This window comes from Kandleria sp., from assembly GCF_017934775.1.
GTDB lineage: Bacteria > Bacillota_I > Bacilli_A > Erysipelotrichales > Coprobacillaceae > Kandleria > Kandleria vitulina.
The window spans coordinates 1-43,706 of the sequence record NZ_JAGBIX010000094.1; the positions used below are offsets into that span (position 1 = coordinate 1).

The following is a 43,706-nucleotide window of genomic DNA, read 5'->3' on the forward strand; positions in this document are numbered from 1 at the left end:
CTTTAAACCTATCCTCAACACCTTGAATGTTAAATATTTTTCTGCGGTATCGAGGACAAAACACAAAATGGTAGTTGATCAATGATACGGTCGTCTTTGTATGTTTGTATTCATTCTTCATGAATATATAGTAGCATGTTTATAGATGTTAGTCGATGAAATATCTACAAAAGTAAAAAGATGGTCTATCATCCCCACGGTTGAAACCGTGGGTTTTCTCGCCCACATGGGTTATAAAGAGTTCTTTTAGATCCGGTGTCGGAACAACCCAGAATTTATTTAATCCAAGCATTAAACCAACTTTATTACAAAAGTCAGGATGAAGGATGGCCCCGATACATGTCTCATCAGAGCTTTTACTCTTTATTAGCGAGATGCGATTCTTCATCACTTCTGGGATATTGTATTGCGTTAAAGAGTATTTAGCACTAGAGACAATATCATCAATTTCCTGTTTGGCAACATCCTTGAATAAATCTTCTTCAGATAAATCCCACATTTCAAGTGCGGGATAGGAAATAGCCGAAACAGAATTCGAAATTTGACCACTGTTTAGCTCTACTGCCACCAAGAATGTCAAATTGCCAAAGCGAATGTGAGGACAGTTCTTGAGAACACTTGTTTCTGCCTTAGCACTCTCACTGTCCATGCCAATAATCTTCAAACGTTTTTTTACGTTTTCGTAGTTATCAAACTCATGACTTTTATTAGCTGAATGATACACAACTTCTTCTAGAAACTGAAATGTCTTATCACAGCCCATTTCTGCCATCTCGATTTCGTCATGAAATGGCAATGCCTTGCATATAAGTTCATCGATTGACCATTTTCCAATAAGTGTCTTGCTTTTTCTGTCTCTAAGCTCCAGTACGGTTCCATATTCATCATACCCACACATAAGATCAGAATGTTCCTTCTCAAATTTCATAAGTGTTTGTTCAAGCATCAAAACAAAGAGTGTTCGTGTTTTAAGAATGCTTACCACATCGCTGTTTTCAATTGATTTGTTAATGTTTTTCATTTTTCAATCCTCCTCGCTTTCTTATTCTACCACTCTACTTTTTTAGAACGTTTTCGCACGGTGGGTCAAAAAAGAAAAAATGCACTCTTTTAAAAGAGTACATTTTTACATCATCTGTTTGATATCTTCATCTACATTGCTGATGGATTGAATATTGAATGAGTTGACCAGTACATCAAGAACATTTGGTGAAATAAAAGCTGGCAATGTTGGTCCTAGATGAATATTCTTTACGCCAAGTGATAAAAGTGCCAATAAAACAATGACAGCCTTTTGTTCATACCAGGCGATATTATAGACGATTGGGAGATCATTGATATCTTTAAGATTAAAGATTTCCTTAAGTTTTAAGGCGATAAGTACCAACGAGTAAGAATCATTGCACTGTCCTGCATCCAAGACGCGAGGAATACCGTTGATATCTCCTAATGGAAGCTTATTGTATTTATATTTTGCACATCCTGCAGTAAGTATCACGCAATCATGAGGCAAGGCTTTCGCAAATTCAGTATAGTATGATCGACTGGCATGACGTCCATCGCATCCAGCCATGACGACAAATTTTCTGATGGCACCTGACTTGATAGCTTCAACGACTTGATCCGCAAGCTTGAAGACCTGTTCATGCGCAAAACCACCTACGATGCTGCCACTTTCTAATGGTGTAGGTGCAGGACATGATTTTGCCTGATTGATGATTTCACTGAAATCTTTCTTTTCATCAATATGACGACATCCAGGATAGCCTGCTGCTCCCGTTGTCCATAATCTATTCTTATAGCTATCTTTAGGTGGAACAATACAGTTTGTGGTCATAAGAATAGGACCATTGAATGCTTCAAACTCTTCCTTCTGCTTCCACCATGCATTGCCGTAATTGCCAATGAAATGAGGATACTTCTTGAAGAATGGGTAATAGTGACCTGCCAGCATTTCTGAATGCGTATAGACATCCACCCCACTATCTTTGCTTTGTTCTAACAATAATTCAAGATCCTTTAGATCATGTCCAGAAATAAGAATTCCTGGTCTTGTTCCTGCCTCTATGGAAACATTGCTTACCTGAGGATGACCATAGGCCTCAGTATTAGCTCTATCAAGCATCGCCATTCCCTTGATGCCATATTCACCAGTCTTTAATGTAAGTGCAATAAGATCATCAACATTTAACTGATCATCCAAGGTTGCTGCCAATCCTTCCTGAATAAATGCATCAATACTTTCATCTTCTTTTAAAAGTACATTCGCATGTTTTGTATAGGCAGAAAGTCCTTTTAAACCATAGGTAATAAGTTCACGTAAAGAACGGATATCTTCATCTTCACATGAAAGCACCCCTACCTGTAATGCATATGAGATAAAGTCTTTTCTTTCACCATCCCATAAAGCTGCTTGAACAACGTCCCCTTTCACTTTCTTTAAAAGAAGCTTCTTTACTTCAAGGGTCTTCTCTATTCTTTCAATAATGGCTTCTTCATTAAAATTCGCATTAGTAATTGTTGTAAAAAGATTCGTAGTAACAAGATGATTGATTTCCTGATCAATAGCTGTTCCTTCTTTTCTAAGCTGCATACAGACAGCTGACAAAGCTTTTGTGACATAAATCAAAAGATCCTGCATTGCTGATAATGAAGGTGACTTGCCGCACACTCCAAATTGTGTACATCCTTTACAATTCAATGTTTCCTGACATTGGAAACAAAACATTTTATTTTCCATACTTTTCCTCCTTCATGATTATTATGAAGGAAGTAACACATAAAATAAGTTGTCTCAAGAACAAAAAAGCGCTTGTGCAATGCACAGGCGTTATTTTGTCTTTTCATCAATTAAATTTAATAAATCTTTAACTGTCTTGATGCTTAATAATTCTTCATCTTTAAATTCAGTACCGATTTCTTCTTCTAATGCGAATACTAAATCTACTAAGTCTAAAGAATCGATTCCTAAGTCTCTAAAAGAAGAATCTAATGTCAATTCTTTCCCATTAAGTTTATCACTTAAGGCTTCTTTGATTTTATCAAAATAATCCATTATTATTTCACCTCACAAAATAATTATACAAGAAAAAAATGAAAACTCAATCATAATACCTTTTCATGTAATTTAAAAAATGATCTTCTGCCAATCTTCTCTTTCGATAATAGGTACTTTGCGAGGTATAATAATGAACACGATGATAATAATCATCTTCAAGAATACGATAATCTTCCTGATACTCAGATTTAAAAGAATCAATATAGGAAACATATTTCTTTAAATACGCTTCCTTATCCATAAGTCTATTCAAGTAATAGCTTCCTGGACTAACTTCACTGTGCTTCTGTGAAGGATAATAGTTACGTCCATATATTTCTTCAAGACACCTCTTTGATTGAAGATAGCGATCAAAGTAAAGCATTGTTTCTACTTGCATAAAAAGAACCTCCTATCCTTGTATTCACAAATAGGAGGTTCTTTTCTTAAATAATAAAGCTATCTTTAATATCATTGATTTCATCTTCAGTAAGACCAATATCCAATAAGTAGCTATAGGCACTGCCATAATGTTCACGAAGGAAATCCATCATGATCATCATGTAACGTGGAGATGAATTTAAATAGGCTCTTGTCGCTTCATCCATGTTTTCTTCAAGCTGTTCAATAATTTCCATATTGTTGGAATAAGACTCACTGTAATCTTTGACGATATCGTAGTCATGACATCCTGCTAAATCCAACAATAAGGCAGAGATGATACCTGTTCTATCTTTTCCTGCTGAGCAGTGGAATAGAACACAATCATAAAGATGATTAAGGAAGACATCAAATACCTCTTTGATCTGTTGCTTATGTGCTTCTAATGCATAAATATAGACACCGCCAAGATCTTTGTATTCCTTGACTTCTTCTGGTACTACTTTGACGACTTCAGTATCTAGAAGATTGATTTCAATGTTTTCAAAGCGGTCATCTTCACTAAAGCGAGAAGCCATTGCTTTTTTCTCAAAATCACTTCGTAAGTCGATGGTTACACGTACTCCATAATCATAGAGTTTATCTAAATCATGATCACTACATTCATAAGGACCTGATGCACGAACAAAGTGATGAGCCTTTGTATAATGACCATCCTGTGTTTCATAGCCACCTAAATCTCTTGTGTTGGGCATATGATCTAATGAAATATAACGTTCTTCTCTTGTCATGTATAACATACTTTTACCTCTTTCTATGAAATTGTAACACATTCTTTTAAAAAATGTAGAAAAAAGAACTTAGAATAATCTAAGTTCTAATAAGCTCTTGCATAGTAGATGATATGTTTAGCTTTCTTGCCACAGCAAGGACAAACAGCATCTTCTTTAGCTTCATCAGGACGGTAGCATCTGCTTGTTGCCTGATATTCATCTTTCACTTTCATTTCACAATCTAGATCGCCACACCAGTATGTTTCAATATAGCCACCTTTATTGTCAAGAATATCCCCAAATTCATTGAAGTCTTCTGAATGTGTGATATGTGCTTGAAGATGTTCTTCTGCTTTCTTATACATTTCATCATGAATTGTATTCATCAGATTGATAACATAATCACCTAAGTGTTCATCAAGTGCCACTGTTTCTTTCTTGCCATCATTACGTTTAGCAACAATGCACTGACCGTTTTCGATATCTCTTGGACCCACTTCAATACGTACTGGAATACCACGCATTTCAGCTTCAGAGAATTTCCATCCTGGTGATTTATCAGAATCATCAACTTTAACTCTGATTCCCTGTTTCTTAAGCTGTTCAGCCATTTCATAAGCCTTATCCAATACGCCTTCTTTTTTCTGCATGATTGGTACAATAACAACCTGAGTAGGTGCTACTCTTGGAGGTAACACTAAACCATTGTCATCACCATGTACCATGATGATTGCACCTAATAGACGTGTAGATACACCCCATGAAGTCTGATGAACAAATTTCTGTTTATTATCCTTATCTAAGAACTGAATACCGAATGCTTCCGCAAATCCCTGTCCAAAATAGTGAGAAGTACCTGACTGAAGAACTTTTCCATCATGCATCAATGCTTCAATTGTATAAGTTTCTTCAGCACCTGCAAATTTTTCTTTGTCTGTCTTTCTCCCTGTCAACATTGGAATCGCAAGAACATCCTTAGCCGTTTCAAGATAGATATCTCTCATCTGTAAAGTTTCTTTTCTTGCTTCTTCTTCAGTGGCATGAACTGTATGACCTTCCTGCCATAAGAATTCAGATCCTCTTAAGAATGGTCTTGTGGTTTTTTCCCAACGTACAACAGAACACCACTGATTATATTTCTTTGGAAGATCACGATATGATTTTACGATTTTAGCATAATGTTCACTAAATAATGTTTCAGAAGTTGGTCTAATAATAAGATTTTCTTCTAATTCATTCACACCACCTCTAGTGACAACAGCACATTCAGGTGCGAACCCTTCTACGTGATCCTTTTCTTTCTGTAATAATGATTCAGGGATGACTAAAGGCATATAGACATTCTCATGTCCTGTCTCCTTAAATCTTTTGTCCATATAATTCTGAATCTGTTCCCACATCGCATAACCATATGGTCTATAGATGATAAAGCCCTTTACACTTGAATAATCCATTAGCTCAGCTTTACGACATACATCTGTATACCACTGGGCGAAGTTTTCATCTCTTGATGTAATGGCATCGTTTTTAATATTTTTTGCCATGTTTATTCCCCTTTCGTATTCTTTGATATTATATAAGAAAAATATTGAAAGGAAAAGAGTAAAATCAAGAATACATAAGGTTTTTCTTTAATAATGGACATAAAGCGAACTTCCATGTTTACCTCTTTTTACTTCAATGCCTGCTTCAATACGTTCTTTAAGATCACTAACATGAGAAATGATTCCTATCACTTTATCATTCTTCATATCCATAAGAACATTGATTGCCTGATCCAATGATTCATCATCTAAGGTACCAAATCCTTCATCGATGAAAAGAGCATTCAATTCAATTCCACCAGCATATTCCTGTATCATCGTAGAAAGCCCTAAAGCTAATGCCAATGAAGCCTTAAAGGATTCTCCACCAGATAATGATTTGACATCACGAATAGATCCTGATTCATAATCAATGATGTTAAGATCCAATCCTTGACCTGCGTTTCCTTTTGTTTCCTTTCTTCTCAAGAAAGAAAAACGATCACAGGTCAATCTTGATAATTCCCTATTGGCATACTCTAATACATGTTCAAAATAACTTGCTAAAACAAAACGTTCAAATGAGATCTTTTCACTGTTTTTACCAGACGTAATGCTATTGAGGTGTGCATAACGACGATAGTCATCAAATAATTTCTCATTTTCACTTGCTGCCTTCTTGATTTTTACGTACTGTTTCTTCAAGTTCTCATAAGCATTGATACATGCAAAAGCCTTCTCATCTTTTTCTTTTTTCTCATAAGAAAAAGTCTTCAGCTGTTCATCAAGTAAAGAAAGATCGACTTTTTCTTTCCCCTTGACTCTATCCTCTAATTCAGCTAATGAACTCTTAACAAGTTCAAGACGATGCATATAGCGATTATAATCTTCACTCATTACCGCAAGATCCTTGATCTTCTTTTTAAGTAAATCATACTCACTTCTTTCAAAATGATCATTAAGCATCTGTTCAAATGCATTCTTTTGTTTTACTAGATCACTTTTCTTGATTTCAAGCTGTGAAGACAATGTTTCTTTTAATGTATGAATACGTGCTTTATCCTTAAGACGCTGATCACGTTTCTCTTGAATCAGTACAACTCTTTGACTTAAAAGACGTCGTTCTTCTTCTTTCTCTTTCATACTCTCTTCACTAAAGCTTAACAAATTAGGATAATGAGAAAGTGATGTATGACAGGCACTCTCTTCTTCTTTTATATGAATAGATAAATGTTCTAGATCACTTTTTGCCTGTACAATAGCTTTCTCTTTTTCTTCTAGTAATACCTTATCTTTCTCAATCGTCTTCTTTAGATTCTCACGATAGGAGATTTCTTCTTGAAGATCCTTGTACTCTTTCTTTAACTGTATATCCTTCTTTGTCATTTGATCAAGAAGTCTAATAAATGTCTCTTTTGAAAGTTCTTCTTCAATATGCAACTGCTTCTTTAATGTTTCTACATCATGAAAAGCAACACGCTTTTTTTCCTTTTGATCACTCATGTTAGAAAAAGCCTGTTCTTTTTCTATTCTTAACTGTTCAGCTTTTTCTTCTAGACTTTCTATTTCCTGAATGCTTAACACACGTGATTCCATAATAGCTTTTTGTGGATGATGAATACTTCCACATACCGGACAAGGCTCACCTTCTTTTAAGTCTCTTGCCAGTATGCCTGCCTGGTTATCACGGAACCGCTGTGATTCTTCAAGGTATTTCTGATAAGCTTCATCGTAGTCCTTTAAGCTCTTGCCATACACCTGACTAAGTTCATAGTAGGCTTCTTCTTCATTGTTATAGCGATTATAGTCATCAGAAAGCTGATGCATCATATTGCGTCGGTTCTGATATTCACTGACAAGCTGGTCCTTGTCTTTTAACAATAGACGATAATCACCAAGCTGTTCTACATATTTTCGATTGTCTTCTAGCTGCTTCTCTTTGATAGATAAATCTTTTTCATGTTCATGAAGCTGTTCAAGATTATGCAGTTCATCTCTTCTTAACTGAGACAGTCTCTTCTGGCTTCTTTCATAAGCTTTCTTTACCTTAAGTTCATCTTTCCCTTTGGATATTTCTAAATCCAATTGAGAAATACGCTTTTCTCCTTGAGAAAGTTCTTCTAGTTCCTTATTAAAGTCTTCTTCTTGTAAAGCCAATGCTTCATTTTGTTTCTTAGCTTCTTCTAATTGATCACATAATAAATCATAGTCATTCTTTAAGCGAATCACTTCATTTTCTTTAAGACTCACCTGATTAGCTAAGCGAAGCTGTTCTAGCTCTTTGCCTAAGTTATCATAATCTTTCTTTTTTAAAAGCAAGCCTTCTTCTTCCTGCTTCTTTTTATCATAAAGGTCAATATCTCTGTTTAACCCTTCACTATAGGCAAACTCTTTTGTAAGTTCCTGTTTTTTTGTTTCTCGCTCTTTTAATCCTTCTTGTTCACTTGTCGCTTCTTTTCTATAGACTTCAAGCTGTTCTTCAATAAAGGATAATGTTTCAGGCGTAAACTGTTCTATTTCAAAAGGCAGTCCAGCAAGCATTGTACGAAGTGCTACGCTTTTTTCTTCATATCGTTTCTTATACTCATCAGCATGGCTTTTTAAGATATCTTCAAATTGTTTTAAGCCATCTGTATGAAACAGATTTCTGAAGATTTTCTCTTTTTCTTTGGAATCTGCTAAAAGCAATTTCGTAAACTCACCTTGAGCTATCATTACAATCTGCTTGAATTGTCTTGCATCAACCCCCAATAGAGTCTTTACACGCTTATCTACTGGTGTCTTCCCTGTTTCTAGGAGCTGATCTCCTTCATATAATTCCGCAATATCAGGACGCTTGTTTCCTGATTTGGTATAGCTTAATTCTCTTTTAATATGATAGACTTTTCCTTGTAATTCAAAATCAAACGCTATGCGTGTGGGCTGATCATAGTTCGCATAAGAAGAACGAAAGACATCATTGCTGCGATCTGACCCTGATGTTTCACCATACAGCGCATAGCTGATTGCATCAAATATTGTTGTCTTGCCTGCTCCTGTATCACCTGATATAAGATAGAGCCCCTTCTCATTGAGTCCTTTAAAATCAATGATTGTCTCATTTAAATAAGTAGAAAAAGCCTGCATCTTTAATACTAACGGTCTCACTTTGTACCTTCTTCCCAGATTGTCTCAATAATCTTCTGATCTTTTTCATCTAGCTGCTGATTGCACATAGCCTGATAGAATGTCTTATAGAGATCCATCATATTCATTTTCTCTATCGCATGTACTTTTCCCATTGATGTAGATGCATCACCAATAAGCTTGACATAGCTAAGCTTTAAGACATGAGGATAGACTTCTCTTAATAGATCCATCGCATGAGGTATCATATGATCATCTTCTAGTTCAATAGATAAAAGGTCATCTTTATTAGATGTATGACTTCTTAGTTCATCAAACATCCCTCTTATTATTCTTACCTTCTGCCTGCTTTGAAGTTCTACTTCCTCAATATGCATATCATCAATGTCCACTACGACAAAAGATTTCTTCCCCTTTGCTTCATCAAAAGAGTAAGTGCCAAGACTTCCTGAATAACGAACTGTTTCTCTTTTTACATATTGAGGAGCATGCAGATGCCCTAATGCTACATAGTCAAAGGCATCAAAAATATCAGGATCAATGATTTCTGTTCCCCCTATTGAAAGTGTCAGTTCACTTTCACTTGTCTGTGATTTATGGCCAACAAACTGATGGGTAATCAGAATATTCTTGTAGCTAGGATCAATCTCCTGTTTTGAAAGATAGTAAGCTAAAGCATTATGATAATTATCAGTTGGTGCATCTTCAAAGACCTGCTTTATATGAACCGGCTTTACAAATGGCAGCATATAAAATCTGATGTTGCCTTCCTGATGAAAAGCTATCTTCTCTTTTAAATATGTTTCAATATACAGCCCCTGCTCTTCAAGTATCGCACTTGCAAAATTGAGACGGTCCGCTGAATCATGATTTCCTGAAATCATGAATACTTTCTTATGCAGACGAGTAATCAACTCTGATAAAAAATGATTAAGCAGATTTACTGCCTCTTGTGAAGGGACACTGCGGTCATAGACATCACCCGCTATAATGACAGCATCTATTTCATGATGAGACACATAATCAATAATATTCTCTAACAGCTCCCTTTGGATATCTATTAGATTATACTGGTGCAGCATCTTTCCTAAATGAAGATCTGCAATATGTACTATTTTCATGATTTCATCTCCCATCTATAAATGTTTTTTACACGCTCATCTTTAGAAAACATCTTTCTTAATGTACGAGGAATCTCCTTTCTTTCAATAAAGATGGCACCTAGCTTTTCTATCGTTTTTCTAGAAGCGATATTATCTGGATCACATGTCAATAGAACATGATCATAGCCATCTTTGATAATCTGATCCTTCAATAAAAGACAAGCCTGATAGGCATAGTGATGTCCACGATATTCTTCTTCAATATGATAACCAATATGCCCATCATAGTAATGTTCTTCATCATTGCCAAGACGCCATACAATACGTCCTACTTCCTGATTATTCACTTCAATAATATAAATTGAATAAGGTGTAAACCCCGGCAATGAAGGGGCTTCAATATATTCATCTAATATTAATTTCATACATCTATTATAAAAGACTTTCTTATAAAGAAAAAGGTTCATTCACCACATTGATTGGATGGTCAGCATCAAATGCATCAATATCATCCTTCACAATCGACAGCAACCTTTTTCTTGTCTCCAATCCTTTCCATCCCATATGTGGAGTGATAATCACATTTTCTAGTTCATAAAGTGGACTTCCCTCTTCAGGAGGTTCAACTTCAGTAACATCCAAGAAAGCTCCACCAATCTCCTTCGCTTTTAAGCTTGATATAAGGGCTTCTTCATCAACTAAAGCACCTCTGCTTGTATTAATTAAAAAGGCATTATTTTTCATTAAAGATAATGTATCCTTATTGATCATATGATAAGTCCATTCATTCAATAGAACATGTAAAGAGACATAGTCGCTTCTTTTTAACAGTTCATTTAATGAAACATACTCTTCTCCATCATCTTTTGTAGTACGCGTATTATAAATAACCTGCATCCCCATCGCATGTGCTACCTTGCCTACTTCTCTACCAATATGACCAGCACCCACAATACCTAATGTCTTATCATTAAGTTCCTCATGACGCATCAATAATCCATTAATAAAATGTGAATGATCACCTCTTTCTAAGTGACGAAGCTGCATCTGCATTGAAGAAGATAACATCAGCATTCCCATAATGGCAGTATGTGCAACACGTTTAGAAGAATAAGAAGGCACGTTGCATACCGTAATATGTTTCTTGTTGGCAGCAGCTAAATCAATATTATTATATCCCGTACCTGCTTCTACAATTAGCTTAACATTCTTTAATCCTGCAATCATTTCACTAGTGACAGACATTTCCTTTGTCACAATGATTTCCGCTTGACTGGCATGTTCTAAAAAGTTCTTTTCATCAGTGTCATCATACACTATCACATGATCACCAAGCAGCTGATAATCCAAGGCACCATCATAATTCATCTTTTTTCCATTCATTACTACTACATGTCTTTTCATATTTTCCTCCTTAAGTATAAAAAAGCATGCCCGTAGACATGCTTCTCTACAACTTTATAAATAGCTCTAAGTAAAGGGAATTTAAAGGAGCGTATTTATAATGATTGTGCTGCAGTTGAAAGATACAACTACTCTATTATTGTATCATACATCTACATATTAATAAATAGTATTATACAAATTTATCGATTACATCTTCCAATGCCTGCCAATGCGTTTTTGCATTCTTATTTTTTAAGGCAGTCTTCACATCATCATAGACACCCGCATCTTCAAGCTGGCCTTTTACTTTATTGATATCCTTAAAAATATCATCCACAAGATCTTCTACACTATCAAAATTACTTTTGAATGTTTCCTTATTGCTTTTACTTAAAGTCGCATACCACTCTTTAAAGGCAGTCTGAAGTTCACTCTTATTGGTGCTTGCTTCACATTTATTGGCATACTTAAGTAGAGTAGCACCCGCAATGGCACGTTTCAATGAAGAACCAGAATCTCCTTCTTCATAATCAAGAACATCGTTAAGAGCTGTAGATAGGGCCTTCTTATCAAACTCGTAGCTAACTGTCTTCTTCTCTTTAATAATTTCAAAAGTCTTTGTAATTGTCCCTTTGTAATTACCTTTTCCTGTTACAATGACCTGTGCTTCTCCGACCTTTACATTATTTTTATAGCTTACTGAATAATGAGATGGATCAAGCAGTGATCCATTCTGATCTTCTACAGTGACGTCTGGCTTTTTTTCTTTGCCATCGTAATTAAAACTATCTTTAACTAAAGACACCTTGCATGAAGTAAAATCTACAACATTGTCTGCAGTTGTGCCTTTCTCCTTACTGCCACATCCTACTACAGTAAAGAGCATTCCTAAAACAATAATCATACTAAATAGTTTTTTCATATGCTCACCCTCCTATCTCTATTCTAATGCTTTTCTTTTTGATAATAAAGAAAAACTCTAAAGTCAGATGACTTTAGAGTTTAATAATTCCCATAATATCCAATAATGAACTTACTAAGATAATTAATAAGAACAAGATAGCAACATATTTAATAAAGAATAAGTAAATCTTCTTTCTTTTAAATTGACCAGAAGATTCCACTTCCTTAACAATTGTTTCTGGCTTAACCTTTAATAAAATAAGCAGTACTGTCGTAATAGCAGCAATTGGCATCATGACTGAATTTGTAATAAAATCAAAGAAATCAAGAATGCCCATTCCAAGAATAGAAACAAAGCTTAAATAATTGAATCCCAATGATGATAATGTTCCAAGAAGAAGCATTAAAATTGAAGTAAAGATTGTAGCGTTCTTTCTGTTCCAATGGAATTCATCTTCAAATGTAGAAACAGCTGATTCTAATAATGAGATAGAACTTGTCAATGCAGCCAATAAAACCAATGCAAAAAACATGATTCCACCAAATAGTCCAAAATCCATAGAAGCAAAAACCTTAGGAATTGTAATAAACATAAGTGATGGACCTTTTCCTAAATCTGCAGCACTTCCTCCTGAGAAAGCGAAAACTGCAGGAATAATCATCAATCCTGCTAAAATAGCAATAGCAGTATCAAAAATTTCAAGCTGAGTTGTAGATGTTTCAAGATCCATATCCTTTTTCGCATAAGAACCAAAAGTATAAAGAATCCCCATAGCTACTGATAATGAGTAGAACATCTGTCCCATAGCAGCAACAACAGTCATGATTGAAAAATGCTTAAAATTAGGAACAAGTAAATATTTTACACCTTCCATAGCACCAGGTCTTGTAATTGAGTAAATAGCAACAATAACAGCTAATGCGACAAGAATTGGCATCATGATTGTAGATACTTTTTCAATACCATTCTTGACTCCTGCCAATACGATAAAGATAGTCATCAATGAGAAAATAATAAAGAATCCTTCTACTTGAATACCATTTGTTAAAAAGCCTTCAAAATAATGAGAGCCAGCCAAAGGCTGTACATTCCCTCGTAGATATTCAACAAGATATTTAAGTACCCATCCACCAATAACTGAATAATAAGGTACAATAAGCACTGGGATGATCGCATTGATCCATCCTCCAAAACGATAACGAAGTCCTTTTCCAAAATGAGCAAAAGCACCTACTGGACTCTTTCTTGTCATTCGGCCTAATGTCGTTTCACTCATGATCATGACATAGCCGAAAGTTAATACAAGTAGAATGTAAACTAACAAGAACATTCCACCACCATATTTTGCAGCTAAATAAGGAAAGCGCCAAATATTTCCTAGTCCAACAGCCGATCCTGCCGCAGCAAGGACAAAACCAATTTTACCAGAGAAATGACCTCTCTCCTGCGTGTCAACTTTCTTTTCCATACAAACTCCCCTTTAAAAAACACTATCCATGATTATATCTATTTTTTGTCTTATTTCAACAAAAAAATGACTTAAAAATTACCGATAGACAAAATAAATGATAATTTTTTTGATTATTAAAGGAAATAAACATAAAAAAGAAGACCAATCGGTCTTCTTATCTTTCAATTTCATGAATAAACAATCCACTTCTAAGCTTTGGTTCGAACCAAGTAGACTTAGGTGGCATAAGCATCTTAGCATCCGCAACAGCCAATAATTCATCAATAGAAGTTGGATACATCGCAAAAGCCACTGATCCTTCTTTTTCATCAACTAATCTTTCAAGTTCCTTTAATCCTCTGATTCCACCAATAAAAGAAATACGCTTATCGACACGTGGATCTTCAATGCCAAGAATTGGTGTCAATACTAAATCTTGAAGATAAGCAACATCAAGAGAAGTAACAGGATCATTACGATCTTCTAGACATTCTTCCTTCATTGTTAAAGTGTACCACTGATGAGCATAATACATCTTAACAATTCCTTTTCTTTCAGGTGCACCAAATTCTGATGAAGAAACATTAAACACATTAAGCAATTCACCAAAGAATTCTTTTTCACTTAATCCATTTAAATCTTTCACGAAACGGTTATAATCCATAATATATAATTCATTATCAGGGAAAAGAACTGATAAGAAATAATTGAATTCCTCTTCTCCCGTATAATCAGGATGTTCTTCTCTTCTCTTTAATCCCACTTTAACCGCAGAAGCAGTACGATGATGTCCATCAGCAATATAAGTAGCTTCTACATTCTCAAAAGCCTTGATTAATGTTTCATTATAACAATCATCAACGATCCAGACAGTATGCTTAACATCATCTTCAGCCACAAAATCATAAAGAGGTGCTTCCTTCTTTACTTTTTCAACAAGATCACTGATCTCCTGCTTTTGACGATAAGCAAGGAAAATAGGTCCTGTCTGCGCAGATGTCACATCAACATGATTAATACGATCCACTTCCTTTTCAGCGACAGTATTTTCATGTTTCTTACATACTCCATTAATATAATCATCAATAGAAGAAAGTGCCACAATTCCGTTTTGAGCACGTCCATTCATTGTCAGCTCATAAATATAATAATGTTTCTGTTCATCCTTAATAAAGATTCCTTTTTCTTTAAAAGACTGAATCATTTCATCAGCTTTCTTATAGACATCATCCCCATACATGTCATGTCCATCTTCAAACTGTGTCTCAGGTCTATCAATATTCAAGAAAGACAGCGGTTTACCTTTAACCGCCTCTTTCGCTTCTTCTCTAGAATAAACATCATAAGGCAACGCCGCAACATCTTTTGCATAATCTGCAGCTGGTCTTAATGCCTGAAATGGTAATACTTTTGCCATAATTCTCCCCCTATTACTTCACAATCTTATGAAGAATCGTCAATTGACTTGCATCAATCTGACGTCCTTCCGTGTTGAGTCGTCCTAATTCAACACTTTTATTAATGCCATGATAATCACTGCCGCCACTTATTGTTAACTGAAAGCGACTGGCCAATGAGCAAAGATAATCCTCTTCTTCTTGATTATAACGAGAATAGAAACATTCCAGACCATCAATTCCTGCATCTAAAAGCAAGCAAAGCTGTCTTTCACATTCCCAAGGTGCTAAATGACGCTTGTGTTCCCCACCCAGTGGATGAGCCCATACTGCCCACCCATTAGCGTCATGAATAGCTTTAATAACTTCATGATAATCTAAGCGATCATCGTCATCATGACATCCTGCAACAATCTTAATTCCTTCTTCCATGCTTGATACATACTCATATTGCATGAGCATACGTGCTAGATGTGGCTTAGCACAGGCATTTAATTGACGTAGTTTTTCTTTATCTTCCTGGCTAAACTCATACCCAAGATGACTAAGATAAACGAGCCTATTCTCAAGTTTTCTTTTTCTTTTAAGACGACCTTTATCAATCACCTTCTTCATCACTGGATGCGTTGCATCAAAGCCATATCCTAAAATATGTGCTTCACGATACTTGGTAATTGTAGAAAACTCAATCCCCGCAATAAGCGTCACTCCTGAAGGTATCTCATTTACAGCATGTACACCTGCTAATGTATCATGGTCAGTAATGGCACAATATGTGATGCCTTTTTCTTTCACTTTCCTTAAAAGACTATCACTTGAATCACTGCCATCACTTGCAGTTGTATGAAGATGTAAATCAGCTTTCCATTTCTCCACTTAAATACTCATCTCCATCATCGAAATCAGGATATAGATAACTTGATAACATATCAGCAAGAAATACTCTGATAGCCTGTTCATCAAGGACTGCACGTGCAAAAACCACTGCGGAAACCAATAGTTCCTGAGGACTGATTTCACTTGCAAATTCAATGCCCACTTCATCCTCTTCATCATAAATATAAGCCTCAAAAGAATCAGGATAAAAATTAAGCTTATGTAATTCCTCAGCAAAAACTCTTGGATTAAGATCAATTACATCATAAAGACGCTCAAAATCAAAAAGAATAGTTGGAATAATAAACCTTATCATCTCAGGATCATCTACATCTCTGATCATTTCTTCTATGAAATCTGTCAACATGTTATGAATAAGATCATAAAGCGTTTCAATTTGTTCATCACTCATTGCATCAAATAAACCATAGTCTTTAATACCAACAGGTCCATCTGAAACAAATAAAATCTGTAGCAGTTTATTTTTCATATAGATTCCTCATCTTTCTACGATATCTTCTATCATTCTACTATACCATTATTAAAAAAGCTATTTATTTTGTTTATATCCATTTTATGGTATAATCCATTTAGGATTATACCTAATAGCAAGGAGAGAATTATGACCTATAAACAACTTATCATCACTGTGCTTGTCGCTATATATGCCTTATTGGCAACCTATGTATTTCCCAAAAATACCACAACATACATTATGACATGCATCATTTTTATACTCTGGATCTTCTTCCAGATAAAAGTCTATAAAGACAGAAAAGAACGCTACAAAAAGAAATGAGGTCAATTATGAATATTTATATCTGTGCAGAAATCGATGATCATCATGTCAAAGAAATCATGGATTCACACAAAGAATTCAAGATGATCTATAAAGAAAAGCTTACCCAAGAAGATGTCAACAATGCCAATCTCATCATTGGCAATCCCAATATGAATCTTGATTTACACAGTGATTCATTAAAAGCCATCTTCTTAAATTCAGCTGGCAACAATCAATTTTTAAACGGTGACTATATCAATAAGAACACCCGCTTAACAAACGCAAGCGGAAGTTATGGACCAGTCATCAGTGAACATGTATTGGGCATGATCATTGCCATGAACAAAAATTTTAAGTATTATATCAATAATCATTGGCATCAGCTTTATACTGGCAAAGAGCTTTATAAAAGTACAATCCTTATTGTAGGACTAGGCGATATCGGTTTATCATTTGCAAAACGTGTCAAAGCGTTTGATACACATGTTATCGGATTAAGAAAACACCCTTCTAAAAGTCCCTATGTGGATATTGAAGACACCATTGATCACCTTGATCAATATCTTCCCCTCGCTGACTTTGTATTATTAGCATTACCTGAAACCAAAGAAACTATTCATTTATTCAATGAAGAGCGTTTCTCATTAATGAAACAAGACAGCGTCATAGCCAATGTGGGAAGAGGAAGTGCCATTGATGAAAAAGCACTCATCAAACATATTAAGTCCCATCACCTCTTTGGCGCATGCCTAGATGTCTGTGATAGTGAACCACTTCCTGATACAAGTCCCCTTTGGGATATGGAACAGGTACTTATCACGCCGCATGTTTCAGGAGGATATCATTGGGAAAGCGTGCAATCATACTATACAGCTCTTGTCATAAGAAATATTGATCATCTATTAAAAGATGAACCACTAGAAAATGAAGTCGATCTCAATCTAGGATATCGCACACATGTCATAAGGAGAGAAGAATAATGAAAACAGGTCTAGTACTAGAAGGCGGCGCCATGCGAGGACTCTTTACCGCAGGCGTGCTGGATGTTCTTATGGAAAATAACATCGATTTTGATGGTGCGGTAGGCGTATCCGCAGGCGCCTGCTTTGGCATCAACTACAAATCCCATCAGATTGGACGTACCATTCGCTACAACATGCGCTATTGTCAGGACAAGCGCTACGGCTCATGGTCTTCTTATTTAAAAAGTGGGAATGTTTTTGATGCAGAATTTTGTTATCATGAGCTGCCGCTTAAAAAGGATCCATTTGATATCAACGCCAGCAAAAAAAACAAGATGCCCTTCTATGTTGTTGCAAGCAACATTGAAACAGGACAGGCCGCCTATCGGCGCATCGATGATGTAACACACACCGAGCTGGAATGGATACGCGCGTCCGCGGCCATTCCGCTTGTTTCTGATATTGTAAACATTGAAGGACTCAAACTTCTAGACGGCGGCGTAGCCGACAGCATTCCTCTACATTTCATGGAAACAAAGGGTTATGAAAAAAATGTTGTCATATTGACTCAGCCAAGAGACTATCGTAAAGAGAAGAACCGCTTTATGCCTCTTTTAAAACGAAAGTATCATGATTATCCGCTTTATTTAAAAGCGTTAGAAAACAGACATATCCATTACAATAAGACCTTGGATGATATCAAAGAGAAAGAAAAAACAGGTGAGCTATTTGTCATAGCACCACCTCATTCTCTTCATATTTCCGCAATGCAAAATAAGCCACGTGAACTTGTCCGTGTCTATGAAGAAGGACGCATTGCCGCTAATAATGCTTTGAAGTCATTAAAAACATTTATGGGATCGCATTAACGATCCCTATTTGTATATAAATGATTTAAAATAATGAATCATCTCATCCATCACTTTATGTGATTCTTCCATTTTTACATTTAAATGGAAACAATGGAAAAGTGGTGTAGTGGTTCCTACATAATACTTGTAAGTAAATGGAATATCATTATTGATTAATGCCTCATGAAGTGCGAGGGTCTGACTTTTAAGAAAATCCTTATGTGAAGTCATCATGAAGACTGGTGGGAATGATGATGTCATATGCGTTAATACATTATACTTGCTGATATCATCATCTTTCTTAAACAATCCTTCCAATAGCTCCGGTGATGTATCGATCGTAGGATCTTCTATATTATAACATCCACACATAAGCGCAATCGCACGTGGCTTAAATCGTTCTTCTACTTTTACACCAACATCTTCCTGAGCCCTTTTATTATTTAATAGATTCATATAATTGCCCAGAATATGTGCTCCTGCAGAATCTCCAACCATAAAGATTGATTTCATATCCAGATTAAAGAAAGAAGAATTCTGATACATCCATGAAACAACAAGACTTAAATCTTCTAGTGGTGCAGGAAAATGAAATTCAGGAGCTAGACGATATGAGAAGTTGATAACCGCAAAGCCACGCTTGCACATCTCATAACAATAAAACTGATAACGTTCTTTATCGCCATAATACCATCCTCCACCATGCACATTAATAATTAAAGGAAATGGTCCCTTCTGTGTCTTTGGCGTATACAGATCCAATACTTGCCACTTCTTAATCCCATAAGAAAAATCCCTATACGTATTGATACTTGTAGGAATAGTTAATCCCTCATCTCTTTTCGTATCAATCTTTCCAAACTGTGTTCTAATCATTTTTGCGTATTTATTCATATATGTTCCACCTCCCTTATATTTTATCATTTTAAAATATTATATACAAACAAAAGGACTATGCTTAACATAGTCCTTTCTTGCTTATCGAACTTTTTTAGGATGAATCAATACATATGGAGATTTTTCATTTTCCCAACGTTCAAATACTGATCCTTTTACAGAGTTATTAATCTTAACTTTCTTTCCATCAGTCTTTTTGACTTCATCATTCTTTTTGATCTTCTTGTTCATACTTGTTCCTCCTTACCATATATTTCCTATGTTCTATTAATAAAATAAAGTGTAAATCCCCCGACTTACATCAACAATCATTTTGCTCCACGGACGAGTATCATATTATTATAAAAAGGGGTTCCTCGTATATATCACACATGACGTTCGACAAGCGAATCATTTTTGGAGCAAAACTTCTTATTTAGCTTTCAACTCATGTGACACAATAATATACAGAAGAACACCCTTTAATAAAATGATCTTTTTCTATTATCTCGTCCTCCTTTATCTTTGTAACTTTATTATACACAAGTTTGGAAGCGTTTTCAAGTAAATGGAATAAAAAAGTAGTCGTAAGACTACTTTGATTTCATAAGATTCATAAAAGCACATCCTGACCATAAGGCGTATATTGCAAAGTTATCTTTAATAAATAACAGATATTTATCCCCCAATAACTTAAAGCCAGAGTATGTCAATAGAATATAAATAAACAATGCCACATAGATGATGGTCACAAGCTTATAGATAAGCTTATAGCCATTGATCTTTATTGTTGAACAATAATAATAGATTATGCCAATCAAGAAATAAAACAGTGATGTCAATATATCTCCAATGCCATCAATATTAAATAATGATGCAATCTGATTAATGTTCTTAAAGAATAATCCATATAAATACACAATAAGGACTGGCATAACGATATAAAAAGCTAATTTGCCTTTTTCTGCTTTCATGTTTTCCTCCTATCTGAAGTGCATGTCTTTGTGTAATTCATTATTGATTGCACAAGAAGAAACAAGCTGTTCCACAGCTTCCTTGTAGTCCTTGCACGTCTTTGCTTTTCTGACAGCCTTCAATGATTTTTTATCTACATAAAAGAGTGTCTCAAAATAATACCAGAGTTCTTTCATCTTAAAAAGAACATTCTTATCTCCACCAATACGCTCCTGATAGCCTGAAAGGAGATCATGATGGAATGAAAGAAACTCTTCTTTTGTCAATGATTCATGAGTAAGCAATTCTCTTGCAAAAGCGGGATTAGCAATCATTCCTCTTCCAAGCATGATGCGTTCTACTTCTGGGAATCTTTCAATAAACTGATGATAATCTTCTTCATCTAGAATATTGCCATTATATGTCACTGGATGTTTTGATTTTTTTAACATCTTTTCAAAGGTATCTAGATGTACTGGCTTCTTATAGAAATCTTTCTGAACACGAGGATGAATAATCAGTTCGGAAATAGGATATTTATTAAAGATGCTGATAAGTCTTTCTGCCTGTGAATCATCTTCTACTCCTATTCTTGTCTTAATGGATACTTTTATATCAAGATGAAGAAGTGTAAACAATTCATCTAAGAACATATCCAATTGATCAAGATCCTTAAGCATCCCTGCTCCCTTCCCTTTAGTAACTACAGTTGGGGATGGACAGCCAAGATTGATATTCACTTCATCATAGCCAAGCTGATGACATTCCTTGATAGCCCATAGACATTCTCCCGCCTTATTAGAAAGAATCTGAGGAATGATATGAATATCCTGATTATGCATTGGTGCAATATCATTGCGTTCCTTGTTCTTCAATTTGAGATTCTGATTAGCTGTCAGAAATGGTGTATAGTAACGATCTATTCCTATAAAATGCGACTTATGTGCATTTCTGTAGGTATAACCTGTAATGCCCTCCATGGGCGCAAAATCAAACTTCATAGACTTCTCCTTTAGATAGGTATTCTATCATAAAGTGATAGAAAAGGAAAAGGAGAGATTATTTTTTTGATAATCTCTCCTTATATTTTATAAGCTGATAACCTTCAAGCATCATGCGGATAATTTCTAGTTCTTTTTCATCCGCATCGCTTAACATCTTTTTCAAAAGTTTACTTACTATTTCTTCTTCCATAATAAACCTTATGAGTTACTTGCGACAATCTTTACTCTAGACCACAATGTCGCAATTGTTTTTCTTGTTCGATCATTGTAATTAAAGACTTCATCTTTACTGTAAGATGAACGTGGTGTATAGGCTTCATTGCCTTTAAATGTAGAAGTGGATAATTCTTCTTCAACATCCTTACGTGGAGATGTATAGCCGACATACTTAGAGTTTTCAGTAGCGGCTTCTTTTGAATTGATGTAGTTCATCCATTCATGTGCCAATTTTGGATTCTTGGCATTCTTTGGAATACACATCGCATCTGTCCAGATGTTTGTACCTTCTTTTGGCATATAGAATCCGACATTTTTATTATCGCTAATTATTGAAGCAGCATCACCAGAATAAACCAGTCCTAGCGCTTTTCTTGTCTGTCTCATATTATCGATAATTTCATCCGTAACAATTTCTGGCTTCATTGTCTTAACTGCTTTTTCTAGCCATTTATAAGCTTTCTGAAGTTCATCATTGTTTGATGTATTCATCGAATATCCTAATGCCTTAAGAGCCATCATGAAAGAATCACGTTCTGAATCATAGAGATAGATATCTCCCTTGAATTTGGTATTAAGGAAAATATTGAATCCATCATGTTCAAGTTCTTGAATAGAAACTTTTCTTTTATCGTAGGCAATACCTACACTTCCCCAGAAATAAGGCATTGAATAGTCATTATTCTTATCGAAAGAAAGATTCAAGATATCCTTGTTAATTGCATTGAAGGTATCTTTTAAAGCAGGTTTATCAATCTTCTGTAAAAGATTTTCATTCTTTAATCTTTCAATCATATAATCACTTGGTACAAGAATATCAAAACGTTCTCCGTTTGCGACTTTAATGTACATCTGTTCATTGGAATCAAAGTTATCTACGACAACCTTGGCACCTGTTTCATTTTCGAAGTCAGAGACAACATCTTCTGAGAGGTATTCACCTGGCAGATAGATATGAAGCTCCTGTCCTGCATAAGGACGATTGCTTGTCTGACGTAATGCGAAAACTGAACCGATCACCACACATGCAACTGCAACAACAGCGACAACCTTTGGCCAAGTCTTGCGCTGTGCCAATTCGTTATGTGTCGATTGTTCACGTCTTCTTTTTGCAAGAACAGGTAGAATATTCACAATAGCAAGAACAATTGTCACTAAGATAACAACAACTGTACTAATGGCATTGACACTCGGATTGACACGCTTGCTCATTGTATAAACCATAATACTTAAGTTCTTGATACCCCCACCAGTTACAAAGTAAGAGATGATGAAATCATCAAATGACATTGTAAATGCGATCAAGGCACCAGAAATAATACCTGGGGTAATCTGTGGGACGATAACCTGCCACATGGCACGTGTTGGGGTTGCCCCTAGATCCATTGCTGCTTCTGCAATATTAGGATCAAGTGCACGTACTCGTGGTGAAACGCTTAAGATGACATAAGGTATACAGAAGGCAATATGTGCCAACAGCAATGTCATAAAGCCTTTAGGAATATTCAATGTGATAAACAATAGCATCATGCCGATGGCAGTGACAATATCAGGGTTCATTAATGGGAAATCATTCATCACATTAACAAATCGTCTAAGTCGTTTTCCTGATTGTGACAAGCCGATGGCTGTTACTGTACCTATGATTGTAGAAATGAGTGTTGCAAGTACCGCAACGATAATAGTGATATACAAGGATTCCATCATTGAATGATTCTTTAACATTGTCTTATACCAGTACAATGAGAATCCTGTGAAGTGTGTTAATGATTTAGAACTATTGAATGAGAAGATCATCATGAAGATGATGGGCATATAGAAGAACACTATGACCAGTGTCATCAATATGCTGCCGAAATATCTTTTTTCTTCTTTCATTATGATGACACCTCCTCACCTGAACGACGTTCAGCACGTCTTACAGCCATCATTGAAAGCATCATGATGATAGCCATGATCATTGAAATAGCAGAACCAAAGTTCCATTCACCAACAGTGATGAACTGGTTTTCAATGACATTACCGATTAGGAAGTATTGTCCTCCACCCAATAATTTAGGGATAAAGAATGAGCTTACTGCTGGAAGGAATACTAATGTAATACCTGATACAACCCCAGAGATTGATAACGGGAAGATGACACGTCTAAATGTCTGTACCTTATTGGCTCCAAGATCGTTGGCCGCTTCAAGCAATGACTTATCCATTTTTGTTAATGCGGTATTGATCTGTAAGATCATAAATGGAAGGAAGTTGTAGACCATCCCAATAAGTACCGCTGTTTCAGTATAAAGAAGGTTTACATGTTTAAAACCTAAAAATTTCAACAGTGCTGCAAAGATGCCATCGTTAGATAAAAGTCCAATCCAGGCATATGTACGTACGAGCATATTGATCCACATTGGTAAAGTAATAAGAAGTACCAATGTTTTTTGCATCTTTTCTGATGAACGTGAAATAAAGAATGCGATTGGATAACCAATAAGAAGACAAATGATCGTTGTCTTAATAGCTATCAATAAAGAACGACCTAATATCAATAAGAAATCAGGATCAGTAAAGAACTTAATATAATGTGCGAAAGTCAATCTGAATGGCAGCACGCTGTTGCCTGCTTTCATGACAGAATAGAATGCAATCAGCAGCATCGGTAATAGCAGCATGAGCATTGCCCAGATGACATAAGGAATCGCTAACGCTCTAAATCTTTTCATTAGAATCCCATCTTCTCCATGACATGAATATTTTCAGCTTGGAAAGATAAACCGACTTCCTTTCCTTCTTCACAATATTTTGTCGTATGAATCTTGAACATACGTCCTGTTGTAGAGAATGTGACTGGATAGATTCCTTCATGAATGGAGTCTGCATCAAAGTCGTAATCTACATTAAGTTCAATATCTTCATCTTCATCAGTCAACTTCCATGCCTGAGCATTAGCCCATACACGCAAGTCTGTGTCCAAGGCCATTGATTCCTGAATTTCATCGATTGTCTTAAAGAAATTGAAAGCAGAAATAGCTTCATTGGCTTTCTTGTTTTCAATGACTCTTTGATCAATGACACGAATTTTTCTAGTAATAGATGTTCCATTAGAAGTAGAGAATGTAACTTCATATTCCCCTACTTCCTGTTTTAAATCCGTGGAAATATTGGCAATTGAAATGTTTTCATCGGTTTCAGGAATCCATGCTTGGGCATCTGCACGGGCAATGATTTCTTTTTCATCGATGCCTTCCATATCTTCTAAGTCAAGATAGAAATCATTGGCACTAATGGATTCTTCTCCTTCACTTACCACATTGGCACTATTTTTTTGTACATGCATATTAACAGTAACAGTTGTACCAGGAACAGTTTCTACCATGATTTCATAATGTACTCCCTTAAAGAGTACTGAAGAGACAATACCTGTCATTTTTCCTTTTTCTTTATCGACAATGTCGATATCTTCTGGTCGAATGACAACATCTACTTTTTCCATTGGCTTGAATCCTTTGTCGACACATTCGAAGTCAATATCATCAAAACGTACGACTTCATCTTTAACCATGCGTCCATCTACGATATTGGATTCACCAATAAATGAAGCAACATAACGGTTCACTGGTTCATTGTAGATATCCTGAGGTGTTCCTACCTGCTGGATTTCTCCTTCTTTCATGATGACAATTTTATCAGACATTGTTAAGGCTTCTTCTTGATCATGTGTTACAAAGATGAATGTAATTCCTACTTCCTGCTGGATACGTTTAAGTTCATACTGCATTTCTTTTCTTAAACGAGCATCCAAGGCACTTAATGGTTCATCTAGCAGCAATACTGCTGGTTCATTGACAAGCGCTCTTGCAATAGCGACACGCTGCTGCTGACCACCTGACATTAAAGTGACATCTTTTTTCTCATAGCCTTCTAGACCAATAAGCTTAAGCATCTTCATGACTTTCTGATCAATGACATCTTTTGCTTCTTTTTTGATCTTTAATCCAAAGGCAATATTGTCATAGACATTCATATGAGGGAAAAGTGCATATTTCTGGAAGACTGTATTAAGTTCTCTTTTATAAGGAGGTAAATCTTTGATATCTTCTCCATTTAAAAGAACCTGTCCTTCCGTTGCTTCAATGAATCCCCCAAGTATTCGTAGTAATGTTGTCTTACCACATCCCGAAGGTCCTAGCAATGTAACAAATTCATTTTCATATATATCTAAATCGATACCTTTTAGTACCTGCATATCGTCAAAGTTTTTTACGATATGCTTAAATTCAATGATTTTTCTTTTTTCATCCATAATTGTATCCCCTTAAAATTGTGGTGGTGTAGAAATCCATAGGACATCGGTATCATCTTTTGATGGATTAAAGAGATAATGACTGTTTACACCACTTATATAGAATGTTTCTCCCTGCTTGACTGCATGTTTTTTATCATCCATAAAGAGTTCAAGTTCACCTTTTAAGACATAGCCAAACTCTTCGCCATCATGGCTGGTAATAACTCTTGTCTTCTTTTTTGGATGAAGATGCAAAAGAACAGGCTCCATCGCATTTTTTTGTGCATTGGGCACAATCCATTCAATGCATTCGTTTTCTCTTTCATCTACGAAGTAATCTTCCTTCGTAAAAACATAACGCTTATCTTCCTCCTCTTTAAAGAACTCACCAAGCGTTGTTCCAAGCGCTTCTAGAATATTTTCTAAAGCAGCTATATTGGGGCTGGTCAGGTCTCTTTCTAATTGAGAGAGGAAGCCTTTGGTGACTTCACTACGTGATGCGAGCTCTTCTAGTGTCAATTCATTTTTTAATCGCAGTTCTTTTAACTTATGTCCAATTTCCACCTGTGATACCTCTGTTTAATTTAGTAAACTTTTTGTTTATTTAATTAAATCCTATCACATTATACCGTGAAATAAATAATTTACAATAAGTTAGATGAAAATAATAAAAGACCCACATAAAAGTGAGTCTTTATTCCTTCATCTTATAACAGTCTGGTACCTTGTAGACTGGCTTTTCAATAAGCAAAGTACGCAGTTCTTCCTGTTTTTCTTCCATTTCTTTATCTAGTGCTAACACTTCTGGAGATTCTTCTAATGAATGATCATCTGAAGGTGGTGTACGCATGGCACGTCTTAATCCTCCGGTTACATTATAACATTCATTAGAATAAGAACTATATTCAGGTGATTTCATAGCAAGAGAATGATCCAATAAAACAATGTGATGTGTCTTATTGTTTGTCTCAACAACAATTTCCATATGATCACACATCTTAACTGGTATACGTGTCAGATCAGCACCGTGCTTATAGCTATAGGCAAGCTGTTCATCTCCCTGCATGACAATTTCATCATCATAGACGTTATTGACCATGTTGACTTTCTTGATATCCTTAGATTTCATGCGTTCATCACCGATACGCACTTCTCCATTATGGAAGTTGATTCTGACATCATGTCCATAATCCTTAAAATGTTTTTCTTCTAGTTCTTCAAGAAGATCAAAACGCTTATAATACAAAGAATTCAATTCATTCTTCTTATCCTGAATAAGAATCTTATAAGCCATATCTGTTTCTTTTCTTACCTTTGTCATAATCTGATCTGAAAAGATTGGATCAGTCATAAAACGATAAGGCAAGCCTTTTCGTTTTAATCTTAAAAGATAGAAAAAGAACTTCCTCTTGATATAAAAAGAAGAAACATCAGTCTTTGAAGGATGAGATTTCAGATACTGATCTTTGATCATTTCTTTTTGAAATTCATCATTCATACGATCAATGATGTAGTCATCCTGTTCCTCTTTTGTAGCTGAAAGCAATCTTTTCATGGAGAGGAAATCTCTTGCCATAAAGATAGCAATGATAACAAGAAGAGAAACTGAAATAACAGCAAACAGAAATGAATCGATAAATAATGATATGATTGTAAGCAACAGCAAAATAGCTTCTATCACACTTAGCACACGCATGCGCGGTGACATTTGTAGCATATATTCTCTTCTCTTGCGTGGAGGAAGATCATCTAATGGAGTCTTATAGATATATTCTCTTTCATTCTCCTTGATGAGTTTACCTAGTTCATCTTCCTTGTACTCACATTCTTCATTCACACAAGTATAAAATGGACCATGGTCACAGTATTCTTTTTTTAATTCTCCACCACAGAGAGGACATACTTTTTCCATATTGACTCCCCTTTTCTTCTTCAAATTTTATCATAAATCATTCCTCAAAAAAAGATGAGAAACAAAGGATGATCTTCCAAACTGCGGGAAATCATCTTTCTGTTACTTTCAGCGGGTTTCTGGAAATATTTTCCAGTACCCGCTCTTTTTTGATCTGCGGGAAAGGCATGGGGTACAATAGTATCATACAAATCCTTCAGAAAGAAAAAGAGTGATGAATCTCCCTGACCAAAGTTTGATTCATCACCCATCATACGACAATATGATAATACGACAATATTCAAAAAAAATCAATACATGCGACAAATTCAGATTTATTGAGGATTTCAGAAAAGAATACAGACCCGCTGAAATCATTGAGCATCTCCGCAGGAAGATGAGCGGTTTCAGATGGCATATCCATTCTTACGTGGAGAGAAGCTACTCCTATGGCGAAGAGCGAATCACCCTGATGCTGGTCAGAGTCAAGCAGATCTATGATGACGGAACCTTCACAACATATACTGTTCTTCCATCTTTCCTTCTTCCATACCATGTGATCGGAGCACATGAAATACTGGCGATCATCAATGAAGATGCTTCATCTTCATGCAATGAAAAATCAGAAGCTCCTGAAACCGATGAGGCACCTGCGTCTGTCTCATCCTCTTTTGCGTATCACATCAGAAAAACCATGGGCAGACTGGCCATGAAGGCATACCCTGCCGTATGCCAGGCTCTGAGCAGAGGCAGAAAAATTTTTATGGTGACCACCTGACTCTTGATTATTTGATTTCTTTCATGAACTAACATGTAGACATACTCAGAAAGAAGGTGCAATTTTTCATGAAAGACAATCACATCAGCCCAATTGAGGCAGTAGAATCGATAAGCAGGATCAGCGATGAGCCTCCATCAGGAGAAAACATCTCCTTCGATACCGCCACTACGCCCTTTTCGGTGGACAGCTTTGTGCTGAAGCTCTTCAACCTGCATGATGACCAGGCAGAAAGAATCAACGTATACAGCGGCACGGACGGTCTCCACGTCTACATCAGGCTGAAGCCTGTCCCATGCAGATGCAGTGCATGTGGAAACATGACCGACAAGGTCAAGGGATACAAGACAAGGAAGATCACCCATTCGGTCATCACCACCACCCCCTGCTTCATAGACTATGACCAGAGACGAATGCGCTGCACCGAGTGCGGCAGGACATTCGTTGAGCCCAATCCGTTTGCGTTCCCGGGAGAAAAGGTATCTGCAGTTACCGTATATAATGTGCTGCAGGACTGTTCCCGTCCGCACGAGACCTTCAAGGCGATAGCCGAAAGATATCACATCTCTCCCTCGACGGTACTGAGAATATTCGACAGCCACGTGAACATTCCAAGAAGAAGGCTTCCACGCTATCTGGTGGTGGATGAGACCTACGCCTTCCATACCGCGGTAAGCGACTACGTCTTTGTGATGATGGACTATGAAACCATGGACATCATCGATGTCCTGCCTTCAAGAAAGAAGGCGGATCTCGACGCCTACTTCCAGAAGATTCCGCTCAGGGAACGCGAGGAAGTTCAGATCGTCAGCAGTGATATGTGGAATACATACCGCGACATGACTCACAGATGGTTTCCGAAGGCCGTCCATTCATGCGATTCGTTCCATCTCAAGATGGAACTGTCGAGATGCGTCCAGAAGGTAAGAATACGAATAATGAATCATCACAGGATCCAGAAGAAAGAGGCGAAGCCGGTACGTGAAATGAAGCCGGATGAACTGCTGGAATTCAGCAGTCACGTAAAAAGCTATTACCTTCTCAAGAAGTTCGCCCCATGGATGCTCTACAAGCGTCCTTCAGATGGCCTCTTCGATCCCAACAGGAAAAAGAAATACAATCGGGTATTCAGGGAATATCTCAACTATCATGACATATACTGCAAAATACTCGAAACTGACAATGAACTTTCAGAGGCAGTCGCTCTTCAGGAACAGCTTTACCTATTCTTCCGCAAGAGTACGATGAAGACTGCTCCAAAGGCTCTCAAGGAGCTTATATACAATTTCAGCACTTCCACGGTAAAGGAAATGTGCAGTTTCTCTGCCACACTTCGCCAATGGAGAACGAGCATCATCAATTCATTCATCCCTATCGAAGGAGACAATGAAGAATATGAGATTGACGACAGTCTTCCAAACGCAAAGAGAGAAATAATCACTGAATATCTTGAAGATCACAAGGCAAGGAAAAGAAGACGAATAAATTCCAGCGTCATCGAAAACAGGAACAAGCTCATAAAGGACATCAAGCACTGCAGCAGCGGCTACTCCAACTAGCATCGCTTCAGAAACAGGGTACTGCTCTGCCTCAACTCAGAGACAACATTCTTCCTGGAACCCCAGCCAACAAGCAGGGAATGGATAAACGAAAAGAAAAAGCGCACAAAAAAGGACTGATATCTGTACTGATATCAGTCCAAACCGATAATTTCGATTTTATCTTTCCACTTTCGTGGGAAAGGCATTTTCCCTCAATTAGTGACACCCCATCAATCAGGATAGCCCGCTACTTGGAAAAGTGCCAAACAAAGTTCTCATCTTTTAATAAATTGTCTCGTATTCTGCTTCACCATTGAAGCTGCCATCATACTTGATCAATTCCTTTACTTCTCCACTTGAAGAGACATTACCGCCTTCCTGTGTCAAAGAGGCAATCAATCCCTTATTGATAAGATCTCCACCACTTATACGTAAATCAGAGATATCCTTATTATTTACAAGATGTCCCTTTTCCTGCATATAAGAATGAATCACGCCATCATTTGTACATGTACCATCATTCATTAGGGCATCCAATTCTCCTTTATGAGTCAGTACGCCCTCATTGACTAACGTACCAAATATGTTGGCATTTGTATAAAGTGTTGCCTTATTGACAATATCAACATTAATATCGCCAATACCTTCACTTTTATCAGATAAGATCACATCAGATAATAATTCAAGATGTTTCCCTGATAATGACCAGCCATCTATTTCAACAGTGATCGTAGATGATGGATTATTGATAACCAATTCATCAAAATGAGCATCTACATGAAGAAGAACAGTTACATTTTCTTCAGCTTTATTGGCATCATTGATAGCTTCAATAAATGAACCATAATGTCTTGTACCAATAGAAGCTGCCGCATCAATATCTGAAGAATCACCTTCGAATACCCCTTTCATAAGGTAGACATTGGAGATATCTCCTTCATTGATTACTTCTCCATTATTTTGAGATAGACCATTAATAAATCCTGAGTTTTCTACATGTCCTTTATTAATTGTCAGATCAACAATGGTACCAAGATTCTGTAAAGCTCCACTATCCTGCTTGAAGATATCAATAACCCCTTGTGAGTGAACACTCATCTTGCCTTTATTGATCACATAGCTTGTCACACCATCATTGGTCATTTCTTTCTCATTAATAACCTCATTGATCTGTCCAGTATTAGCCATGACCCCTTTATTGATGACACAATCTGAAATTGTACCATCATTGACAAAGAAATCATTGTTTTCAACTGATCCTTTGATTCTGACTTCATTTTGAAGATGATTATTATTGACAATATGACTCTCAATAACACTCTGTTTATTAAGAGCTTCTTTTAAGACAACATGTCCATTGATGATGATTTCTTCACCGCTCAGCTTAATACCATTCATATTAATAGTAATATCAGTCTTATCATTTTCAATAGTTAAAGGATGATCAAGAATGACATCACGATGAAGTGTCACAAGACACTTCTCTTCTTGTGCTTTAACATTTTCAATTAAATCTTCAAATGTAGCATAGTATGTATCATTGATAGCACCTGCACCATCTGTTTCTTCAACTTGTCCAATAAAGTGACCGCCTTTTAATCTTAACATATGCACTTTTCCGCTGTTGGAAGCTGAACCATTGTGCAATGTAAGGTCTTCAATATAACCAGAAGTATCCAATGTTCCTTCACTCATATGAAGAGTAGCGATTGTTTTCTTATTGTTGACTTTTCCTGTTTCAGAAACAGCATCATCGATTGTTCCTTCATTAGTTAATGACTGATAGTTAATCAATTCATGAATACGACCCTTATTAGTCAATGTACCCTTATTGATAACCGTCTTCATTTCACCATCATTGATGCATGTCACTTCATTTTCTACACGACCAGTCATTTCACCATGATTGATAAGTTCTGTCTTACTGAAGATTTCACCAGAAAGCTTAGCATCATTTTCTAGACGACTTTCATTTTCAATGACATTAGCAACTTCTCCTTCTTTAGTGGCATCCACGAAAGAAAGTGGAGTCTTCACAATAATCTTTTCACCAGTGATAACATGTCCATTGACATCAATACGTAGATCATATGGACAATCAACAGTAAATGGTTCTTTAAGTTCAAGATCACCAATCAATACCAATGACTGATTATCACAAGCATCAATCGCATCTTCTAGTAAAGCAAAATACTGTTCACCAACACGTAATGATGTATTGGTTTCTTCTACTTTACCAACAAAACGTCCACCACTTATTGTTAAGTCATAAAGTGAACCAGTAGAAAGTGCTTCTCCTGATCTTAAAACAAGTGTTTCCATTGTGCCATTGTTTTTAAGCTGTCCTGCACTCATGACCATATTATGAAGTTCACCTTCATTGTAGGCTTCTCCTTCATCATGAGTAAGATGTTCCATGACTCCATGATTTGTGATCATGGCATCATTGATGACATCCTGCATTTTTTCTTTGTTAATCAATTGATTATGGTTAACAAATGGTTCAGTGATTTCACCTTCATTATCAAAGATTGCATTGTTTACAATCTTTCCTTCTAGATAAGTCTTATTAATACAGTGTGCTTCATTGATAATATCATTATGAATACGTCCTGTTCCTTCAATTGTGACAGGTAAGCTGAAATGAAGTGTTTCCCCTTCTATTTCATAACCGTTTGTATCAATAGTAAGCGCAATATCATTAGATGATGCAAATGTCATTTCTTCTAATTGAAGATCATCTTCAATAGTAATCACCAGATTTTCTGATGCATCTTTCATATAATCAAGAGCATCCTGAAGTGTACCAAAATGATAATTACCAATAGAAGCATGACAGAAGCATTCTTCAGCATTTCCAATGAAAAGACCACTTGCGATATCAGCTTTTTCAATTTCACCTTCGTTGACACTCTTTCCATTGCTCATTAACGAAGCGACATGTCCTGTGACTTCATTAATCAATTCACTATTGTTTACTAATTCATTGATAAGTCCTTCATTATTTAATGTACCTTGCTTGATTGTCATCTGATCAATTGTCGCATGTTCATTATTGATGACTTCACCAACACTGTTTAATGAAACAATATGTCCCCTGTTTTCTAATGTACCATTGTTTGTGACTTCACCTTCTAAATGAATATGGTTTTCAAGATGACCATTATTCATGATGACATTTTTAATGATTCCATCTCCCATCAGCAACATATTAGCCGCTAGGATAATTGAACCACCACTTAATGTATGTTTATTGCATTCTAAGCTTAAGACTCTTCCCTGCGTTGTAAAGAGGAGATCTTCTTTTGCTTCGACATCATTGTTAAGAATAATGCGTAGTGAATCACTTGAATCTTTAACATAATCTAATGCTTGAGATAATGTCATATAGTACTTAGAAAGAATACGACACTGTGAATTGGTCATGGCTGGTGCTGTTCCATTGAAGATTCCTTTTTCTTTTAACAATTCAAGGTTTTCTACTTTACCGAAGTTATGAACTTCTCCTTGATCCAATCTTAGATGATAGATCTGTCCGCCTTCATCGTTCAATAGTTCACCCTTAATAGCAGTCGCTTCTCCAAAGACACCTTTATTGACACTCTTTCCATTATTGATAAGGAGCTTATCAATATGACCTGTTTCTTCATTTTCTAATGATTTTTCATTCTGAAGAGTTTTCACGATACCATAATTGACTAATGTCCCATTATTCAATAATGTATCACTCATTACACCCTGGTTATTGAATGTTCCTTTATTTTCCATTGGACCATGGATTTCACATTGACTAATGAATTCTCCTTCATTGATGATCGTGTTTTCAACTTGACCATTCATAATAAGAATATGTCCATTTAATGTTAATGTACCACCATCAATCTTATGCTGATGGAGATCAATAGTTAATGAACCCTTTTCTTTTTCAATTGCTAATTCATTAATAACAATATCATCATTGCATGTGATTGTAACATCATCATCTTCTATTGATGCCAACGCATCTTCAAAGTATGGGAAGTAATGATTGCCAATACGCGCATAACTATTTGTGCTTTCTACTTCACCGATGAAATCACCTTTTGTTAAATCTAAGGTATGAACTGTCGCCTCATTTTCAAGCGTACCGCCCTTCTGTGAGACTCTTGTCAATGTACCGCTGTTCTTTATTGAACCGGCATTCATGATCACATCACTGATAAGACCACTGTTGTCAGTCTGCCCTTCATTTTGTGTATAGGCACCAAGAGTTCCTTCATTATAGAAATGATCATGGTTTAAGAGTGTGTTCATTGCTGATTTATTTGTCAAGGTTCCTCTATTGACAACATGTTCCTTGATGGTCGCATAGTTAGTCAATGTACCACTGTTCATGATTTCTCCAGCATAATTGATTGAACACTCGAATGTTCCCTTATTGATAAATGGATTGCCACATAATGCATATCCTTTCATAATAAGCGTTCCTTCATTGGTAATCGTATTACCATTGATGCTCTTTGTTCCACAATCAATAGTTAATGGGTAACCATTATTCTTGATGCATAATTCTTCTTCAATATAAGCATTATCATGAAGCATGATCGTCATAGCACCCTTTTGATTATTGAAGATTTCAATCGCATCTTCCAATAATGGATAGTAGATATTTTCAATGCGTGCAACCGCATTGCTTTGATCAGCTTCACCTACATATTCTCCACCATGCATTGAAAGATTAGCGACATGTTTCTTGTTTTGAACTTGTCCACCTAACTGTTCAAGATGCTGAAGTTCCCCTTCATTGATAAGCGTACCATCCTTTAAGACTCCATGATCTAGTGTTCCATTGTTGAAGAACTGTCCTTTTTCCTGGATTGCTTCTTTAAGATGAGCATCATTGACACATTCACCTTCATTATTGATCTTAACAATCTCTTTCTTATTAATCATTTCTCCCTTATTAGAAAGAGTAGAGATTGTACCTAAGTTAGTCGCCTTAGCCTCATTGATAAGCTCTGCAATCGACAACAGATTCATAAGTGTGCCCTTATTGGTTACACTTGTAAAAAGCTGTGTTTCTAAAGTCAGATTACCTTCATTTTCAATCTTGTTCTTGATACCTGTTTCATGACCTTTAATACGTAAAGTTCCTTTAGTGATAATAGGCGTACCAGAGATGGTCTTTTTACCAAGATCTAAGATCAAAGAGTGTCCTTCTTGTCCAACTTCACACTCTCTTGTCAAGATGACATTATCAATAAGATGCATTGTCGTATTATCTTTAGATTGATTGAAAACCTGTAAAGCTTCATCAAAGGTTGCATAATAGACATCATCGATATATGCAGGTGCATTAGTAGAATGAAGAGGTCCTTTAAATGTCCCTTTTAACATATTTAATGTATCAACTGTTCCCGTATTGACAATTGATCCATCATTTTGAGAAATAAAGTGGATATCCCCATTAGATTCTACTTTACCCTCACTCTTTAATGAACGAATTAACCCTTCATTTTTCACTTCATTTGTAGAAATGACACTATCCGCAATCGCATCAGCCGTATTGATGAAAGTTCCACTGTTTTCTACACTCTTGACAGAAGAATGGTTAGTGAAAGTTCCCGTATTTTCAACCGCATTCACAACAGCGTAGTTTGTCATATGACCACTGTTGGATACAAATCCACCAACGGTATCCTTGATTGTCAATTCATTTTCACTTGTAATTAATCCTTGAGTAGGCAAATCAAGAATAAGACGTCCACTGCTTAATAGATCCAATGAAAGAATAGATTTTTCTTCATTATGATCAGTTAAAATAACACGTGATTTTACCTGTAAAGGTGCACCGTTAACTTGATGCTTATTAAAATCTAAAGTAACAGTACTATCAGGATTATCAATGATTACTGTCTCATCCAATGTTAAATCCTTATTGAATACCACTGTACAGTTTTCTTTCGTATTCGCTACTGAAATAGCTTCATCTAAAGTTGGATAGTACGTATCTTCAATATAGACTGGCGCATTTGTTTCTTTTAAATGACCTTTAAATAATCCCGCATAGATTTCTAGATGTTCCACTTCTCCATCTGAGATGATTTCTCCACCCTTTTGAGAAATGACTTCCATCTTTCCATGAGAAATCAGCTGATCTTTTAAGAATGCAGTATTCTTTAATGTACCTTCATTTAAAATCGTACCGCTCTTTCCCACCAATGTATCAACAGTTCCTGTATTATGGAACTTGCTTTTATTATTGACACGCTGAATGGTTCCATTATTGACAAGTGAATCAAAGTTCTTAACTTGATTCTTGATAATCGCATTGTTTTCTAATTCACTTTCATTCTGTATTTCATTTTCAATACTACCATGATCAAGAGAAACAGGAGATTTGAAAATCAGTTTTTCACCTTGAAGAACATGATCACCTAAATGAATATGAGTCTTCCCTTTTAAATCAATAGTTAATTCTTTATCTACTAAGACATTATTTAATAATGAAATATCTACATCATCTTCAATCTGCTTTAATGCTTCTAAGCATAAATCAAGTGATGTGTAGTAATCATCATTGATGGCGATAATAGCATCAGAATGTTCAGGTGTTTCTCCTTCAAGATGCGCATGATTTCCTTTAATGACAAACTGAGAGATATCTCCATTATTGATAGTATCACCATCATAAAGTGCCACTTCAGTAAGCTTGCCTTTATTATGTAATTCTCCTTCTCTCATTTCTACATCTACGATGTTATTGAAGTTATGAAGAAGATGATGGTTTTCTACCCTATTGATATGACCATTGTTTTCAATTGTGCCATAGTTCTTTACTCCTGTCAGCAACATGGCATTATTGACAAGTGTGCCTTTATTCAATAGATCCGTATTGAATGTTCCTTCTTCACCACTGTTTTCTAAGATCACATGATGAAGTGTTGTTAATGATGCACCTGATAAAGAATGTCCATTCAAGTCAATATGCATAATACAGCCTTCTTGCCCAATCGCAAGAGGTTCTTCTAAGACATAGTCCTTAATTAAACGTAATGTATGTTCTTTACCTGTAGAATATGCATAAGACATAGCACTATCCAATGATAGGAAATGAATTTCATCAATCATCACTTCACTGTTGATTGTATTCGCATGCCCTTTGAAGATAGCTCCTTCACTCATGAGTGTCTTATTGATCTGACCCTCGTTGTAGCATTCTCCTTTTTCAAGCTTCAAGTAAGGCATCTGTCCTTTATTGGATAATTGTCCTTTATTGATAACTGTTTTTCTGATTTCTGTTTCATTTGTTAAATGTCCGTCTTCTTCAATTATGACATTATTGAAGAGTGAGCCATTCTGGCGCTTTGTGGAATCCACAAGACGGACATTGCTTTTAACAATGACATCTTCTCCAGATAACTCATAGCCATTCATATCAACTGTGATATTGGCTTCTTTATTATCAAATGTTAACGGGCTTAACAGCTTAAGATCTTTGTAGAACTTTAATGCGATATCCTTCTTGCTGGCATTGACAATAGCAATAGCCTCATAAGGATCTCCATAATAAGTGTGTCCAATGGCCGCCTTACATTCAATGGCTGTCACTTCCCCACTGTAATGTCCACCTAAAACAGTGACATTTCTAATAAGTTTTGTAGAAGAAGCTTCACCACCACGAACATAAAGATAATCCATTGTTCCTTCATTGATGATAGTCCCTTCTGATATCAATGTATCCGTTACTTCCCCATCTTCCTTATTGATCAATGTACCAAAGTTACTGTTGGTACCAGAGATACGGTCTTCATTGATGACTTCTCCTTCAATGCTCATATTACCAGAGACATCTGCTTTTATTGTAAGTACCCCGCTCTTTGTCACTGTAACATTACAAATAAAAGAGCCCGAATGTCTTTTGCTTGTATCGATAAAGCAAGCTTCTGTTTCTACTTGAAGGTTTCCCTGTAAGAAGGTATTTCCATTTAAATCAATGGTAATAGTTGCTTTTTCATTATGGAGATTGACAGTTCCACTTAACTGATGACGATCAAGTAACGTAATGGTCTTATCTTCATCAGCATTATTGGCAACCTCAAGGGCCGACTTCAATGAGCCATAATAAAGATCATCCATGACAATTACACTATGAATATCATCTTTATTGCCTGTTAATACTCCACCCTTCAATGTTCCTGTAATAATTTTTCCCTGATTATCACATGAACCATCTTCCTGAATAAAAGAAACAATTTCACCTTTGTTAATAAGAGTCCCATTATTGGTAAGTGTCCCTTTGATGTCAGCATCAATTTCTAATGTTCCATCATTGTTAAGAGAAGACTGCACTGATCCCTTATGTGAAGAATCTATAATCATGCAGTGTGCTGTATTGTTTATTGTATGTTCAAAAATAGAATGTCCATTAAGATCTATTGTTAAGTCCTTATCAATAGTCTCAATAGATTGAATATGAATATCTCTTAAAAGTATTAATGTTGCATTTACTTTTGCGTACTGCAATGCTTCCTGTAAAGTAAGGTACAGTTTTTCTCCTACTCTAACTTCCGCATTGTTTTCATCTACAACAGGTGGTAATTCATTTATTTGTGTCTGTGTTTCATTCATTAGCTATCACTCTCTTTTATCAAATTACTTATATTATATAAGATTTTGCCTATTATTGAAATGTCTCTAACTTAAAAATTAAATCATTTCGATTGAATTTTCTATTTAGATTGTATAAAATATAATTGTATCAAATTTAAAGGAGGACATTTCTATGTCATTTTATGATTATTCTATCCCTACCCCTAAGGGAGAAGATTTCCCGTTATCATCTTATGAAAATAAAGTTGTACTTGTAGTCAACACTGCTACTGGCTGTGGTTTTACTCCACAGTATAAGGATCTAGAAGAACTTTATGAAGCTTATCATGATCAAGGTCTAGAGATTTTAGATATCCCTTGTAACCAGTTTGCGAATCAGACTCCTGAAGATGATGAAGCTATCCATGAATTCTGTACACTCCACTACAATACGCAGTTCCCTCAGATGAAGAAATCAGATGTAAATGGTGAAAACCAGTTACCACTTTACCGTTTCTTAAAAGAAAAACAGCCATTTACTGGCTTTGGTAAATCACCAAAAGCTTTAGCAATGGCTGCCATGTTAAAGAAGATTGATAAGGATTATAAATCTAATCCTGAAATCAAGTGGAACTTTACAAAGTTCCTTGTCAATCGTCAGGGAGAAGTTGTAGCTCGTTTTGAACCAACTGAATCTATGAAAAAAGTAAAAGAAGCTGTCGCTTCACTTATCTAAAAAGATCTGGCTAGCCAGATCTTTTATTATGCTTATATCTTAATAAGGCGTTGATGATCATTTCAACACCAAGAACACGTACGTGGAAAATAAAATGATGATATGGTTCCCATAGCAACATCAAGGCAAGAACGGTAGAAATAATAATTTCAACACATTCAATAAAGCTGAAATCATGGGGATACATATCATTGAAGTCTTCAGCAATATTGTTCAAAGAAATAAGTGCCCAGATTGTCCCCATGACACCTAAAGCATTGTTTCCCTGAAACAGGATCATGCCTCCAAGAATCATGAAAAGAAGACATCTTCCCATATCATAGTGAACACGTTCAATACGTCCAATAACAATATGGAATGGACCATATAGAAACATGGCAGAGCCGATAATATATGGCAGAGCATTCGTTAATGCATGTGTAAAGAATAGACAAAGTAAACCAATAAAGACAAAGATTACAAGATAGATATTATAATCAATGCTTCTCATGTATTTTTTTAGATGAAAATCATGAAACATGACATATCACTCCTTTGTCCTTATTGTACACTTTTTTACAATGCCCGTCTAATCACCCGTGGAGGAAGAATCATATCACGATTACCAATATGAATGGTGATCTCATCTAATCCTTCGTTAAGAAGAAACAGCGGACCAAATCTTGATGTAGTAGAAATAAAAGAGATACGTTCTTCTTCTATCTTATATGCAAAATCCTGATAGGATGTTGGCCCGATAATTACACAATCATCAAACATGCCCATTTTGATCGTACAGTTTTCACTGTAGATTGGATTCGTCTTTCTAATAATAGAAAGACTTTCAAATACATGATCTTTTTGATCATTAAAGGTAATCAGGACAGCTTTCTTCTCTTTCAGCAGCGCTTTCTTATCATTTGCCTTTTCTTCATAGACATGTACTTGTGAAGCATGAATTCTTTCTCTTAATACAGTTATCTCATCTTCTGATAAAAGATCGCCTCTGACAAGCAGATCAAGATCTGGATTGTGAGAACCATTCTCCAATCTTTTATGAGAATAATAATAGCATTGATATAAAGAACCAGAGACTGTTTCAAAACACACATGATCTACTCTAAGCACCACTTCCTTTATTTTGCTTGTCGCAATAAAAGAATGATCTCGATAGCGATCATGATTAATGACCTCCCCTTCAAGATGATGTCCTACAAAATGCCAATTTTCTAATAAAAACATAAATCAAACCCCTTAATAAACATGAAAAAAAGGAGAGTGCAGCCTCTCCCTTTTTCAACGAGACAGAAGGAAACCAGAAACATAAGATCAAATACAACTTTATTACTTTGAGCGTCTATAAGTTAGGAGTACATTTTAAGACTACGAGGTTTCCTCCCACTAATCACAATTTATCAAAAGCAATGTTCAAAGTAAACAAAATATGAAAGTTTTTAAAAAATATTCTGGCTTCTTGCTTCATTTTAACAAAATTTGACTTTTTTTAATTTTCCTATTGCATTTTATTTCATTCAATGTTATATTAAGTGTCCCTTGTGGCATATCAACCTTACCATAATATATTCTTTCCTATGTATCAATGATATGCAACAAGATATCCCCCCCGACGTGCAGTCATAATAACTGTACGTTTTTTCTTTATCTATGACACATGATGCTTAATAAAATGCATGATGTGTTTTTTTATTTGTGAATATATAAATGTAGCCAAAACGGCAACTCCAATATGTATTAACATAAGCACCTCTCCTTTGGTTAGTTTTACCTAACTAAAATATATCATACTTCATATTTTTGCACAAGCAATATAAAAAAAGGAGTTTTCACTCCTTAATGTCTATTGCCAAATTTAGCGGCTAATGAGGCAAGCTGATCTTTTGAGATATTAAAACGATCACATAAGTCATCTAGCATACCGTTTAATTCTTCTGGTGATTTATTTTGCAGATCGTCTACATCAATGCCAGTCATTGACTTGATTGTATCTTTATTGTTGGCATACATATCTTTCAATTGATCGAACATCTGATTTTCTTGTTCATGCATCTTCTTTGATGCGTCTTCTAATTGATCAATTTCTTCACTATCTAATTCTAGTTCTTCTACAAGCTGCATCACGCGATCTACAAGCAGTTCCATTTCTAGACGATAGTTTGTTTCATCCAATGTTTTTGCATTGTCAATGATATCTAGATATTCTTTTAATTGTTTATTTTGAGTATCATTTAAAACTGTATCTTCATAAAGATCATCTCTGATATCTTCAAGGATTGTCTTGGCATTAAAGTAGATGGTATCAAATAGATTACGATCATATTCTACTTCTTTATCTGTTAACGTTGTTAATGTATCAATTAATTCAGGGATATCTTCATTGAATAAATGATGTATACCTTCAGAGATAATAATCAGCTGATCATCTTTTCCTCTTTCTTGTTTTAATTTAATATGTTCAATCTGAGATAATGTGATCTGTACAGCTCTTAGCATATTGCAATACATTGTATCTTTAGTAATGATGATGCCATGTTCTCCATCTTTTTCTAAGTAGAGCACAATATCTCTGATATTGGCGTCCCCGTAAGTATAGATAGCCTGTCCAATTGTAGCTGGAAAATCTTTTGTATATTTTTTCATATCTTCACCTTCCGCTTCTTATCATACAAAGAAAAAAAACCGACTGCAAGTCGGTTTATGATTCATAGGCATATTCTTTAACTTCTTTAGCAAAGAAGGCTTTTGTTTCTTTGACCACAATGCCGTTCAAGGCAAAGATTGCGATCATATTAGGGAAAGCCATCAAGCCATTAAAGATATCAGCAATTGTCCAAACAGCGCTGACACTCATATATGGTCCAATAAAGACAGCAAGAATATAAGCCCATCTAAAGATAATTAATGCTTTCTGATTTCCACCAGTCAAATATTCAAGACAGCGTTCAGAGTAGTAGTTCCATCCTAAGATTGTCGTAAAGGCAAAGAATACCAGACAGATCATTAATAGGAAGCTCGCAAACTGTGCTGAGAATGGCAATCCCTTCTGGAATGCATAAGTTGTAACCTGAACACCCTGAAGATTTTTAACCTGCCATGCTCCTGTAAGTACAATGGATAATCCTGTCATCGTACAGATAACGATAGTATCAATAAATGTACCTGTCATAGAAACAAGCCCCTGTCTTACTGGTTCTTTCGTCTGAGCTGCAGCTGCCGCAATCGGTGCACTTCCTAGACCGGCTTCATTTGAGAAGATTCCTCTCGCAATTCCTCTTTGCATAACAATCAGCATGCTGCCGATAGCACCACCAGTAATAGCACGTGGATTAAAGGCACCTTCAACGATGATCTTAATCGCAAATGGAATTCTTGTGATATTAGTAAGAATCAAGACAAATACGCTTACACCATAGATGACTGCCATAAATGGCACAACTACCTGTGAGACATTAGCGATACGCTTGATGCCTCCAATAAGCACCAATGCGACACATACTGTCAGTATAATCGATGAAATAATGACCGTATAAGTATATGTTCCTAAATATGGAATTGTAAGTGTATGAGCAGAATTTGGATCAAAGAAATTCGTTAACGCACTTGAGATTCCATTGACCTGAGTAAATGTCCCATTACCAAATAGACCAACGCATACACCAAAGAAGGCAAAGATCTTTGCTAAAAAGATCCACTTCTTACCAAGACCTTTTTCTATATAGTAGAAAGGACCACCTAATGCATGTCCATTTTCATCTACTGTTCTAAATTTGATAGCCAAGAATCCTTCAGCATACTTTGTTGCCATACCAAACAAGGCCGCTAAATTAATCCAGAAGATAGCTCCCGGTCCTCCTGTTGTCACTGCTGTCGCAACACCAACAATATTACCAGTACCAATTGTAGCTGAAAGAGCCGTACACAATGCCGCAAAGCTTGATACTTCTCCTTCTCCATCTTCTTCATTGCTAAACATCCACTTTAATGCCAGCGGAAGTCTTCTGATCTGTAGAAATCCTGTACGAACACTAAGCAGAATACCACCTACAAGAATAAGTGCCATTAGCGGAATGCCCCAGACAAGATTGTCTATCGAGACCAATAAATCATTTATTGTTTTCCAAACCATAAGCTGTTCCTTTCAAAATACAATAAAACCATTTTAATAACTTCCTTTTTATCCGTCAACAAAAAGCATGATTATTAAGGGAATTACTAAAATACGAAAGAAAAAAAGCAGTAAATCAAAAGATTTACTACTTGATCACATAATTTCTCTTCTTTCTAGGAGCAGCTTTAACTTCCTGATCAGGATATCC

Annotated in this window: 37 protein-coding genes; 6 read left to right on the forward strand and 31 right to left on the reverse strand. The window is 35.9% G+C overall.

Going from position 1 to position 43,706, the window contains the following annotated elements; translation table 11 throughout:
* The 16 genes from J6L95_RS09855 to J6L95_RS09930 form a co-directional block, all read right to left on the reverse strand.
* A partial coding sequence (locus tag J6L95_RS09855) for a transposase (protein ID WP_287458459.1) occupies window positions 1-121 on the reverse strand: 121 nt, incomplete at its 3' end.
* 27 nt (window positions 122-148) lie between these two features.
* Entirely contained in the window at window positions 149-1,021 is an 873-nt protein-coding gene (locus J6L95_RS09860; RefSeq protein ID WP_287459003.1) for a hypothetical protein, read from the reverse strand.
* Between the two features lie 105 nt (window positions 1,022-1,126).
* Entirely contained in the window at window positions 1,127-2,740 is a 1,614-nt protein-coding gene (gene hcp, locus J6L95_RS09865) for a hydroxylamine reductase (protein ID WP_287459004.1), read from the reverse strand.
* 90 nt (window positions 2,741-2,830) lie between these two features.
* Complete coding sequence (locus J6L95_RS09870) at window positions 2,831-3,055, reverse strand: acyl carrier protein (protein ID WP_074687187.1); 225 nt, start codon at window positions 3,053-3,055, stop codon at window positions 2,831-2,833.
* Between the two features lie 46 nt (window positions 3,056-3,101).
* Window positions 3,102-3,437, reverse strand: coding sequence for a hypothetical protein (locus J6L95_RS09875; protein WP_029070530.1), 336 nt, complete (start codon window positions 3,435-3,437; stop codon window positions 3,102-3,104).
* Between the two features lie 46 nt (window positions 3,438-3,483).
* Window positions 3,484-4,218: a tyrosine-protein phosphatase gene (locus J6L95_RS09880; RefSeq protein ID WP_074687189.1), complete on the reverse strand. Its 735-nt coding sequence runs from the start codon at window positions 4,216-4,218 to the stop codon at window positions 3,484-3,486.
* 77 nt (window positions 4,219-4,295) lie between these two features.
* Entirely contained in the window at window positions 4,296-5,735 is a 1,440-nt protein-coding gene (gene proS, locus J6L95_RS09885; protein WP_029070528.1) for a proline--tRNA ligase, read from the reverse strand.
* A gap of 87 nt (window positions 5,736-5,822) precedes the next feature.
* Window positions 5,823-8,861, reverse strand: coding sequence for an SbcC/MukB-like Walker B domain-containing protein (locus J6L95_RS09890; RefSeq protein ID WP_287459006.1), 3,039 nt, complete (start codon window positions 8,859-8,861; stop codon window positions 5,823-5,825).
* The gene (locus J6L95_RS09895; RefSeq protein ID WP_287459007.1) at window positions 8,858-9,961 is read right to left on the reverse strand and encodes an exonuclease SbcCD subunit D; all 1,104 of its coding nucleotides are present in this window, start codon (window positions 9,959-9,961) and stop codon (window positions 8,858-8,860) included. The genes J6L95_RS09890 and J6L95_RS09895 overlap by 4 nt, the downstream gene beginning before the upstream one ends.
* On the reverse strand, window positions 9,958-10,368 hold the full coding sequence (locus J6L95_RS09900; RefSeq protein ID WP_287459008.1) for a GNAT family N-acetyltransferase: 411 nt from the start codon (window positions 10,366-10,368) through the stop codon (window positions 9,958-9,960). Before J6L95_RS09900 ends, J6L95_RS09895 begins: the two co-directional genes overlap by 4 nt.
* Window positions 10,369-10,390: 22 nt before the next feature.
* Window positions 10,391-11,347, reverse strand: coding sequence for a 2-hydroxyacid dehydrogenase (locus J6L95_RS09905; RefSeq protein ID WP_287459009.1), 957 nt, complete (start codon window positions 11,345-11,347; stop codon window positions 10,391-10,393).
* A gap of 172 nt (window positions 11,348-11,519) precedes the next feature.
* Complete coding sequence (locus tag J6L95_RS09910; RefSeq protein WP_287459010.1) at window positions 11,520-12,251, reverse strand: hypothetical protein; 732 nt, start codon at window positions 12,249-12,251, stop codon at window positions 11,520-11,522.
* Between the two features lie 73 nt (window positions 12,252-12,324).
* The gene (locus J6L95_RS09915) at window positions 12,325-13,701 is read right to left on the reverse strand and encodes a sodium-dependent transporter (RefSeq protein WP_287459011.1); all 1,377 of its coding nucleotides are present in this window, start codon (window positions 13,699-13,701) and stop codon (window positions 12,325-12,327) included.
* Window positions 13,702-13,858: 157 nt separating this feature from the next.
* Window positions 13,859-15,100: a DUF1015 domain-containing protein gene (locus J6L95_RS09920; protein WP_287459012.1), complete on the reverse strand. Its 1,242-nt coding sequence runs from the start codon at window positions 15,098-15,100 to the stop codon at window positions 13,859-13,861.
* 13 nt (window positions 15,101-15,113) lie between these two features.
* A complete protein-coding gene (locus J6L95_RS09925) occupies window positions 15,114-15,956 on the reverse strand; it encodes a PHP domain-containing protein (protein ID WP_287459014.1) in 843 nt (280 codons plus the stop codon).
* Complete coding sequence (locus J6L95_RS09930) at window positions 15,937-16,446, reverse strand: hypothetical protein (protein WP_287459016.1); 510 nt, start codon at window positions 16,444-16,446, stop codon at window positions 15,937-15,939. The genes J6L95_RS09925 and J6L95_RS09930 overlap by 20 nt, the downstream gene beginning before the upstream one ends.
* Window positions 16,447-16,578: 132 nt before the next feature.
* Between J6L95_RS09930 and J6L95_RS09935 the strand changes: the two genes are divergently transcribed.
* The 3 genes from J6L95_RS09935 to J6L95_RS09945 are packed head-to-tail and all read left to right on the forward strand — an operon-like array spanning window position 16,579 to window position 18,568.
* On the forward strand, window positions 16,579-16,755 hold the full coding sequence (locus J6L95_RS09935) for a hypothetical protein (RefSeq protein WP_159048282.1): 177 nt from the start codon (window positions 16,579-16,581) through the stop codon (window positions 16,753-16,755).
* An 8-nt stretch (window positions 16,756-16,763) separates the two neighbouring features.
* A complete protein-coding gene (locus J6L95_RS09940; protein ID WP_287459017.1) occupies window positions 16,764-17,717 on the forward strand; it encodes a D-2-hydroxyacid dehydrogenase in 954 nt (317 codons plus the stop codon).
* On the forward strand, window positions 17,717-18,568 hold the full coding sequence (locus J6L95_RS09945; protein WP_287459019.1) for a patatin-like phospholipase family protein: 852 nt from the start codon (window positions 17,717-17,719) through the stop codon (window positions 18,566-18,568). The genes J6L95_RS09940 and J6L95_RS09945 overlap by 1 nt, the downstream gene beginning before the upstream one ends.
* 6 nt (window positions 18,569-18,574) lie before the next feature.
* On the opposite strand, the gene J6L95_RS09950 is transcribed toward J6L95_RS09945, so the two are convergent.
* The 10 genes from J6L95_RS09950 to J6L95_RS09995 form a co-directional block, all read right to left on the reverse strand.
* On the reverse strand, window positions 18,575-19,444 hold the full coding sequence (locus tag J6L95_RS09950; protein ID WP_287459020.1) for an alpha/beta hydrolase: 870 nt from the start codon (window positions 19,442-19,444) through the stop codon (window positions 18,575-18,577).
* Between the two features lie 84 nt (window positions 19,445-19,528).
* The gene (locus J6L95_RS09955) at window positions 19,529-19,678 is read right to left on the reverse strand and encodes a hypothetical protein (RefSeq protein WP_155266085.1); all 150 of its coding nucleotides are present in this window, start codon (window positions 19,676-19,678) and stop codon (window positions 19,529-19,531) included.
* A gap of 341 nt (window positions 19,679-20,019) precedes the next feature.
* On the reverse strand, window positions 20,020-20,400 hold the full coding sequence (locus J6L95_RS09960; RefSeq protein ID WP_029073237.1) for a hypothetical protein: 381 nt from the start codon (window positions 20,398-20,400) through the stop codon (window positions 20,020-20,022).
* 9 nt (window positions 20,401-20,409) lie between these two features.
* Entirely contained in the window at window positions 20,410-21,381 is a 972-nt protein-coding gene (locus tag J6L95_RS09965; RefSeq protein ID WP_029073238.1) for a tRNA dihydrouridine synthase, read from the reverse strand.
* 58 nt (window positions 21,382-21,439) lie between these two features.
* A complete protein-coding gene (locus J6L95_RS09970) occupies window positions 21,440-21,574 on the reverse strand; it encodes a hypothetical protein (protein ID WP_269082101.1) in 135 nt (44 codons plus the stop codon).
* 8 nt (window positions 21,575-21,582) lie between these two features.
* Window positions 21,583-23,478, reverse strand: a complete 1,896-nt coding sequence (locus J6L95_RS09975; protein WP_287459023.1) for an extracellular solute-binding protein — start codon at window positions 23,476-23,478, stop codon at window positions 21,583-21,585.
* Complete coding sequence (locus J6L95_RS09980) at window positions 23,478-24,314, reverse strand: ABC transporter permease (RefSeq protein ID WP_029070512.1); 837 nt, start codon at window positions 24,312-24,314, stop codon at window positions 23,478-23,480. Before J6L95_RS09980 ends, J6L95_RS09975 begins: the two co-directional genes overlap by 1 nt.
* Window positions 24,314-25,894 (reverse strand): ABC transporter ATP-binding protein, encoded by a 1,581-nt coding sequence (locus J6L95_RS09985; RefSeq protein ID WP_074688511.1) that lies wholly within the window; start codon window positions 25,892-25,894, stop codon window positions 24,314-24,316. Before J6L95_RS09985 ends, J6L95_RS09980 begins: the two co-directional genes overlap by 1 nt.
* Window positions 25,895-25,906: 12 nt before the next feature.
* The gene (locus J6L95_RS09990) at window positions 25,907-26,440 is read right to left on the reverse strand and encodes a helix-turn-helix domain-containing protein (RefSeq protein WP_074686649.1); all 534 of its coding nucleotides are present in this window, start codon (window positions 26,438-26,440) and stop codon (window positions 25,907-25,909) included.
* A 130-nt stretch (window positions 26,441-26,570) separates the two neighbouring features.
* The gene (locus tag J6L95_RS09995; RefSeq protein WP_287459025.1) at window positions 26,571-27,788 is read right to left on the reverse strand and encodes a hypothetical protein; all 1,218 of its coding nucleotides are present in this window, start codon (window positions 27,786-27,788) and stop codon (window positions 26,571-26,573) included.
* Between the two features lie 262 nt (window positions 27,789-28,050).
* Here J6L95_RS09995 and J6L95_RS10000 point away from each other — a divergent pair, with 262 nt between their 5' ends.
* On the forward strand, window positions 28,051-28,545 hold the full coding sequence (locus J6L95_RS10000; protein WP_287459027.1) for a hypothetical protein: 495 nt from the start codon (window positions 28,051-28,053) through the stop codon (window positions 28,543-28,545).
* A 68-nt stretch (window positions 28,546-28,613) separates the two neighbouring features.
* On the forward strand, window positions 28,614-30,104 hold the full coding sequence (locus tag J6L95_RS10005) for an ISL3 family transposase (protein ID WP_287459029.1): 1,491 nt from the start codon (window positions 28,614-28,616) through the stop codon (window positions 30,102-30,104).
* A gap of 264 nt (window positions 30,105-30,368) precedes the next feature.
* On the opposite strand, the gene J6L95_RS10010 is transcribed toward J6L95_RS10005, so the two are convergent.
* Entirely contained in the window at window positions 30,369-38,696 is an 8,328-nt protein-coding gene (locus J6L95_RS10010; RefSeq protein ID WP_287459030.1) for a hypothetical protein, read from the reverse strand.
* 154 nt (window positions 38,697-38,850) lie between these two features.
* Here J6L95_RS10010 and J6L95_RS10015 point away from each other — a divergent pair, with 154 nt between their 5' ends.
* Complete coding sequence (locus J6L95_RS10015; RefSeq protein WP_287459031.1) at window positions 38,851-39,393, forward strand: glutathione peroxidase; 543 nt, start codon at window positions 38,851-38,853, stop codon at window positions 39,391-39,393.
* Window positions 39,394-39,403: 10 nt separating this feature from the next.
* On the opposite strand, the gene J6L95_RS10020 is transcribed toward J6L95_RS10015, so the two are convergent.
* The 4 genes from J6L95_RS10020 to J6L95_RS10035 form a co-directional block, all read right to left on the reverse strand.
* Window positions 39,404-39,913, reverse strand: coding sequence for a hypothetical protein (locus J6L95_RS10020; protein WP_287459032.1), 510 nt, complete (start codon window positions 39,911-39,913; stop codon window positions 39,404-39,406).
* Window positions 39,914-39,948: 35 nt separating this feature from the next.
* Window positions 39,949-40,614 carry a hypothetical protein gene (locus J6L95_RS10025; RefSeq protein ID WP_029073243.1) on the reverse strand — a complete coding sequence of 222 codons (666 nt, stop codon included), beginning with the start codon at window positions 40,612-40,614 and terminating at the stop codon, window positions 39,949-39,951.
* A 609-nt stretch (window positions 40,615-41,223) separates the two neighbouring features.
* Window positions 41,224-42,030 carry a hypothetical protein gene (locus tag J6L95_RS10030; protein WP_287459034.1) on the reverse strand — a complete coding sequence of 269 codons (807 nt, stop codon included), beginning with the start codon at window positions 42,028-42,030 and terminating at the stop codon, window positions 41,224-41,226.
* Window positions 42,031-42,085: 55 nt separating this feature from the next.
* Window positions 42,086-43,516 carry an alanine/glycine:cation symporter family protein gene (locus J6L95_RS10035; protein WP_287459035.1) on the reverse strand — a complete coding sequence of 477 codons (1,431 nt, stop codon included), beginning with the start codon at window positions 43,514-43,516 and terminating at the stop codon, window positions 42,086-42,088.
* Window positions 43,517-43,706: the final 190 nt, after the last annotated feature.

Excerpts from the sequence above, each read along its gene's own strand:
- J6L95_RS09860 (WP_287459003.1), bottom strand. The coding sequence starts at position 1,021 with ATGAAAAACATTAACAAATCAATTGAAAACAGCGATGTGGTAAGCATT.
- hcp (WP_287459004.1), bottom strand. The coding sequence starts at position 2,740 with ATGGAAAATAAAATGTTTTGTTTCCAATGTCAGGAAACATTGAATTGT.
- J6L95_RS09870 (WP_074687187.1), bottom strand. The coding sequence starts at position 3,055 with ATGGATTATTTTGATAAAATCAAAGAAGCCTTAAGTGATAAACTTAAT.
- J6L95_RS09875 (WP_029070530.1), bottom strand. The coding sequence starts at position 3,437 with ATGCAAGTAGAAACAATGCTTTACTTTGATCGCTATCTTCAATCAAAG.
- J6L95_RS09880 (WP_074687189.1), bottom strand. The coding sequence starts at position 4,218 with ATGTTATACATGACAAGAGAAGAACGTTATATTTCATTAGATCATATG.
- proS (WP_029070528.1), bottom strand. The coding sequence starts at position 5,735 with ATGGCAAAAAATATTAAAAACGATGCCATTACATCAAGAGATGAAAAC.
- J6L95_RS09895 (WP_287459007.1), bottom strand. The coding sequence starts at position 9,961 with ATGAAAATAGTACATATTGCAGATCTTCATTTAGGAAAGATGCTGCAC.
- J6L95_RS09900 (WP_287459008.1), bottom strand. The coding sequence starts at position 10,368 with ATGAAATTAATATTAGATGAATATATTGAAGCCCCTTCATTGCCGGGG.
- J6L95_RS09905 (WP_287459009.1), bottom strand. The coding sequence starts at position 11,347 with ATGAAAAGACATGTAGTAGTAATGAATGGAAAAAAGATGAATTATGAT.
- J6L95_RS09910 (WP_287459010.1), bottom strand. The coding sequence starts at position 12,251 with ATGAAAAAACTATTTAGTATGATTATTGTTTTAGGAATGCTCTTTACT.
- J6L95_RS09915 (WP_287459011.1), bottom strand. The coding sequence starts at position 13,701 with ATGGAAAAGAAAGTTGACACGCAGGAGAGAGGTCATTTCTCTGGTAAA.
- J6L95_RS09920 (WP_287459012.1), bottom strand. The coding sequence starts at position 15,100 with ATGGCAAAAGTATTACCATTTCAGGCATTAAGACCAGCTGCAGATTAT.
- J6L95_RS09930 (WP_287459016.1), bottom strand. The coding sequence starts at position 16,446 with ATGAAAAATAAACTGCTACAGATTTTATTTGTTTCAGATGGACCTGTT.
- J6L95_RS09935 (WP_159048282.1), top strand. The coding sequence starts at position 16,579 with ATGACCTATAAACAACTTATCATCACTGTGCTTGTCGCTATATATGCC.
- J6L95_RS09940 (WP_287459017.1), top strand. The coding sequence starts at position 16,764 with ATGAATATTTATATCTGTGCAGAAATCGATGATCATCATGTCAAAGAA.
- J6L95_RS09945 (WP_287459019.1), top strand. The coding sequence starts at position 17,717 with ATGAAAACAGGTCTAGTACTAGAAGGCGGCGCCATGCGAGGACTCTTT.
- J6L95_RS09950 (WP_287459020.1), bottom strand. The coding sequence starts at position 19,444 with ATGAATAAATACGCAAAAATGATTAGAACACAGTTTGGAAAGATTGAT.
- J6L95_RS09955 (WP_155266085.1), bottom strand. The coding sequence starts at position 19,678 with ATGAACAAGAAGATCAAAAAGAATGATGAAGTCAAAAAGACTGATGGA.
- J6L95_RS09960 (WP_029073237.1), bottom strand. The coding sequence starts at position 20,400 with ATGAAAGCAGAAAAAGGCAAATTAGCTTTTTATATCGTTATGCCAGTC.
- J6L95_RS09965 (WP_029073238.1), bottom strand. The coding sequence starts at position 21,381 with ATGAAGTTTGATTTTGCGCCCATGGAGGGCATTACAGGTTATACCTAC.
- J6L95_RS09970 (WP_269082101.1), bottom strand. The coding sequence starts at position 21,574 with ATGGAAGAAGAAATAGTAAGTAAACTTTTGAAAAAGATGTTAAGCGAT.
- J6L95_RS09975 (WP_287459023.1), bottom strand. The coding sequence starts at position 23,478 with ATGAAAGAAGAAAAAAGATATTTCGGCAGCATATTGATGACACTGGTC.
- J6L95_RS09980 (WP_029070512.1), bottom strand. The coding sequence starts at position 24,314 with ATGAAAAGATTTAGAGCGTTAGCGATTCCTTATGTCATCTGGGCAATG.
- J6L95_RS09985 (WP_074688511.1), bottom strand. The coding sequence starts at position 25,894 with ATGGATGAAAAAAGAAAAATCATTGAATTTAAGCATATCGTAAAAAAC.
- J6L95_RS09995 (WP_287459025.1), bottom strand. The coding sequence starts at position 27,788 with ATGGAAAAAGTATGTCCTCTCTGTGGTGGAGAATTAAAAAAAGAATAC.
- J6L95_RS10000 (WP_287459027.1), top strand. The coding sequence starts at position 28,051 with ATGATAATACGACAATATTCAAAAAAAATCAATACATGCGACAAATTC.
- J6L95_RS10005 (WP_287459029.1), top strand. The coding sequence starts at position 28,614 with ATGAAAGACAATCACATCAGCCCAATTGAGGCAGTAGAATCGATAAGC.
- J6L95_RS10010 (WP_287459030.1), bottom strand. The coding sequence starts at position 38,696 with ATGAATGAAACACAGACACAAATAAATGAATTACCACCTGTTGTAGAT.
- J6L95_RS10015 (WP_287459031.1), top strand. The coding sequence starts at position 38,851 with ATGTCATTTTATGATTATTCTATCCCTACCCCTAAGGGAGAAGATTTC.
- J6L95_RS10020 (WP_287459032.1), bottom strand. The coding sequence starts at position 39,913 with ATGTTTCATGATTTTCATCTAAAAAAATACATGAGAAGCATTGATTAT.
- J6L95_RS10025 (WP_029073243.1), bottom strand. The coding sequence starts at position 40,614 with ATGTTTTTATTAGAAAATTGGCATTTTGTAGGACATCATCTTGAAGGG.
- J6L95_RS10030 (WP_287459034.1), bottom strand. The coding sequence starts at position 42,030 with ATGAAAAAATATACAAAAGATTTTCCAGCTACAATTGGACAGGCTATC.
- J6L95_RS10035 (WP_287459035.1), bottom strand. The coding sequence starts at position 43,516 with ATGGTTTGGAAAACAATAAATGATTTATTGGTCTCGATAGACAATCTT.